At 64.6% G+C, this 57553-nt stretch carries 50 protein-coding genes, 1 tRNA gene and 1 rRNA gene (1 of these 52 cut by a window edge); 16 read left to right on the top strand and 36 right to left on the bottom strand.

The features are described 5' to 3' along the window. The 4 genes from B0G62_RS27060 to B0G62_RS27045 form a co-directional block, all read right to left on the bottom strand. Window positions 1–1801: the 5' portion of a ribonucleoside-diphosphate reductase subunit alpha gene (locus B0G62_RS27060; RefSeq protein ID WP_103707253.1), read on the bottom strand. It extends 1184 nt beyond the left edge of the window; the window shows 1801 of its 2985 coding nt (coding positions 1–1801); the start codon lies at window positions 1799–1801; its stop codon lies off the left edge, out of view. 554 nt (window positions 1802–2355) lie between these two features. Continuing rightward, window positions 2356–2967 (bottom strand): 1,6-anhydro-N-acetylmuramyl-L-alanine amidase AmpD, encoded by a 612-nt coding sequence (gene ampD / locus B0G62_RS27055; RefSeq protein WP_103707252.1) that lies wholly within the window; start codon window positions 2965–2967, stop codon window positions 2356–2358. 18 nt (window positions 2968–2985) lie between these two features. Then, complete coding sequence (locus B0G62_RS27050; protein ID WP_103707251.1) at window positions 2986–3315, bottom strand: PP0621 family protein; 330 nt, start codon at window positions 3313–3315, stop codon at window positions 2986–2988. Between the two features lie 4 nt (window positions 3316–3319). Beyond that, complete coding sequence (locus B0G62_RS27045; RefSeq protein ID WP_103707250.1) at window positions 3320–4264, bottom strand: cytochrome C assembly family protein; 945 nt, start codon at window positions 4262–4264, stop codon at window positions 3320–3322. Between the two features lie 99 nt (window positions 4265–4363). Between B0G62_RS27045 and ffh the strand changes: the two genes are divergently transcribed. Both ffh and B0G62_RS27035 read left to right on the top strand, forming a co-directional pair. Further along, window positions 4364–5731 carry a signal recognition particle protein gene (gene ffh / locus B0G62_RS27040; protein WP_103707249.1) on the top strand — a complete coding sequence of 456 codons (1368 nt, stop codon included), beginning with the start codon at window positions 4364–4366 and terminating at the stop codon, window positions 5729–5731. A 175-nt stretch (window positions 5732–5906) separates the two neighbouring features. Then, complete coding sequence (locus B0G62_RS27035) at window positions 5907–6458, top strand: hypoxanthine-guanine phosphoribosyltransferase (RefSeq protein WP_103707248.1); 552 nt, start codon at window positions 5907–5909, stop codon at window positions 6456–6458. An 83-nt stretch (window positions 6459–6541) separates the two neighbouring features. Here B0G62_RS27035 and B0G62_RS27030 read toward each other — a convergent pair whose 3' ends face one another. Then, window positions 6542–7141, bottom strand: a complete 600-nt coding sequence (locus tag B0G62_RS27030; protein ID WP_103707247.1) for a MarC family protein — start codon at window positions 7139–7141, stop codon at window positions 6542–6544. 68 nt (window positions 7142–7209) lie between these two features. Then, complete coding sequence (locus tag B0G62_RS27025) at window positions 7210–8946, bottom strand: proline--tRNA ligase (protein ID WP_103707246.1); 1737 nt, start codon at window positions 8944–8946, stop codon at window positions 7210–7212. A 241-nt stretch (window positions 8947–9187) separates the two neighbouring features. Here B0G62_RS27025 and B0G62_RS27015 point away from each other — a divergent pair, with 241 nt between their 5' ends. Both B0G62_RS27015 and B0G62_RS27010 read left to right on the top strand, forming a co-directional pair. After that, the gene (locus tag B0G62_RS27015; RefSeq protein WP_103707244.1) at window positions 9188–9871 is read left to right on the top strand and encodes an RNA pyrophosphohydrolase; all 684 of its coding nucleotides are present in this window, start codon (window positions 9188–9190) and stop codon (window positions 9869–9871) included. A gap of 152 nt (window positions 9872–10023) precedes the next feature. Continuing rightward, entirely contained in the window at window positions 10024–10587 is a 564-nt protein-coding gene (locus tag B0G62_RS27010) for a CNP1-like family protein (RefSeq protein ID WP_103707243.1), read from the top strand. Window positions 10588–10700: 113 nt separating this feature from the next. On the opposite strand, the gene proB is transcribed toward B0G62_RS27010, so the two are convergent. The 4 genes from proB to rplU form a co-directional block, all read right to left on the bottom strand. Further along, window positions 10701–11819 carry a glutamate 5-kinase gene (gene proB / locus B0G62_RS27005; RefSeq protein ID WP_103707242.1) on the bottom strand — a complete coding sequence of 373 codons (1119 nt, stop codon included), beginning with the start codon at window positions 11817–11819 and terminating at the stop codon, window positions 10701–10703. A gap of 75 nt (window positions 11820–11894) precedes the next feature. Next, window positions 11895–13022 (bottom strand): Obg family GTPase CgtA, encoded by a 1128-nt coding sequence (cgtA, locus tag B0G62_RS27000; RefSeq protein WP_103707241.1) that lies wholly within the window; start codon window positions 13020–13022, stop codon window positions 11895–11897. A gap of 218 nt (window positions 13023–13240) precedes the next feature. After that, entirely contained in the window at window positions 13241–13504 is a 264-nt protein-coding gene (rpmA, locus tag B0G62_RS26995) for a 50S ribosomal protein L27 (RefSeq protein ID WP_103707240.1), read from the bottom strand. Between the two features lie 26 nt (window positions 13505–13530). Next, window positions 13531–13842, bottom strand: a complete 312-nt coding sequence (gene rplU / locus B0G62_RS26990; RefSeq protein ID WP_007180329.1) for a 50S ribosomal protein L21 — start codon at window positions 13840–13842, stop codon at window positions 13531–13533. A 263-nt stretch (window positions 13843–14105) separates the two neighbouring features. Between rplU and B0G62_RS26985 the strand changes: the two genes are divergently transcribed. Then, the gene (locus tag B0G62_RS26985; protein ID WP_103707239.1) at window positions 14106–15098 is read left to right on the top strand and encodes a polyprenyl synthetase family protein; all 993 of its coding nucleotides are present in this window, start codon (window positions 14106–14108) and stop codon (window positions 15096–15098) included. Window positions 15099–15137: 39 nt separating this feature from the next. Continuing rightward, window positions 15138–15214 (top strand) — tRNA-Pro (locus B0G62_RS26980). A 197-nt stretch (window positions 15215–15411) separates the two neighbouring features. Here the strand turns inward: B0G62_RS26980 and B0G62_RS26975 are convergent. After that, entirely contained in the window at window positions 15412–16059 is a 648-nt protein-coding gene (locus tag B0G62_RS26975) for a hypothetical protein (RefSeq protein WP_103707238.1), read from the bottom strand. Window positions 16060–16373: 314 nt separating this feature from the next. On the opposite strand from B0G62_RS26975, the gene B0G62_RS26970 reads away from it, so the two are divergent. The 7 genes from B0G62_RS26970 to B0G62_RS26940 all read left to right on the top strand — a co-directional run bounded on the left by B0G62_RS26970 (window position 16374) and on the right by B0G62_RS26940 (window position 23194). After that, window positions 16374–17699 carry an HlyC/CorC family transporter gene (locus B0G62_RS26970; RefSeq protein ID WP_103707237.1) on the top strand — a complete coding sequence of 442 codons (1326 nt, stop codon included), beginning with the start codon at window positions 16374–16376 and terminating at the stop codon, window positions 17697–17699. A gap of 227 nt (window positions 17700–17926) precedes the next feature. Further along, on the top strand, window positions 17927–19120 hold the full coding sequence (locus tag B0G62_RS26965) for a GspE/PulE family protein (protein WP_244193388.1): 1194 nt from the start codon (window positions 17927–17929) through the stop codon (window positions 19118–19120). Continuing rightward, window positions 19117–20349, top strand: a complete 1233-nt coding sequence (locus B0G62_RS26960; RefSeq protein WP_103707235.1) for a type II secretion system F family protein — start codon at window positions 19117–19119, stop codon at window positions 20347–20349. The genes B0G62_RS26965 and B0G62_RS26960 overlap by 4 nt, the downstream gene beginning before the upstream one ends. A gap of 28 nt (window positions 20350–20377) precedes the next feature. Continuing rightward, window positions 20378–21343 (top strand): prepilin peptidase, encoded by a 966-nt coding sequence (locus tag B0G62_RS26955; protein ID WP_103707234.1) that lies wholly within the window; start codon window positions 20378–20380, stop codon window positions 21341–21343. Window positions 21344–21355: 12 nt separating this feature from the next. Then, window positions 21356–21958, top strand: coding sequence for a dephospho-CoA kinase (gene coaE, locus B0G62_RS26950; protein WP_103707233.1), 603 nt, complete (start codon window positions 21356–21358; stop codon window positions 21956–21958). Between the two features lie 186 nt (window positions 21959–22144). Then, window positions 22145–22900, top strand: a complete 756-nt coding sequence (zapD, locus tag B0G62_RS26945; RefSeq protein ID WP_103707232.1) for a cell division protein ZapD — start codon at window positions 22145–22147, stop codon at window positions 22898–22900. 96 nt (window positions 22901–22996) lie between these two features. After that, window positions 22997–23194 (top strand): DNA gyrase inhibitor YacG, encoded by a 198-nt coding sequence (locus tag B0G62_RS26940; protein WP_103707231.1) that lies wholly within the window; start codon window positions 22997–22999, stop codon window positions 23192–23194. Between the two features lie 94 nt (window positions 23195–23288). On the opposite strand, the gene B0G62_RS26935 is transcribed toward B0G62_RS26940, so the two are convergent. The 4 genes from B0G62_RS26935 to secA all read right to left on the bottom strand — a co-directional run bounded on the left by B0G62_RS26935 (window position 23289) and on the right by secA (window position 28837). Then, entirely contained in the window at window positions 23289–23708 is a 420-nt protein-coding gene (locus tag B0G62_RS26935) for an NUDIX domain-containing protein (RefSeq protein WP_103707230.1), read from the bottom strand. Further along, a complete protein-coding gene (locus B0G62_RS26930) occupies window positions 23705–24577 on the bottom strand; it encodes an ATP-binding protein (protein WP_103707229.1) in 873 nt (290 codons plus the stop codon). Before B0G62_RS26930 ends, B0G62_RS26935 begins: the two co-directional genes overlap by 4 nt. A gap of 31 nt (window positions 24578–24608) precedes the next feature. Further along, the gene (gene argJ / locus B0G62_RS26925; RefSeq protein WP_103707228.1) at window positions 24609–25850 is read right to left on the bottom strand and encodes a bifunctional glutamate N-acetyltransferase/amino-acid acetyltransferase ArgJ; all 1242 of its coding nucleotides are present in this window, start codon (window positions 25848–25850) and stop codon (window positions 24609–24611) included. Between the two features lie 182 nt (window positions 25851–26032). Beyond that, a complete protein-coding gene (gene secA, locus B0G62_RS26920) occupies window positions 26033–28837 on the bottom strand; it encodes a preprotein translocase subunit SecA (RefSeq protein WP_103707227.1) in 2805 nt (934 codons plus the stop codon). Window positions 28838–29219: 382 nt separating this feature from the next. Here secA and B0G62_RS26915 point away from each other — a divergent pair, with 382 nt between their 5' ends. Continuing rightward, the gene (locus tag B0G62_RS26915) at window positions 29220–29741 is read left to right on the top strand and encodes a DciA family protein (protein WP_103707226.1); all 522 of its coding nucleotides are present in this window, start codon (window positions 29220–29222) and stop codon (window positions 29739–29741) included. Window positions 29742–29812: 71 nt separating this feature from the next. On the opposite strand, the gene lpxC is transcribed toward B0G62_RS26915, so the two are convergent. The 18 genes from lpxC to coq7 all read right to left on the bottom strand — a co-directional run bounded on the left by lpxC (window position 29813) and on the right by coq7 (window position 50369). Continuing rightward, window positions 29813–30730, bottom strand: a complete 918-nt coding sequence (gene lpxC, locus B0G62_RS26910; RefSeq protein ID WP_103707225.1) for a UDP-3-O-acyl-N-acetylglucosamine deacetylase — start codon at window positions 30728–30730, stop codon at window positions 29813–29815. A 255-nt stretch (window positions 30731–30985) separates the two neighbouring features. Next, entirely contained in the window at window positions 30986–31495 is a 510-nt protein-coding gene (locus B0G62_RS26905) for a peroxiredoxin (RefSeq protein ID WP_103707224.1), read from the bottom strand. Window positions 31496–31753: 258 nt separating this feature from the next. Next, window positions 31754–32950 carry a cell division protein FtsZ gene (gene ftsZ, locus B0G62_RS26900; protein ID WP_103707223.1) on the bottom strand — a complete coding sequence of 399 codons (1197 nt, stop codon included), beginning with the start codon at window positions 32948–32950 and terminating at the stop codon, window positions 31754–31756. A gap of 137 nt (window positions 32951–33087) precedes the next feature. Then, a complete protein-coding gene (gene ftsA / locus B0G62_RS26890) occupies window positions 33088–34320 on the bottom strand; it encodes a cell division protein FtsA (protein WP_103707221.1) in 1233 nt (410 codons plus the stop codon). A gap of 27 nt (window positions 34321–34347) precedes the next feature. Beyond that, complete coding sequence (locus tag B0G62_RS26885) at window positions 34348–35103, bottom strand: cell division protein FtsQ/DivIB (protein ID WP_103707220.1); 756 nt, start codon at window positions 35101–35103, stop codon at window positions 34348–34350. A 33-nt stretch (window positions 35104–35136) separates the two neighbouring features. Further along, on the bottom strand, window positions 35137–36090 hold the full coding sequence (locus B0G62_RS26880; RefSeq protein ID WP_103707219.1) for a D-alanine--D-alanine ligase: 954 nt from the start codon (window positions 36088–36090) through the stop codon (window positions 35137–35139). Between the two features lie 5 nt (window positions 36091–36095). Beyond that, the gene (gene murC / locus B0G62_RS26875; RefSeq protein ID WP_103707218.1) at window positions 36096–37490 is read right to left on the bottom strand and encodes a UDP-N-acetylmuramate--L-alanine ligase; all 1395 of its coding nucleotides are present in this window, start codon (window positions 37488–37490) and stop codon (window positions 36096–36098) included. Beyond that, window positions 37487–38593, bottom strand: a complete 1107-nt coding sequence (murG, locus tag B0G62_RS26870) for an undecaprenyldiphospho-muramoylpentapeptide beta-N-acetylglucosaminyltransferase (protein ID WP_103707217.1) — start codon at window positions 38591–38593, stop codon at window positions 37487–37489. Before murG ends, murC begins: the two co-directional genes overlap by 4 nt. After that, window positions 38590–39870 carry a putative lipid II flippase FtsW gene (gene ftsW, locus B0G62_RS26865; protein WP_103707216.1) on the bottom strand — a complete coding sequence of 427 codons (1281 nt, stop codon included), beginning with the start codon at window positions 39868–39870 and terminating at the stop codon, window positions 38590–38592. Before ftsW ends, murG begins: the two co-directional genes overlap by 4 nt. Further along, window positions 39867–41387, bottom strand: coding sequence for a UDP-N-acetylmuramoyl-L-alanine--D-glutamate ligase (gene murD / locus B0G62_RS26860; RefSeq protein ID WP_103707215.1), 1521 nt, complete (start codon window positions 41385–41387; stop codon window positions 39867–39869). Before murD ends, ftsW begins: the two co-directional genes overlap by 4 nt. 28 nt (window positions 41388–41415) lie before the next feature. Then, a complete protein-coding gene (mraY, locus tag B0G62_RS26855; protein WP_103707214.1) occupies window positions 41416–42585 on the bottom strand; it encodes a phospho-N-acetylmuramoyl-pentapeptide-transferase in 1170 nt (389 codons plus the stop codon). Between the two features lie 20 nt (window positions 42586–42605). Further along, on the bottom strand, window positions 42606–44018 hold the full coding sequence (locus tag B0G62_RS26850; RefSeq protein ID WP_103707213.1) for a UDP-N-acetylmuramoyl-tripeptide--D-alanyl-D-alanine ligase: 1413 nt from the start codon (window positions 44016–44018) through the stop codon (window positions 42606–42608). Further along, window positions 44015–45592 carry a UDP-N-acetylmuramoyl-L-alanyl-D-glutamate--2,6-diaminopimelate ligase gene (locus B0G62_RS26845; RefSeq protein WP_103707212.1) on the bottom strand — a complete coding sequence of 526 codons (1578 nt, stop codon included), beginning with the start codon at window positions 45590–45592 and terminating at the stop codon, window positions 44015–44017. The genes B0G62_RS26850 and B0G62_RS26845 overlap by 4 nt, the downstream gene beginning before the upstream one ends. Further along, window positions 45589–47511, bottom strand: a complete 1923-nt coding sequence (locus tag B0G62_RS26840; protein ID WP_103707211.1) for a peptidoglycan D,D-transpeptidase FtsI family protein — start codon at window positions 47509–47511, stop codon at window positions 45589–45591. The genes B0G62_RS26845 and B0G62_RS26840 overlap by 4 nt, the downstream gene beginning before the upstream one ends. After that, the gene (ftsL, locus tag B0G62_RS26835) at window positions 47508–47870 is read right to left on the bottom strand and encodes a cell division protein FtsL (RefSeq protein ID WP_103707210.1); all 363 of its coding nucleotides are present in this window, start codon (window positions 47868–47870) and stop codon (window positions 47508–47510) included. Before ftsL ends, B0G62_RS26840 begins: the two co-directional genes overlap by 4 nt. Then, the gene (rsmH, locus tag B0G62_RS26830) at window positions 47867–48820 is read right to left on the bottom strand and encodes a 16S rRNA (cytosine(1402)-N(4))-methyltransferase RsmH (RefSeq protein ID WP_103707209.1); all 954 of its coding nucleotides are present in this window, start codon (window positions 48818–48820) and stop codon (window positions 47867–47869) included. The genes ftsL and rsmH overlap by 4 nt, the downstream gene beginning before the upstream one ends. Window positions 48821–48838: 18 nt before the next feature. Then, window positions 48839–49267, bottom strand: a complete 429-nt coding sequence (mraZ, locus tag B0G62_RS26825; protein ID WP_027818006.1) for a division/cell wall cluster transcriptional repressor MraZ — start codon at window positions 49265–49267, stop codon at window positions 48839–48841. Window positions 49268–49676: 409 nt separating this feature from the next. Then, window positions 49677–50369, bottom strand: coding sequence for a 2-polyprenyl-3-methyl-6-methoxy-1,4-benzoquinone monooxygenase (coq7, locus tag B0G62_RS26820; protein ID WP_103707273.1), 693 nt, complete (start codon window positions 50367–50369; stop codon window positions 49677–49679). Between the two features lie 349 nt (window positions 50370–50718). On the opposite strand from coq7, the gene B0G62_RS26815 reads away from it, so the two are divergent. Then, entirely contained in the window at window positions 50719–51903 is a 1185-nt protein-coding gene (locus B0G62_RS26815) for a porin (protein ID WP_103707208.1), read from the top strand. Between the two features lie 111 nt (window positions 51904–52014). On the opposite strand, the gene B0G62_RS26810 is transcribed toward B0G62_RS26815, so the two are convergent. Beyond that, a complete protein-coding gene (locus tag B0G62_RS26810; RefSeq protein ID WP_103707207.1) occupies window positions 52015–53688 on the bottom strand; it encodes a long-chain fatty acid--CoA ligase in 1674 nt (557 codons plus the stop codon). A 149-nt stretch (window positions 53689–53837) separates the two neighbouring features. Further along, window positions 53838–55916, bottom strand: a complete 2079-nt coding sequence (locus B0G62_RS26805; RefSeq protein WP_103707206.1) for a molybdopterin-containing oxidoreductase family protein — start codon at window positions 55914–55916, stop codon at window positions 53838–53840. 181 nt (window positions 55917–56097) lie between these two features. Between B0G62_RS26805 and B0G62_RS26800 the strand changes: the two genes are divergently transcribed. Further along, complete coding sequence (locus B0G62_RS26800) at window positions 56098–57291, top strand: M20 aminoacylase family protein (protein ID WP_103707205.1); 1194 nt, start codon at window positions 56098–56100, stop codon at window positions 57289–57291. Between the two features lie 168 nt (window positions 57292–57459). Here the strand turns inward: B0G62_RS26800 and rrf are convergent. Next, window positions 57460–57553 (bottom strand): 5S ribosomal RNA (rrf, locus tag B0G62_RS32755); the annotation flags it as partial.

Below are 57553 nucleotides of genomic sequence, written 5' to 3'. Positions count from 1 at the left end.
CCAGGTTGCAGACGGCGATTTCCGTGTCGCTGGTGTTCAGCGTGATTTCCGTGCACAGGTTCGACGAGTGGACGACGCCCACGTGCTGCTGCGGCGAACGCACATTGCACGGATCCTTGAACGTGATCCACGGATGGCCCGTTTCGAACAGCATGCCCAGCATCTTGCGCCACAGTTGCGCGGCCGGCAGCTTCTTGAACAGCTTGATCTCGCCGCGTGCAGCCTTCTCTTCGTAAGCGACGTAAGCCTTTTCGAAATCCGCGCCGAACAGGTCGTGCAGATCCGGGCAGGTCGACGGCGAGAACAGCGTCCAGTCGCCGCCTTCCATCACGCGCTTCATGAACAGGTCGGGAATCCAGTTCGCCGTGTTCATGTCGTGCGTGCGGCGACGGTCATCGCCCGTGTTCTTGCGCAGCTCGAGGAATTCTTCGATGTCCAGGTGCCACGTTTCCAGGTACGCGCAGACCGCGCCCTTGCGCTTGCCGCCCTGGTTCACCGCGACGGCCGTATCGTTCACGACCTTCAGGAACGGCACCACGCCTTGCGACTTGCCGTTCGTGCCCTTGATGTGCGAGCCGAGTGCGCGCACACGCGTCCAGTCGTTGCCCAGACCGCCGGCAAACTTCGACAGCAGTGCGTTGTCCTTGAGCGCTTCGTAAATGCCGTCGAGATCGTCGGCAACCGTCGTGAGGTAGCACGACGAAAGCTGCGAGCGGTGCGTGCCCGAGTTGAACAGCGTGGGCGTCGACGACATGAAGTCGAACGACGAGAGCACGTTGTAGAACTCGATCGCGCGCGCTTCGCGGTCGATTTCGTTGAGCGAGAGACCCATTGCGACGCGCATGAAGAATGCCTGCGGCATTTCGATGCGGGTGCCGCCGACGTGCAGGAAGTAGCGGTCGTACAGCGTCTGCAGGCCAAGGTAGCCGAACTGCAGGTCGCGGTTCGCGTTCAGCGCGTTACCGAGACGCTTGAGGTCGAACTGCTGGAGCTTGTCGTCGAGCAGGCCGGCTTCGACGCCGCGCTTGATGAACTGCGGGAAGTATTCCGCGTAACGCCAGCCCATGTCGGCTTGCGTGACTTCTTCTTCCAGAATTTCGCGACGGATCGTGTGCAGCAGGATGCGCGACGTGACCTGGCTGTAGGCCGGGTCCTTTTCGATCATCGTGCGCGCGGCCAGAATCGCCGAGTCGTAGACCTGCGACATCGGCACGCCGTCGTACAGGTTCTTCACCGTTTCAGCGACGATCGGGTCGGCGCTGACGGCTTCGCCCAGGCCTTCGCACGCCGACACGATCAGCGCGTGCAGCGCGTTCATGTCGAGCGGGCGCGTGACGCCGTTGTCGGTTACGTTGATGCCGGGCGCGGCTGCGGCTTCCGGTGCATGCGAGCGCTCTTGCGAGCGCTTCTCGCGATACAGCACGTAGGCGCGCGCGACGTTGTGCTCGCCGCCGCGCATCAGCGCGAGTTCGACCTGATCCTGAATGTCTTCGATGTGGAACGTGCCGCCGTTCGGACGGCTGCGCACGAGTGCGCGCACGACGTTCTGCGTGAGCTGCTCGACGAGTTCGCGAACGCGCGCCGACGCGGCACCCTGCCCGCCGTTGACGGCCAGGAATGCCTTGGTCATGGCGAGCGCGATCTTCGACGGCTCGAAGCCCACCACGCTGCCGTTACGGCGGATCACCTTATGGTCGGCGAACTGCGTCGCGCTGGCCTGGCCGTCCTGCGGCTGGCCACCCAGCGTGTGCGCGGCGGCCGCGCCTTCATAGCGGGTCGAGACGTTATCGGTCGTTTGCATGTGCAAAGCTCCTGGTCCTGGAAATGTGCGAAGGAAATTCGCGAATTAATACGGATGCCGCGCCCCCGTGTGCGCGGACGATTGGGGGGAGAGAGCGAGCCAGCCTGGCGAGGCTGCCGGATGCGGCAAGGCAGATGAGCCACGTAACGTTTCGGTCTTCATCGTGGATGCCGCGATCATTGGCTGTACCTTTTCTCTCGATACCAGCCGGTGCGCCGGTTTTAAGCGGACTGCACCGCACAATTTTTGCTATGCCGCTAATGCGCGCGGCGCCGTGCTCATCAGAGCGGGGCGCCGCCGAACATACAACATATGGTGTAAAGCTGTGCTTCGGGTACGAAGTATAGTGGAAGCGCCGGGCAGTCAAAGAAGAAAAAACGAAGAAAATTTTGGCCTGGAGACTTGACAGCGCGTGAAGCCCAGACGGCGCGGGCATTTCAGCGCGACACCCGATTCCATGCGTCGAAAAGCCCATACGCCGCGCGACGGTTAGCGCGGCAAGAGGTCTTCCGTTTAGTTGCGCTTCACTGCGTCACGACGTCGCTGACGACGCATTACGACACGTCGCGCGCGTGAAGATAGGGAAAGAACACATCGCCGAGTTGCGTCTCGCGCTGCAGACGCGTCCACTCGAAATGCGGTCCCGGATCGGTCTTGCGGCCTGGCGCGATATCCGAATGGCCCGCCACGGCGTCGATCGGATAGTGCGCGCACAACGCCCGCACGAGGGGCGCGAGTGTCGCATATTGCGCGGGTTCGAAGGGCTGCGTGTCGCTGCCTTCGAGTTCGATGCCGATCGAGAAGTCGTTGCAGCGCTCGCGTCCGAAGAAGTTCGACAGGCCCGCGTGCCACGCGCGCTCATCGCAGGAGACGAATTGTTCGAGCGCGCCGTCGCGATGGATCACGAAATGCGCCGACACGCGCACGCCGCGCAGATGCGTATCGAAGTACGGATGCGCGTCGCAGTCGAGGCGGTTGAGGAACAGATCGGCGATCTCCGGGCCGCCGAACGTGTCGGGCGGCAGACTGATGTTGTGCACGACGATGAGCGTCGGCACGGCGCCGCCGGGACGCGCTTCGAAGTTCGGTGAAGGCAGGCGGCGCGCGGGCGAAACCCAACCCTGCGCATCGACCGCGTACGCAGGCGGCGTTACATCGTGACTCATGCGTGGCTCACTCGCAACTTAGCGCGCGGGACGATCCTGGCCGGTCTTGCGCGCGTCGTAGGCGCGTGCGTGCGCAGCGCTGCAGAAACTCTGCGCGCCCACGCTCACCGATTCGCTGCGCGGCGCGTGCACGCCGCACTCGGCGCAACGCACCATCGGCTCGGCCAGCGCGCCGGCGTTCGCACCATTCGCACCATTGCCCTGCGCACCGCCATTCGCGCGCCATGCGCCCGGCCCCTGCTGACGCGGATCGGCGCCAGTGCGAGCTTGCGGCTGCGCGCGGCGCAGCGTCTTGACGAACCACTGCCCGACGAAGAACAGCAGGATCAGGAGAAGAATCTGTCTCATGGAATCAAACGACCGGACGATGCAGCAGCACTTCGAACACAAAGCGGCTGCCGACATAAGCCAGCAACAGCGCGACGAACGACGCGATCACCCAGCGCAGCGCCGAGCGGCCACGCCAGCCCGAAATCTTGCGCGCGGTGAGCAGCGCGCCGAACATCAGCCACGAAAGAATCGCGAACACGGTCTTGTGATCGAGCGACAGCGGCCGGTCGATCAGTTGTTCGCTGAAGACGATGCCCGACACCAGCGTGGCGGTCAGCAGCACGAAGCCCGCGCCGATCAGACGGAACAGGAGCTTTTCCATCGTGAGCAGCGGCGGCAGCGTTTCGATCCAGTTCGACAGCCAACCGCCGCCCTTGTTGCCGGCGTTGCGCTGGAAGCCCGCGCCCTTGAGCGCGTGCAGCCGGCGCTCGACGGCAAGCATCAGTACGGCGTGCAGCGCGGCGATGGCGAACAGGCCATAGGCCACGTTGGCGATCACGAAGTGCAGCTTGAAGAGCGGCGCGGCCGCATACGGCAGCACGCGCACGCCACCGAACACGAGCGGCAGGATCGATGCGACGGCGGCCAGCGGCAACAGCAGCAGACGCAACCCGTCGAGCGAAAAGAAAAAGCTCTCGATCCAGTAGATCACCGCGCCGAGCCAGAACATCGCCGACAACGCGAACGCGAAGCCGAAGATCATCTCGTTGGCGGGGAAGATCGTCATGTGCAGCAACAGGCCGTGCGCCGCGAGCGCGATGAACAGCAACGCGCGCGAGAACACGCCGAAGCTGCGCGCGCGCGTCTCGACGCCCGCGCCGGCAGGGCCCGCGAGGCCGGCCGTCACCGGAACCGGCGGCACGCTGCCGAAGAGCGGCTCGATGCTGGCGCGGCGCAATGCGCGCCAGTCGGCGGCGCACAGACCGCCGTACAGGAGCACGGTGAGGGCATACAGTACAATATCCATGTTCGAAGTTTACTATAGGCCCCCAGGCCGCGCGGGATCGCAACGCATCGCGACGCTCTCCCGCTCCACGCACCGGGCCGCACTGCTCACCGCCTCCCCATGCTCGACAATCTCACTCAACGGATGGCGCGCGTCGTCAAGACGCTGCGCGGCGAAGCCCGGCTGACCGAAGCCAATACGCAGGAAATGCTGCGCGAGGTCCGTCTCGCGCTGCTCGAAGCGGACGTGGCGCTGCCCGTCGTGCGCGAGTTCATCGCCAAGGTGAAGGAAAAGGCGCTCGGCGAGGAAGTCATCGCCAGCCTTTCGCCGGGCCAGGCGCTCGTCGGCGTGGTGCAGCGCGAGCTGACCGCCGTGATCGGCGGCGACTACGAAGGCAAGGCCGCCGAACTCAACCTCGCCGTCACGCCGCCCGCCGTCATCCTCATGGCCGGTCTGCAGGGCGCGGGTAAAACCACCACCGTCGGCAAGCTGGCCAAGCTGCTGCGCGAGAAGTACAAGAAGAAGGTTCTCACTGTTTCCTGTGACGTCTACCGCCCCGCGGCTATCGCGCAGTTGAAGACGGTGACGGAACAGGTCGGCGCGGACTTCTTCCCTTCGCAGCCGGACCAGAAGCCGGTCGACATCGCCGCAGCCGCGGTCGACTGGGCCAAGCGCCACTATCACGACGTACTGCTCGTCGACACGGCCGGCCGCCTCGGTATCGACGAGGCGATGATGAACGAGATCACCGCGCTGCACACCTCGCTCAAGCCCGCTGAAACGCTGTTCGTGGTCGATGCGATGCTCGGTCAGGACGCGGTCAACACCGCCAAGGCGTTCAACGACGCCCTGCCGCTCACCGGCGTCGTGCTCACCAAGCTCGACGGCGACTCGCGCGGCGGCGCGGCGCTGTCCGTGCGCCACATCACCGGCAAGCCGATCAAGTTCGTCGGCGTCGCGGAAAAGCTCGACGGCCTGGAAGTGTTCCACCCGGACCGCATGGCCAACCGGATTCTCGGCATGGGCGACATTCTCGCCCTCGTCGAGGAAGCGCAGCGCGGCGTGGACGTTCAAGCCGCCCAGAAGCTCGCCGACAAGGTCAAGAAAGGCGGCGACTTCGACCTCAACGATTTCCGCGCGCAGCTCTCGCAGATGAAGAAGATGGGCGGCCTGTCGTCGCTCATGGACAAGCTGCCCGCGCAGTTCCAGCAGGCGGCCTCGGGCGCCAACATGGGCCAGGCCGAAAAGCAGATGCGCCGCATGGAAGGCATCATCTGCTCGATGACCGCGCAGGAGCGCGCCAAGCCCGATCTCATCAAGGCCACGCGCAAGCGCCGTATCGCGGCGGGCGCGGGCGTGCAGGTGCAGGAAGTGAACCGTCTGCTCAATCAGTACGACCAGATGCGCACCATGATGAAGAAGCTCAAGGGCGGCAACCTGCAGAAGATGATGCGTGGCATGAAGGGCATGATGCCCGGCATGCGCTGATCGACGAGTATTTCGACGATTTTTTTCGATATCCGGGCCGCGCGGCGCACAGGCGCGCGGGCGGCCTGAAACGACGCGGCGCGCGAGCTGGACCATGAAGCGCGGGTTTTTGCTGTAGCGCGCGCCGTCGTTATTTTCCACACTGAATAGCTACAGCCACCGCCCCGCCAGAGTCATGAATCGCGAAGAAGCCCTCCATATTTTCCGCCACTCCGAAGAAATCGTTTCGGTGGGCGAGGTCAATGCGTCGATCGGCCGGATGGCCGAAGCCATTCGCGCCGATATCAGCGAGGACTTCCCGCTCGTGCTGTCGGTGATGGGTGGCGCGGCCGTGTTCACCGGCATGTTGCTGCCGCACCTCGATTTCCCGCTCGAATTCGACTACATCCACCTCACGCGCTACCGCAACGCCATCAAGGGCAGCGCGGAAATGCAATGGCGCGTCGCGCCGCGCGAGTCGGTGAAGGACCGCGTCGTGCTGGTGCTCGACGACATCCTCGATGAAGGCGAAACCATGGCCGCGATCCGCGACCGCATCATGGACATGGGTGCGAAGCGTTTCCTGTCGGCCGTGCTGTGCGAGAAGATCATTCCGAAGGCCAAACCGCTGCATCCGGACTACTGCGGCTTTTCGGTGCCGGACCGCTATGTGTTCGGTTGCGGCATGGACGCGAAGGGCTACTGGCGCAATCTGCCGACCATTCGCGCGCTGACCGAGGGTGCGTAACTCCGGCGCTTAATCCAGGCACACAGGCAGCACCAATAGAAAACGGCCCTTTCGGGCCGTTTTGCTTTTGAGACCGGCGCGCATCAAAGCTGATGCACGAACGTGGCGATCCCCGCGAGGATCATCTCCACCGAAATCGCCACGAGCACGAGACCCATCAGGCGCTCGAAGGCCGTCACGACACGCTCGCCGAGCCACTGCTGAATGCGCTCGGCAAGCACCAGCACGACCGCGCAGATCACCATCGTCACGACGAGCGCGCCGATCCATTCGAACAGCTTGCCCGGCGCCTGCGACGTCAGCAGCATGACCGTGGCCAGCGCCGAAGGCCCCGCCAGCGCAGGAATGGCGAGCGGCACGATGAGCGGCTCGCCGCCCTTGTCGCCGCCACCGAACGGACCGCCCGGATGCGGAAAAATCATGCGCAGCGCGATCAGGAACAGCACGATCCCGCCGCCGATGCGCAGCGACGTGTCCGTGAGGCCCATCATGCGCAGGAAGCCGTTGCCGGCCACCATGAAGATGAGCAGGATCACGAACGCGATCGCCACCTCGCGCAGAATCACGATCGCCCGGCGCTCCCGCGCCACGTGATGCAGGCAGCCGATGAAAAGCGGAATATTGCCGAGCGGATCGGTGATGAGCAGCAGCAGGATCGTCGCGGACAGAAAACTGTACTCCACGTTCGCAACGCTCCTTTAGCTGAAGTTAATCGTGAAAATGCGCGTGAAAATACGCGTAAAACCGCGCATCAAGCCTGCAGCGCGGCGCGCACCTTCTGCGCCACCGTCTGCGCGGCCTCGTCGGCCGGCAGCAGCGTCGCTTCGGTGTCGCGGCGGCCCTGGTACTCGACCTTGCCTTCCTTCAGGCCACGCTCGCCAATCACCAGACGATGCGGCACGCCGATCAGTTCCCAGTCGGCGAACATGACGCCCGGACGCTCGCCGCGATCGTCGAGGATCACGTCGATGCCCGCTTCGACCAGTTCGTTGTACACACGCTCGGCGTGCTCACGCACGAGTTCGCTGCGGTCCATGCCCATCGGGCACACGACCACCTGGAACGGCGCGATCGATTCCGGCCAGATGATGCCCTTGTCGTCGAAGTTCTGCTCGATCGCCGCGCCCAGGATACGCGTGACGCCGATGCCGTAGCAACCCATCTGCATCGGTGCGGGCTTGCCGTTTTCCGCGAGGAAGGTCGCGCCCATCGCGTCCGAGTACTTGGTGCCGAGCTGGAACACGTGGCCCACTTCAATGCCGCGGCAGATGTCGATGATGCCCTGGCCATCCGGCGACGGATCGCCCTTCTTCACATTGCGGATGTCGGCAACGACCGGCTCCGGCAGATCGCGGCCCCAGTTCACGCCCGTGGTGTGGAAGTCCGCTTCGTTCGAGCCGACCACGAAGTCGCTCATGTTCGCGACCGTGCGGTCCGCGATCACCTTGACCGGCTTCTTCGTGTTGAGCGGCCCGAGGTAGCCCGGCGGCGTGCCGAACCATTCGACGATTTCGGCTTCGGTCGCCATGCGGAAACCGGCGAGGCCTTCGATCTTGCCCGCCTTGATCTCGTTCAGGTCGTGGTCGCCGCGCAGCATCAGCAGCCAGATCGTGGGTTCGGCGCCCTCTTTGTCCGTCGCGAGGATGATCGACTTGATCGTGCGTTCGAGCGGCAGACCGAGCAGTTTGGCGACGGCTTCGCACTTCGCGGCGCCGGGCGTCGAAGTCTTCGTGAGCGCTTCGGCGGGCGCTGCACGCTCGGCGATCAGCGGCAGCGCTTCAGTGGCTTCGACGTTGGCGGCAAAATCCGAGGTCGGGCAGTAAGCGATGTCGTCCTCGCCCGTTTCGGCGATCACGTGGAACTCGTGCGAGCCGCTGCCGCCGATCGAGCCGTTATCGGCGACGACCGCGCGGAAATCCAGGCCGAGACGCGTGAAGATGCGCACGTAGGCGTCGTACATCTTCTGGTACGACAGCTTCAAACCGTCGACGTCCTTATCGAACGAGTACGCGTCCTTCATGATGAATTCGCGGCCGCGCATCACGCCAAAACGGGGACGGATTTCATCGCGGAACTTCGTCTGCACCTGGTAGAAGTTCACCGGCATCTGACGGTAGCTCTTGATCTGGTTGCGCGCGATGTCGGTGACGACTTCCTCGTGCGTCGGCCCCATCACGAAATCGGTCTGCTTGCGATCCTTGAAGCGCAGCAGTTCCGGCCCGTATTGCTCCCAGCGACCCGATTCCTGCCAGAGTTCGGCCGGCTGCACCGCCGGCATCAGCAGTTCGATGGCGCCCGCGCGGTTCATTTCCTCGCGCACGATCTGCTCGACCTTGCGGATCGAACGCAGGCCAATCGGCAGATAGTTGTAGATGCCGCCCGCGACGCGACGGATCATGCCCGCGCGGATCATCAACTTGTGGCTGACGATTTCGGCGTCAGCCGGCGCTTCCTTGAGGGTGCCGATAAAGAAACGGGAGGCTTTCATTCAGAGTTTTTTCCAAAAGCGGCGGCAACGGGAGGCCGTCCGAAAGAGTCCAACGGTGGAGTTCACAGACCCGACATTATGACAACGCCCCGGGCGCCTTGCCGGTGAGGCCCGGCGGGCGGCGCGGCAAGCGGTTTTTGCGCCTTCGTGACAAAACGCTCCAAACTTCTGGCCGCCGGGTGCGTGAGGACCGTTATCTGTTTATAATCAAAGCAATTTTAAAGGATTCGAAGGTGGTTGTATGCTGGATCGTGAGGGGTTTCGCCCGAACGTCGGCATCATCCTCTTGAACGCGCGAAACGAGGTGTTTTGGGGCAAACGGGTTCGCGAACATTCCTGGCAGTTTCCGCAAGGGGGCATCAAATATGGTGAGACCCCCATGCAGGCAATGTATCGGGAGTTGCACGAAGAAACCGGTCTGCATCCGGAGCACGTCAAGATCGTCGGTCGCACGCGCGACTGGCTGCGTTATGAGGTGCCGGACAAGTTCATCAAGCGCGAAGTGCGCGGCCATTATCGCGGTCAGAAACAGATCTGGTTTCTGCTGCGTATGGTTGGGCGCGATTGCGATATCTGCCTGCGGGCGACGGAGCATCCCGAGTTCGATGCGTGGCGCTGGAACGAATACTGGATACCGCTCGAGGCGGTCATCGAATTCAAGCGCGACGTCTATCAACTGGCGCTGACCGAACTGTCGCGATTTTTGCGACGCCCGGCCATGCCGCGAGTCGAGCGCGTCAATGCGCACGGCCCGCACGGACATGAGGTGCGCTACCCGCGCCTCATCGCGACGGCGCACGCCCAGGCCGCCCAGGAGATAGCGTTCGAAGCCACATTCGTGGACGCTACCGATCACGCCACGCTGGATCGCGACTGCGACCCCGCGGGGAGTATGATCGAGCCTGCGCCGGACGAGCACGGCTGATCTCCGGTTTGACCGGGGTTCGCCGCCGCCACGTCGCACCCAACGCCCGGACCGCCGCACGCTGCGCACTCCAGTGCGCAGCGTGCGGCGGTCCGCATTCGCGGCGCCGCGCATTCGTGCGCGCAGCGCCGGTGCATCGAAGGAAACATCACTTGAAACGATTGGCTCTTGCTGCGGTGTGCGCCGCGGCCGCAAGTAGCGTCCTGCTGTCCGCGTGCGGCAGTTCCGGCCCCACCAACAAGGACGACAGCGCGTTCACCTACCTGCTCGACCGCAAGGGCGAGTGGACGGAAAACAAGCTCGAAAGCCTGCCGGCGCTGCCCGGCCCGAATGCCACGCTGTACGGCTTCGATGTCTCGAACAACACGCCGCTGAAGTTCGCCGTCGATCCGGCATCGCTGACCGTCGGCACCGACGGCGTGGTGCGCTACGTGATCGTCATCACCAGCCCGAACGGCGCGCGCAACATCAACTACGAAGGCATTCGCTGCGACACCTACGAGTGGCGCCTCTATGCGAGCCTGAACGCCGACCACAACGGCTGGGACCAGACCGTCGCGAACAACTGGTCGCGCATCGAGAACGGCGAGCTCAACGCCTACCAGTCGCGGCTTTATCAGGACTACTTCTGCGCGAACAAGATGCCGATCGGGAAGGCGTCGGTGATCAGCGAGAACATCCGCTTCGGCCGCACGCAATCGACGCTCGTGCGCTGAGTCATGCGCTGATTGATGCGCCGCCGCGCACGGATATCCGCGCGAGCCGAAAACGAAGAAGCCGCAGCAGTCATCGACTGTTGCGGCTTTTTTACTGTGTAACCTGAAGGGCCTCAGACCAGCACGAGATTGTCGCGATGGATCAGCTCCGGTTCGAGCATATAGCCGAGCACGCCTTCGATTTCGCCACTCGGATGACGCTGGATCAACTTCGTTTCCGCGCTGCTGTAGTTGGTAAGGCCCCGCGCGACTTCCTGGCCTGAAGGATTCAGGCAGGCGATCACCTCGCCACGCGCGAACGCCCCCTGCACACCCACCACACCGATAGGCAGGAGACTCTTGCCGTCCGCCGTGAGCTTTTGCACTGCACCGTCGTCGATCACGACATGGCCGCGTACCTGCAGGTGATCGGCCATCCATTGCTTGCGCGCCGCCATGCGCGCGGTGCGTGCGATGAGCTGCGTGCCGATCGCCTCGCCTTTGGCGAGCCGCACCAGCACGGCTTCCTCGCGACCGCTCGCGATCACGGTGTTCGCGCCGCTATGCGCCGCGCGCTTGGCCGCGAGAATCTTGGTGAGCATGCCGCCACGGCCGATGCTCGACCCCGCGCCGCCCGCCATGGCTTCGAGTTCCGGCTTGCCGGCGTCGGCTTCCTGCACGAGCGTCGCAGCCGGGTCCTTGCGCGGATCGGCGGTATAGAGGCCGCTCTGGTCGGTGAGGATGACGAGCGCGTCGCCTTCGATCAGGTTGGCGACCAGCGCGCCGAGCGTATCGTTGTCGCCGAACTTGATTTCGTCGGTGACGACCGTGTCGTTCTCGTTGATGATCGGCACCACACCCAGCCGCAGCAGCGTGAGCAGCGTCGAGCGCGCGTTCAGATAGCGTTCGCGATCCGCGAGGTCGGCGTGCGTCAGCAGGATCTGCGCAGTGCGGATATTGTGTTCCGCGAAGCGGCTTTCATAGACCTGCGCGAGGCCCATCTGGCCGACGGCGGCGGCCGCCTGCAGTTCATCGATCTCGCGCGGGCGTTTGGTCCAGCCCAGACGTTGCATGCCTTCGGCAATCGCGCCCGAACTCACGAGCACGACTTCCTTGCCCTGCGCGCGCAGCGCCGCGATCTGCGCGGCCCATCGGCCGATGGCCGCATGATCGAGCCCGCGGCCATCGTTCGTGACGAGGCTCGAACCGACTTTCACTACCAGACGCCGGGAATCGGCGATGACGGAACGCATGCTGCGCGGTCTCCCCAAATGACTGATGACACGTGAAGCGGCCGACGCGGCCCGCGCGCCGGCACGAACGGTGAATTACTCCTGCGGTTCCTGCGCGACGCCGTTGCCGCCCGAACTGGCCTGACCCGGCACTCCGTCACGGAAGCGCACGTCGGAGGCGAGGTCTTCCGCTTCCTCTGCGCGACGCGCATCCGAATGCGCGGAAACGTAGTCGTAGATCGCGTAGCAGAGATTTTCGCAGCCCTGGCCCGTAAGCGCCGAAATCTCGAACACCGGGCCGTCCCACTCGAAGCGCTTCACGAAGTCGGCGATGCGTTCGGCGCGCTCTTCTTCCGGCACCATGTCGAGCTTGTTCAGCACGAGCCAGCGCGGCTTCTCATAGAGCGTCTCATCGTACTTGCGCAACTCGCCGACGATCGCTTTCGCATCCGCGACCGGATCGACCGTTTCGTCGAACGGCGCGAGGTCGACCAGATGCAGCAGCACGTTGGTGCGCTGCAGGTGGCGCAGGAACTGGTGCCCAAGGCCCGCGCCTTCGGCGGCGCCTTCGATCAGTCCAGGAATGTCGGCGATCACGAAGCTCTTGCTCGGACCCACGCGCACCACGCCCAGGTTCGGCGCGAGCGTCGTGAACGGATAGTCGGCGATCTTCGGCTTCGCGTTCGACACCGACGAAATGAAGGTGGATTTGCCCGCGTTGGGCATGCCGAGCAGGCCGACGTCGGCCAGCACCTTCAGTTCCAGCCGCAACATACGGCGCTCGCCGGGCTTGCCGTCGGTCTTCTGACGCGGCGCGCGGTTGGTGGACGACTTGAAATGCAGGTTGCCGAGGCCGCCCGCGCCGCCTTGCGCCACGATCACGCGCTGGTCGTGCTCGGTCAGGTCGGCGATGAACTCGCCGGTTTCCATGTCGGTGATGGTCGTGCCCACCGGCATGCGCAGCGTGATGTCGTCGCCGCCCTTGCCGTAGCAGTCCGAGCCGCGGCCGTTTTCGCCGTTGCGCGCCAGATGCTTCTTGGTATAGCGGTAGTCGATCAGCGTGTTGATGTTGCGATCGGCGATCACGTAGACGCTGCCGCCCCGCCCGCCGTCGCCGCCGTCCGGCCCGCCGAACGGGACGAACTTCTCGCGCCGCATCGACGCGCTGCCATCGCCCCCATCGCCGGCGATGACTTCGATCTTCGCTTCGTCAATGAACTTCATGCGTTACTCCGTCCCGTAATCGGTGAATCGTCGGTAAATCGTTATTGTGCCCACGTATTGTGCTCGTCGGGGCCATGCCTGCCCACCTGGCCGAATGGCCAATGGCGGACCGGACTGGCCAACGGCGCTGCGCCCACGCGTGGACGGGGGCGCAGATAAAGAAAAAGCCCCGCAAACTTCGCGGGGCTTTCCTTGCGTCGATTGCTAGCAGCGAAAACTCAGGCTGCTACCGGAACGACGTTGACGGTGTGCTTGTTAGCAGCGCCCTTGGTCGTGAAAGCGACGTGGCCGTCGACCAGCGCGAAGAGCGTGTGGTCCTTGCCGATGCCGACGTTCAGGCCCGGGTGCATACGCGTACCGCGCTGGCGAACGATGATGCCGCCTGCGAGGATTGCCTGGCCGCCGAACACCTTCACGCCAAGTCGTTTCGACTCTGAGTCGCGGCCGTTACGTGACGACCCGCCTGCCTTTTTGTGTGCCATTTGTTTGCTCCTTTACCTGCGTGCGCTTACGCGTTGATCGCGTCGATGCGCAGTTCGGTGTAGTTCTGGCGGTGGCCGCCATGCTTCTGGTAGTGCTTCCGGCGACGCATCTTGAAGATGGTCACTTTGGCGTGTCGGCCTTGCGACACAACGGTGGCCTTGACGGAAGCCCCACTGACCAGCGGCGTACCGAACTTAATCGATTCGCCTTCGCCCACTGCGAGCACCTGGTCGAGCGTGATTTCTGCGTCAATGTCAGCCGGTATCTGTTCTACTTTAAGTTTTTCGCCAACGGCAACTTTGTACTGCTTGCCGCCGGTTTTTATGACCGCGTACATTGAGAACCTCACTCTAAAATATCTTTTCAGGCACACTGCGCGCCCGAAACCTTAGATTATACATAGAGTTAGCTGCGCGGTCAAAAGTATTGACAAGTGCGGATCCGATGTTCCTGCGCACGGCGCGGCGGGCGTTCCCGACCGGCGCAAACGCCTTGTCCCACAAGCCCGAAATAGAGGGAACCATCAGCCGGACAGCAGGGCTGCGTCCGGCCCGCGGCCGATTCGCCTTATAATCCGCGGCACTACCTCTATTTGCCATCATGTCGTCCACCGCCACCCCTACCCCCAGCGCAGCGACCCTGCTTGCGCCCATCGCCAGCGACATGGAGCAGGTGAATCGTGTCATCCGGCAGAGTCTGGCGTCCGAGGTGATGCTGATCAACCAGATCTCCGAGTACATCATCAGTGCGGGCGGCAAGCGGCTGCGTCCGGCCCTGCTGTTGCTCGTGGCGGGCGCGCTCGGCGACCGCAGCACGCATCGCCACACGCTCGCGGCCGTCGTCGAGTTCATCCACACCGCCACGCTGCTGCACGACGACGTCGTCGATGAATCCGATCTGCGGCGCGGCCGCCAGACGGCCAACGCGCTGTTCGGCAATGCGGCCAGCGTGCTGGTGGGCGACTATCTGTATTCGCGCTCGTTCGAGATGATGGTCGGCGTGGGCAAGATGCGCGTGATGGAAATTCTCTCGCAGGCCACCACGATCATTTCCGAAGGGGAAGTGCTGCAACTCCTGAACATGCATGATGCGGACGTCGATACCGAACGCTACATGCAGGTTATCCGATATAAGACGGCCAAGTTGTTCGAGGCGGCGGCGCAACTGGGCGCGGTGCTTTCGGGGGCGGATGCGCGCACCGAGGAAGCCGCGGCGGAATATGGCCGGCGCATGGGCACGGCGTTCCAGATCATGGACGACTGGCTCGACTACACGGGCACGGCCGAGTCGATGGGCAAGAACGCCGGCGACGATCTGCGCGAAGGCAAGCCCACGCTGCCGCTAATCTGGCTGATCGAGCACGGCACGGCCGCCGAAGCGGCGCTCGCGCGCGAAGCAATCGAGCAAGGCGGCACCACGCGCTTCGACGAAATCTTCGCGGCGATCACGCGTTCGGGCGCGCTCGATCACACGCTCCAATGCGCGAAGGCAGAGGCCCAGGCAGCCGCGGATGCAATTTCTTCATTTCCCTCTTCCCAATACAAAGAGAGCCTGCTAGAATTATGTTCTTACTCGACGACGCGCCAGTCTTAAAGAAGACGAAGCAAGCCGGAAGAGTGAAGGAGTAAAATTCGGGGTGTAGCTTAGCCTGGTAGAGCGCTACGTTCGGGACGTAGAGGCCGGAGGTTCGAATCCTCTCACCCCGACCAGAATTCCCCTTGAGACTCAAGGACATGAAGCCCAGCCGATGCTGGGCTTTTTTGTTTTTTACGCGTCCTTGGTGGCGAATTAGTGGCAGGCACAATGCCTTTGCCGCTGTTCCACTCAGGCATGAGCCATCGCGTGAAAATCGTGACCAGTTGCGCTCCAGTGAAGGCAACTGGCCCGGACTTTCAGCAACGGGACATCAGTGCGTGCCGAGCTTGTCCACCCACGGCAAGCTATCACCGGCAATCTTGGGCTGACCTTCGATTTGCACGACTTGACCATGCGAGACGGCCGCGATGTTGCGAACCGTGTCCAGAATGGTCTTGTTCACCCACTGGTCAGGGGTGCCAACCAGACTGCCAGCGAGACCTTGCTCAAGACCTGTCAGGCCGCCGGAGCTTTTCTGGAATACGCCGTAGACGTCAAGTTGATAGCCGCCCCTGTACGCGTACAGGCAGCTGTAGAGATTCAGATTGTTGTAACCCGGAATGGCTCGCGTGGCCTTCGACGTCCAGACAGCACCATCGCATTTCGCCAGGCGCATGGTGGTCGCACCGGCCTGGGACTGCGCGGCTTGCAGGAATGCGCCCATGCCCGTACCCGCGAATGCGGACGATGCATCGACCAGCTGGAATCTTCCCGGCTTTGCCGGGATATCCGTGGACATCATCAGCGGCCGGTTTTGCTGAATCCGGTTTGTATTCTGTGCAAGTCCATCGGCAGCGGCCGTAGCCACGGTATCGATATCGGCGCCGGTCTTGATGTCAAATATGTGATACAGCTCCGTGGTCTCACTGCGGTCCGCCAGATACTGATTTACACCACCGCATGCGGTCAGTGCGAGCACGGGTGCCACGCCCGCAATCAGGAGTCTCGTTCTCGTTCGCTTCAATTTTGCCCCGCGTAGAAATTTGATTGTTTTGGTTTATCCGCCTTCGGCCACAAGAATTAGGGCGGCATGTGAAATATCGGCCGCCATTCTTCAGTCTTTAGGGACCGCGACGACGAAATCAGCGGTCGCGCAAGCGGTGCCCACGCAAGCGCATCGCGGCAGCGAACCTGGACGCCCTGGCCGAACGGCCAACGCACTCCCCGCCGCGACGGCCCTGCGGCACCCCTCTGTTATAGTTTCCCCATCCGCTCCCCTCACTTTCTCCAAGCGTGGACCACCTTCCCGTATGGGCGCAGATTGGCGCCGTCTTTGTCCTGCTCGTCTGCTCCAGCTTCTTCTCCATCTCCGAAACGGCGATGATGGCGCTCAACCGCCATCGGCTGAAATACCTCGCGAGCCACAATGCGCTCGGCGCGAAAACCACGCAGAAGCTGCTCGCCCGCACCGACCTGCTGCTCTCCGTCATCCTGATCGGCAACAATCTGTTCAACACGATCATTCCGGTGCTCACCACCTCGATCGCGCTGCACACCTTCGGCCATAACAACCTGGTGCTGTCGATCGCGACCGGCATCGTCGCGTTTCTCATCATCGTGTTCGCGGAAATCACGCCGAAGATCGTCGGCGCCACCTTTCCGGAAAAGATCGCGCTGCCCGCCAGCCTGTTGATCGCGCCGCTCATGCGCGTGACGAAGCCCGTTATCTGGTTCGTCAACATGTTTGCGAACGCGATCCTGCGCGTGCTCCACATCAACACGAACAAGCCGCACGATCAGCGCCTCTCGACCGAGGAACTGCGCACCATCGTGCTGGAGTCGGGCAGCTTCATGCCGACCAAGCACCGCAGCATCCTGCTGAACCTGTTCGATCTCGAAAACATCACGGTCGATGACGTGATGATTCCGCGCCGCCGCATCGAGGCGCTCGATTACGACGCACCGCTCGACGACATCCTGCATCAGCTCGAAACCTGCTATCACAACAAGCTGATCGTCTATCAGGGCGATATCGATCGCGTGCTCGGCGTGCTGCATGTTCGCAAGACGCTGGCCGCCCTGCACAACCAGGATTTCGAGCGCGAAACACTGCGCGAACTGCTCGCGGAACCGTATTTCGTGCCCACCGGGACGCCCGTGTTCCAGCAACTTCAGTACTTCCAGGAAAGCCGCCACCGCATCGCGCTCGTGGTGAACGAGTACGGCGAGATGGAAGGGCTCGTGACGCCCGAGGACATCATCGAAGAACTGATCGGCGAATTCACCACGACCATGCCGCGCAGCGGTACCGGGCGTGGCGGCTGGAACGAGCAGGGCGAGTGCATTGTGCCAGGCAGCATGCCCTTGCGCGAACTCAACCGCTGGCTGCATCTCACGCTGCCGACCACCGGGCCGAAGACGCTCAACGGCCTGATCCTCGAAGTGCTCGAAGAGATTCCCGAAGGCGACGTGTGCGTGCAGATCGGCGACGTGAAGCTCGAAGTCATGCGCGCCGACGATCAGGCCGTGCGCACGGTGAAGCTCTTCAAGCCGGGCACGACGCCGGGCAAATCCGCCCGCGCGCTGCAGAAGGCGAAAAAGCTGCTGCCGGGTCATTAGTCCACGTCTCCACGTCGTTAGCCATCTGGCTGAATGGCGCGCGAAGCCGCGCCAGCCGATCATGAAGCCGTCACTCGCACACGGCGGCTTCGGGCCGGCAATCGATGTTTTCCATTCCTGATCGTTCTGTTGCACACGGCGTCACTCGCACGCCGGCCATCGCCGCTCGCGTAGCCGATGGTGCGGCAAGCCGCGGCTTCGGTGCTGCCCCGTCATCGGCGCCCTCCGTGCCTCTAGCGCCCGCCTCGCCGGCTGCCTCCGACGACGCGCCCGCAGTGCGCCTGCTCGCCGACACACTGCGCGAAGCCGCCCGCCGCAATGCCTCCGATCTGCATGTCGAGCCGCTCGAACAAGGTTGGCGCGTGCGATTGCGTATCGACGGTGTGCTGCATGACATCGCGCGGCCGCCCGCGCATCTGCGCGACGCGTTCGTCACGCGCATCAAGGTGCTGGCGCGCATGGACATCGCCGAGCGCCGTATTCCCCAGGACGGTCGCATGAGACTTGCGCCACGCGGCGAAACCCAGACGCATGAAGACTATCGGGTGAACTCGCTGCCCACGCTGCACGGCGAAAAGCTGGTGTTGCGCCGGCTCGAAGCGTTGCCCGCCGATCTTTCGCTGACCGCGCTCGGTCTCGACGATACCCAGCGCGAGTCACTGAGCGCCGCGATCGGCGCGCCGCACGGCCTCGTGCTGGTCACGGGCCCGACCGGCAGCGGCAAGACACTCTCGCTCTATTGCTTCCTGCAAAAGCTCAACGACGCCTCGCGCAATCTCTGCTCGGTCGAAGATCCCGCAGAGATCCAGCTCGCAGGCATCAATCAGGTCAACGTGCGCGAAAAGGCCGGGCTTACCTTTGCGCTCGCGCTGCGCGCACTGCTGCGTCAGGACCCGGACGTCATCATGATCGGTGAGATTCGCGACGAGGAAACCGCCAGCGTCGCGGTGAAGGCTGCACAGACCGGTCATCTCGTGCTCTCCACGCTGCACACCAACGACGCGCCTGCGGCTATCGCGCGCCTGATCGATATCGGCGTCGAGCCGTACAACCTCGCGGCAGCGCTGCGGCTGGTTACGGCGCAGCGGCTCGTGCGGCGGCTGTGCCCGCAGTGCCGCCAGCCTTCGGCTGAATCGACGGCAACGCTGCGCGCAGCGGGGTTAGCCGATGCACAGCCCTTCATCGCCAAAGGCTGCGACGCCTGTCACGGCATCGGCTATCGCGGGCGGGTGGGCATTCATGAGGTAATGCCCGTGAGCGCCGCGATGCGCGACATGATCGTCGCGCGGCGCAGCGCGCACGACATCGCACGGCAGGCGCGCGCCGAGGGCGTTGCCGCGCTGCGCGACGCCGCGCTGGCCCGTGTGCGTGACGGTACGACGAGTCTCGCCGAAGCACTCGCCGCGACGGACGCGTCATGACTTCGCCCACCCACGCTCCTCACGCCCCTCGCGCCGCACCCGACTCGCGCTTCGCGTGGCGCGGCCTCGATGCTGCAGGCGTCGCGCGGCGCGGCACGCTGATCGCGTTCGACGCTTCGGCGGCGCGCGTCGCGCTCAAGCGCGAACGCATCACCGCCACGCTGCTCGAACGGCGAGGCCCGGCCGCGCCACCGCGCGCGAATCAAGCCGACGTCACGCGATTCACGCGTCAGCTCGCGAGCCTCCTGCGCGCGGGCTTGCCGCTCGCAAGCGCCCTCGATCTGCTCGCCCAGGCGCCGGGGCCGCACGGGCTACCGCGCATCGCCGCCGCGCTCTCGCGCGAGATCACGGCGGGCAAGCGTTTTGCCGAAGCCCTGGCGCAACATCCCGCGCGCTTCGGCTTGCTTTACTGCCAGCTCGTCGCCGTCGGCGAGGCATCGGGGGCGCTCGCAAGCGTTCTCGCGCGTATCGCCGACGATCGCGAACGCGCCGCCGCGCAACGCGCCAAGGTGCGTGCGGCGCTCACCTATCCGGCAGCCGTGCTGCTGCTCGCGCTCGCGATTACAACAGCGCTGCTGGTCTGGGTCGTGCCTACCTTCAAACAGATCTTCGACGGCTTTGGCGCGGCCCTCCCCGCGCCCACGCAGTTCGTGCTGAGGCTTTCGGCGGCCGCTGCGCGCTGGAGCGTGCCTTTTGCCGTCACCGCCGCCGCCGGTGTGTTCGCGCTGCATACATTGCTGCGCCGCTCCATGCACGCGCGCCTGACTTTCGGGCGTCTCACGCTCGCGCTGCCCTTCGTCGGCCCACTGCTCACGACGCTGTGCGCCGCGCGCTGGAGTCGCGCACTCGGCACCTTGCTGGGCGCGGGCACGCCCCTCGCCGATGCCTTCGATTCGCTCACCCACGCGAGCGGCAATGCGTTCTTCGATCACGCGAGCGCCAGCATCAGCGCGCGCCTGCGGCATGGCGAACGTCTCGCTGCGGCGATGCGCTCGGCGGGCTGCTTTCCCGATGACGTGACCCAGCCCGTTGCGGTCGCAGAGGAGTCGGGTGCGCTCGACGCGATGTTGCTCGACGTCGCCGCGCTCGCCGACCGTCAGGTGGACGAAAAGATCGCGCTCGTCGCGAGTCTGTGCGAGCCGCTCATCATCGTGGTACTCGGCGCGCTGGTCGGCGGCCTTGTGATCGCGATGTATCTTCCCATCATTCAACTGGGCAACGTGGTGTAGCATCGCTGCCAGATTACGGTTCCCGCACATGTCCGTCCTTTTATCGTCCTCCGCCGCTTCCACGTCATTCGCGTCGTCCTTCAACGCGTCGCCGCTCGTGCCGCCCGACGCGCCCTCGTCCTTATCCATCGCGCTCGCTGCGTTGCCGCCCGGCGTGATGATGGGATTCGCGATCGTGATCGGCCTCGTGATCGGCAGCTTTCTCAACGTGGTCGTGCACCGGCTGCCGATCATGCTGGAGCGGGCATGGCGCGCCGACGCCGCCGAAGTCCTCGAACAGCCGAACGCGAGCGCAGACCTCTTCAACGACGGCCTGCCCACGCGCTACAACCTCTGGCTGCCGCGCAGCGCCTGCCCGCATTGCGGCCACGTGCTGCGCGCGTGGGAAAACATTCCGCTGGTGAGCTGGCTCCTGTTGCGCGGGCGCTGCTCGCAATGCGGCACGCGCGTGAGCCTGCGCTATCCAGCCGTCGAAATCGCGAGCGCACTCTGCGCGGCAGGCGCACTGCTCGCATTCGGCCCCACCGGCAAGGCGCTTGCGGCGTTCGCGCTGAGTGCAACGCTCATCGCCGCGAGCGTGATCGATCTCGAACATCGCCTGCTGCCCGACGCGATCACGCTGCCGCTCGTCTGGGCCGGCCTGCTGGTGAATCTCGCCGACACCTTCACCGATCTGCAAAGCGCCGTCGTCGGCGCGGTCGCGGGCTATCTCGCGCTCTGGTCCGTGTACTGGCTGTTTCGCCTGCTGCGTGGCATCGAGGGCATGGGCCATGGCGACTTCAAGCTGCTCGCCGCACTCGGCGCGTGGCTCGGCTGGGCCGCGCTGCCGCAGATCATCGTGATCAGCGCGGTGGCGGGCGCCGTGGTCGGGATCGCCGCCACCTTGAGCGGGCGCATGCGTTTCGAGGAACCGTTACCGTTTGGCCCTTATCTGGCAGCGGGCGCGTTCGTCACGCTATTTGCGGGCACGCCGCTCTATGGCGTTTTTGCGTGAGGAAATGAATCGATGATTGCGGTTGGATTGACTGGGGGTATCGGCAGCGGCAAATCCACGGTCGCGGATCTGTTCGCGGCGCGCGGCGTGCCGCTCGTGGATACGGACGTGATCGCCCATCGCGTCACCGCGCCGCATGGCATGGCCATGCCGCAAATCGCGGCGCAATTCGGCCCTGAATTCGTCGCCGCCGATGGCTCTATGGACCGCGCACGCATGCGTGCACTCGTATTCGGCGACGAGGCCGCGCGCAAGCGCCTCGAAGCGATCACGCACCCGCTGATCCGCGCGGAAACCGAACGGGAAGCGCGCGAGGCCAACGGCCCATATGTGATCCTGGTCGTGCCTCTGCTGGTTGAATCGGGTGCGTGGAAGACACGCGTGAATCGCGTGCTCACCGTCGATTGCAGCGTAGAAACGCAGATCGCGCGGGTGATGTCCCGCAACGGCTTCACGCGCGAACAGGTCCTCGCGATCATCGCGCGTCAGGCCACGCGTGAAGCGCGCCTCGCCGCCGCCGACGACGTGATCGTCAATGACGACGTCGCGCTCGACGCACTCGCACAGGATGTCGAAATACTGCATCAACGTTATCTCGCGCTCGCACGCTCGTAGTGCGCTGGCTCGGCGCCAGGGTGCTTTTTTTGGGCACAAGTCATGCCCGGCGAGCGAAAATTTACGGGAATCTGCAGGAAAACACTGACGTAACGGCCTTGTGCCGGCGAGTGCGATTGCGACGGTAGACCCACGGCATTAGAATGTGCTGCAATCCTTCACCGACCACGCCCGAGGCGAGCGCGCTTGATTCTTTACGAGTATCCCTTCAACGAGCGAATCCGGACGCTGCTGCGCCTCGAAGACCTGTTCGAGCGCTTCACGTTTTTCCTGACCCAGGAGGATCCGAGGGAACATCACGTTGCGCTCACGACGCTCTTCGAAATCGCGGAAGTCGCAGGCCGCGCCGATCTCAAGTCGGACCTGATGAAGGAGCTCGAGAGACAGCGTCAGACGCTCGCACCGTTCCGCGGCAATCCCGGCATCGAACAGAATGCGCTGGAGAGCGTGCTCGGCGAAATCGAGCAGACGCTCGCGGGTCTCACGCAGATGCAGGGCAAAACCGGCCAGCATCTTGCGGACAACGAATGGCTCACCAGCATCCGCAGCCGCGCGATCATTCCGGGCGGCACCTGCAAGTTCGATCTGCCCTCGTACTACGCGTGGCAGCAGTTGCACGCCGACCAGCGCCGCCAGGACATCGCCAAGTGGGTCACGCCGCTCCTGCCGCTGCGCGACGCCGCCAGCATCGTGCTGCGTCTCGCGCGCGAATCGGGCCAGGGATCGAAGGTCATGGCGATGCAGGGCAGCTATCAGCAAATGCTCTCGGGCCGCACCTATCAGTTGATGCAGGTGCGCGTGGCACCGGATTTGCGCGTGATTCCCGAAGCGAGCGCCAACAAATACATGTTGTGGGTGCGTTTCACCGTTCAGGATGGCGATCTGCGCCCGCGCGCCGTCGATCAGGACGTGCCGTTCCAGCTCACGCTCTGCAGCCTGTAAGCACGCTTGCACGCGGGCACACCAACGCACGAACCTGCTTTTGCCAACCGCGGCGCCACTGAAACGGCGCCGCCCAGCTACTGATCAGTCGACCGAATGATTACCGTCGTCAAATGTCCGACCTGCGGCAAGGATGTCCGCTGGGTTCCGGAAAACCGTTTCCGCCCGTTCTGCTCGGAACGCTGCAAGCAGATGGACCTGGGCGCCTGGGCCGCCGAAAAGTACCGGATCGGCGGCAATGAAGAAGACACGCCGCCCGACGACGAGGCGCCGCCCACCGATACGCGCCAGTAAGCACCGCCAGCGTTCACGCCAGATAAAAAAGCCGCTGCACGTCAACCGTGCAGCGGCTTTTGTGTTTCTGCCAACGCTTCACCGCTCACGCGGGTCACTCCGCCGCCAGCCACTCCAGCACGGGAATCGTGGCGGGCAACAGCGGCTCGACGCTCGCGGGCAGCGCCTGCCAGGCCAGCGCCTGGCCTTCGCGGCCATGCGGCTCGCCGGTCCAGTCCGTGACCTTGCAGAAGTACAGCCGCACATAGGCGTGCGGATAATCGTGTTCGAGCGTATGCCAGCGATGGCACGCCTTCACGTCGATACCCAGCTCTTCGTGCAGTTCGCGCGCAAGCGCGGCCTCGACCGACTCGCCCTTTTCCAGCTTGCCGCCGGGAAATTCCCAGTAGCCGGCATAGGGCTTGCCCTCGGGGCGCTGTGCGAGCAGATAGCGGCCGTCGGGCTGCACCAGCACGCCCACGGCCACTTCGGTCACGGGACGCGCCTGCGCGGCATCCTTTGCTGGTTCGCTCATGCCTCTTGCGCCTTCTTGCCCGACCAGTCGCGCGCAAACTGCCACGCCACACGGCCCGAGCGCGATCCACGCTCCAGCGCCCAGACCAGCGCGTCGCCGCGCGCGGCTTCGACTTCCGCGTCGCCGCAGCCGAAGTGGCGCAGCCAGTGTCCGACGATCGTCAGATAGTCGTCCTGCTTGAACGGATAGAAGCTCACCCACAGACCGAAACGTTCCGACAGCGAGATCTTCTCTTCCACCACCTCGCCCGGATGAATCTCACCGTCGGGCATGTGCTTGTAGGACTCGTTGTCGCTCATGTACTCGGGCAGCAGATGGCGGCGGTTCGAGGTCGCGTAGATCAGCACGTTGTCCGACTGCGCGGCCACCGAGCCATCGAGCGCCACCTTGAGCGCCTTGTAGCCCGATTCGCCTTCTTCGAACGAAAGATCGTCGCAGAACACGATGAAGCGCTCGGGGCGCGTCGAGATCAGATCGACGATATCGCCCAGGTCGTGCAGATCGTCCTTGTCGACTTCGATCAGGCGCAGGCCGTCCTGCGAATAGGCGTTCAGGCAGGCCTTGATCAGCGACGACTTGCCGGTGCCGCGCGCGCCCGTCAGCAGCACGTTGTTAGCGGGCTTCTTCTGCACGAACTGACGCGTGTTGCGGTCGATGAGGTCCTTCTGACGATCGATATTCTGCAGATCGTCCAGCGAGATCAGCGAAATCGCCGGAACCGGCTGCAGGAAGCCGCGGCCCTGGCGCTTGCGCCAGCGAAACGCGACCGCCGCGTTCCAGTCGACATCGGGCGCCGCCGGCGGCAGCACGGCTTCGAGGCGGCCGAGCAGCGCTTCGGCACGGGTCAGAAACTGTTCGAGCTTGTCCATTGCGTCTTGCGTAAAGAGTTCAGGAACCGAATCAGGAACGGTAATCGGCGTTGATGCTCACGTAGTCGTGCGAGAGATCGCAGGTCCAGACGGTGGCTTCGGCGTTGCCGCGGCCCAGCACCACGCGGATCAGGATCTCGCTCTTCTTCATGACGCGCTGGCCGTCTTCTTCCTTGTAGTCCGGATTGCGGCCGCCCGCCTTCGCGACGAGCACGTCGTCCAGGTACAGGTCGATCTTGCCCACGTCCAGATCCGTCACGCCCGCATAGCCGATCGCAGCGAGAATTCGGCCCAGGTTGGGGTCCGATGCATAGAACGCCGTCTTCACGAGCGGCGAATGGCCGATCGCGTAGGCGATCTGGCGGCATTCGGCGACGTCCTTGCCGCCTTCGACCTGCACGGTCATGAACTTCGTCGCGCCTTCGCCGTCGCGCACGATCAGCTGCGAGAGCGTCTGAGCCACTTCCGTGACGGCGTCGCGCAGTGCGGCGTACGCGGGCGAATCGGTCGAGGTGATCGCGGGCAGACTGGACTTGCCCGAGGCGATCAGGATGAACGAATCGTTGGTCGAGGTATCGCCGTCGATCGTGATGCAGTTGAACGAGCGGTCGGCCACATGCTTGACGAGTTCGTCGAGCACCGGCTGCGCGACGTTCGCGTCGAACGCGAGGAAGCCCAGCATGGTCGCCATGTTCGGCTTGATCATGCCCGCGCCCTTGCTGATGCCGGTGAGCGTGACCGTGTGGCCGTCGATCGTGACCTGGCGCGACGCCGCCTTCGGCAGCGTGTCGGTCGTCATGATCGCCTGCGCGGCGTCGTACCAGTTCGCTTCCTTGCGGTTGGCGAGCGCGGCGGGCAGGCCCGCCTTCAGGCGCTCGATCGGCAGCGGTTCGAGAATCACGCCCGTCGAGAACGGCAGCACCTGCGACGGCTCGATGCCCGCGAGGCGCGCAAGTTCATCGCAGGTTTCGCGCGCGTGCTTCATGCCCGGCTCGCCCGTGCCCGCGTTCGCGTTGCCCGTGTTGATGACCAGCGCGCGGATGCCCTTGCCGCCCTCGCGCACCTTCGCGAGATTTTCGCGGCACACCGTCACCGGCGCGGCGCAAAAGCGGTTGAGCGTGAACACGCCCGCGACGCTCGCGCTTTCATCGACGGAAATCACCAGCACGTCCTTGCGGTTGGGCTTGCGGATATGGGCTTCTGCCCAGCCGAGCGTCACGCCGGCGACCGGATGAAGTTGTGCGGGTTCGATCGAGGGGAAATTGACAGCCATGATGGCGACCTGTCGAAAAGGCAATGCCGGCCGCGACGTCTGTCAACCTGGCCGGCATCGGGATTCAAAACGCAAGGCCCGCCATGGAGAGCGGGCCACCGGAATCAACGCGCAAGCGCGTCATGGATCGGACGGCGCGGGGATCGACGTACATCGATCGATACGCACGCCGCCGCGCTCCATCACGCGATCTTGCCGTGGCACTGCTTGTACTTCTTGCCGCTGCCGCACGGGCACGGGTCGTTGCGGCCGACCTTCGGCACGCCGTCGGCGCCCAGCGCATCATGGCTCATGGCGGCGCCGACCATCGCGGCGGCGGCATCCGCCACCGGTGCGGCGGCTGCAACGGGTGCGGCTTCGGCGCCCGTTTCCGCGAATTCGGCGTGACGGAACTCGACGTTCTCCAGATGGCCGCCCTGCTCTTCCATCTGCTCGGCGGCTTCTTCGAGCTGTTGCGGCGACTGGATCTGCACGTTCATGACGATGCGCGTGACTTCCTGCTTCACGGCGTCGAGCATGGCGGCGAACAGTTCGAACGCCTCGCGCTTGTATTCCTGCTTCGGGTTCTTCTGCGCATAACCGCGCAGATGGATGCCCTGACGCAGGTGATCGAGCGCGGCAAGGTGTTCGCGCCAGCTGCGGTCGAGCGTCTGCAGCATGACCGAGCGCTCGAACGCGCTGAACGATTCGCGGCCCACGAGCGCCACCTTCTGCTCGTAGGCTTCGTCGGCGGCGGCGATCACGGCTTCGAGGATTTCGTCCGCGTCGATCGACGACGACTCGTTGATCATTTCCTGGATCGCGAGGTCGAGCTGCCATTCGTTGCGCAGGATTTCCTCGAGCTCGGGCACGTCCCACTGCTCTTCGATGCTGCCGTGCGGCACGTACTGGCGCACGATGTCCGTGATCACGCCATGACGCATCGCGCCGATGGTTTCGGTGATGTCATGCGCTTCGAGCAGTTCGTTGCGCTGCTGGTAGATCACCTTGCGCTGGTCGTTCGACACGTCGTCGTATTCGAGCAGTTGCTTGCGGATGTCGAAGTTGCGCGCTTCGACCTTGCGCTGCGCCGATTCGATCGAACGCGTGACGATGCCCGCCTCGATCGCCTCGCCTTCCGGCATCTTCAGGCGGTCCATGATGGCGCGCACGCGGTCGCCCGCGAAAATGCGCAGCAGCGGGTCTTCGAGCGACAGATAGAAGCGCGACGAACCCGGATCGCCCTGACGGCCCGCACGGCCGCGCAGCTGGTTGTCGATACGGCGCGACTCGTGACGCTCGGTGCCGATGATATGCAGACCGCCCGCGGCCTTCACCTGATCGTGCAGCGTCTGCCATTCGTCGTGCAGTTGCTGGATGCGGCGCGCCTTTTCGTCGGCGGGGATCGCATCGTCGGCTTCGATGAACGAGGCCTGCTTCTCGACGTTGCCGCCCAGCACGATGTCGGTGCCGCGGCCCGCCATGTTGGTGGCGATGGTGATGCGCTTCGGACGGCCGGCTTCGGCGACGATGGCCGCTTCGCGTCCGTGCTGCTTCGCGTTGAGCACGTCATGCGGCAGGCCCGCCTTCGTGAGCAGATGCGAGAGCACTTCCGAGTTTTCGATCGAGGTCGTACCGACCAGCACCGGCTGACCGCGCTCGTGGCAGTCGCGGATGTCGCGGATCACCGCGTCGTAACGCTCCTTCGCGGTCTTGTAGATCTGATCCTGCTTGTCGATCCGCTTGGGCACGCGGTTGGTCGGGATCACGACCGTTTCCAGGCCGTAGATCTCGTTGAATTCGTAGGCTTCGGTATCCGCCGTACCCGTCATGCCCGAGAGCTTGGCGTACATGCGGAAGTAGTTCTGGAACGTGATCGAGGCGAGCGTCTGGTTCTCGCTCTGGATCTTGACGTGTTCCTTCGCTTCCACGGCCTGGTGCAGGCCGTCCGACCAGCGGCGGCCGGCCATCAGGCGGCCCGTGAATTCGTCGACGATCACGACTTCGCCGTTCTGCACCACGTAATGCTGATCCTTGAAGAACAGCGTGTGCGCGCGCAGCGCGGCGTACACATGATGCATCAGCGTGATGTTCTGCGGCGCGTAGAGGCTCTCGCCCTGGCCGATCAGGCCCCACTCGGCGAGCATACGCTCGGCCTTTTCGTGGCCCGCTTCGGTCAGGAACACCTGACGCGCCTTTTCGTCGAGCGTGTAATCGCCCGGCTTTTCCACGCCCGTGCCGTCGGCCTTCTCTTCGCCGATCTGGCGTTCGAGCAGCGGCGGCAGCGCGTTCATGCGCACGTAGAGTTCGGTGTGGTCTTCGGCCTGGCCCGAGATGATGAGCGGCGTACGCGCTTCGTCGATCAGGATCGAGTCCACTTCGTCGACCACGGCGAAGTTCAGCGCACGCTGCACGCGCGCCTCGGTCTCGTAGACCATGTTGTCGCGCAGATAGTCGAAGCCGAACTCGTTGTTCGTGCCGTAGGTGATGTCGGCGTTATAGGCTTCCTGCTTCATGCCGTGGTCCATCTGCGACAGATTGATGCCGACGGAAAGACCCAGGAAGTTATAGAGACGCGCCATCCACTCGGCGTCGCGCTGAGCGAGGTAGTCGTTCACCGTGACCACGTGCACGCCGCGCCCCGACAGGGCGTTCAGGTACACGGGCAGCGTGGCGACGAGCGTCTTGCCCTCGCCCGTGCGCATTTCGGCGATCTTGCCGTAATGCAGCACCATGCCGCCGATCAGCTGGACGTCGAAGTGGCGCATCTTCAGCACGCGCCTGCTCGCCTCGCGGCAGACAGCGAAGGCTTCGGGCAGCAGCTCGTCGAGCGACGTGCCATTGGCCACGCGCTCGCGGAATTCAACGGTTTTGGCGCGCAGTTGCTCGTCGGTGTATTGCTCGATGGTCGGTTCGAGCGCGTTGATCGCCGCGACCGTCTTCTGATATTGCTTGATCAGGCGCTGATTGCGGCTGCCAAAGATTTTCTGTAAGAAACCGGTGGTCATCGGATCGGTGTCTGCGTCGCGGCTTCGGCCGGGATGGCTGCACGGCGCGTTGCAAACAGACTGGTTTGCATACGTTTTGCGCCACACACCCTGCCAGGAAGGACCTCGGCGGCTTAAGCCCAAATTGGTGGATTCGAATCGGGCATTTTAGCACGCACCCTGGGCACCGCCCGTGTCAAGGCCGTGATGGATGTTGCGCGCAACGCCCGCGCCGACGCGCCTCGCCAGCCGTTCTTGCCGGCCGATCGCGCTGCCCTTTTTCGGGCGGCATCGCGAAAGTCCGGCAACGGGGCGAGAACAGGACAAGGCGCGTCGAGGCAAAACGCGCAGGCTACAATGACATTCACGCCGCGCAGCCCGCGCGCGCACCTCTACTCGCCACATGAGCCGTTTCTCGCCGTTTTCAAGGCCGGGCGCCCCCGCCGCGCCACGCGCGCAGCGCAATACGCGCACGCCGGGCAAGGCGCCGCGCGCGCCCCAGCCGCTCGCCGAAGTCCTGAGCCGCACCGACGCGTTCGCGCCGCTGCGCGCGGGCGTCGAGCAGATCGCGGCGATCCAGCGCGACCTCAATGCGCTGCTGCCCGACTATCTGGCCGCGAGCGTGGAACCGGGTTTCATCAAGGACGGCACGCTGGCCCTGTTTGCCGCGCACAACGCGCTCGCCGCGCGGCTGCGGCATCTGGAGCCGCGCCTCGTGACCGAATTGCAGGCGCGCGGCTGGGCGTTGACCAGCGTGCGCATCCGCGTGCGCCCGCAGGCCGTGAAGGAGCCGCCGCAGCCGAAGCAGGCCCGCATGACGCCCGCCGGCGCCGCGGCACTGGCCACGCTCAGCGAAAGCCTGCCGCCGTCACCGCTGCAGGAAGCGCTGGCAAAAATGGCCGCGCGGCATTTGAAGCGACGCTAGAAAAGCTGCGCAAAATGAAAAAAGGGTGGCATAAGCCACCCTTTTTCGTTTGATCGCCAGCTTGATGCCGATCAGGCAAACGCCGTTTGCGCCTCGTAGGCGAAGCCGCGCGGCGCTTTTTGCGTGTCGTCGAACGTAACGATTTCGTACGCGTCTTCGTGCGCCAGCAGTTCGCGCAGCAACGCGTTGTTCAGGCCGTGGCCCGACTTGTACGCATCGTACGACGCCAGCAGCGGATGGCCGACCACGTAGAGGTCGCCGATCGCGTCGAGCATCTTGTGCTTCACGAACTCGTCGTCGTAACGCAGGCCGTCGTTGTTCAGGATGCGGTACTCGTCCAGCACGATCGCGTTGTCCATGCTGCCGCCGCGCGCGAGACCCAGTTCGCGCATCATTTCGACTTCATGCGCAAAGCCGAAGGTGCGGGCACGCGCGATTTCACGCACGTACGAGGTGTTCGCGAAGTCGACTTCGAGCGCCTGGCCCGTTTTGTCGACGGCCGGATGACGGAAATCGATGGTGAACTTGAGCTTGAAGCCGAAGAACGGATCGAGACGCGCGAATTTGTCGCCTTCGCGCACTTCCACCGTCTTTTTCACCTTGATGAACTTCTTGGGCGCGTTCTGCTCTTCGATGCCCGCCGACTGGATCAGGAACACGAACGACGATGCGCTGCCGTCCATGATCGGGATTTCTTCCGCGGTCACGTCGATATAGAGGTTGTCGATGCCAAGGCCCGCGCACGCGGACATCAAGTGCTCGATCGTCGAGACACGCGCGCCGTCCTTCTGCAGCACCGAGGCGAGGCGCGTATCGCCAATCGCCATCGCCGACGCGGGGATGTCCACCGGAGTCGGCAAATCCACGCGCGAAAACACGATGCCCGTGTCCGGCGCCGCCGGGCGTAGCGTCAGATCGACTTTGCGGCCCGAGTGCAGGCCGATGCCGACCGTCTTCACGATCGATTTGATGGTTCGCTGCTTCAACATAGTGTTCTGCTCATTGAAAATCCCAATCGGGACTTTTTAACTCATAGCGGGAATTATACTCCAAGTATGGCAAGTGCGTCGTCGTCCCGGGCGTGACAATCTGTTTCCCCTTGTTACTCCCCTGCGATGGACGACGGGCCGATGGCCGGAACGGAGGCGTTCCCGGCCATCGGCCCGCACGGCTGGTAGTAACAGCCCGTCACATTTACCCTGCCGGCTCGTTGCGTTGCGGCAACGCGAGCGCGGCTAAAGCGCTCATGTCGGGCTCAACGTGGCGAGCAGGCTCGCGGCATCGCTGACTTCGAATTTGCCGGGTGCCTCGACGTTCAGCGTCTTGACCACGCCGTCGTCGATCACCATGGCGTAGCGCTGGGACCGGATGCCCATGCCACGCGCCGACAGATCCTGCTCCAGACCGAGTGCACGAGTGAACGCCGCACTGCCGTCGGCCATCATGCGTACCTTGCCCGAGGTCCGCTGATCTCGCCCCCACGCGCCCATCACGAACGCGTCGTTGACGGACACGCACCAGATTTCGTCGATGCCCGCCGCGCGGAACGCTTCGTACTGCTCGACATAACCCGGGACGTGTTTCGCGGAGCACGTGGGCGTAAACGCGCCCGGCAATCCGAAGATCACCACGCGTTTGCCCGCCGTTTGCTCGCGCACGCTGAAGCTGTTCGGCCCCAGCGTGCAGCCCGCGCGCTCGTCTTCGATCAATTCGAAGAGCGTGGCGTCGGGCAGCGTCTCACCCTGTTTGATCATCACTCGTCCTTCACATCGATGTGCAAAGCGCTTGCGCTCGCCATTCCGTGCGATATCACGTCGAAAACCACGGCGCATATGCCGTGCCGCGTGTCAAAACGCGGCGGGCACGCGTCCCTGCCGGGCATCCTCGCGGATACCGGCCTTGCGGTGCTTGTTCGCAATCGTCGCAGTCATGCCGAACGCTCCGTCCGCGGACGGGCACAAATCTGCCGTGCCCGGCGCCGCAGCCAGAACTCGCTCGTCGCGCAGTCCGCTTCAGTCGGCCTGCTTGCGCAGGAACGCCGGGATGTCGTACGTATCGACGCCCTTTTCCTGCAGCGCCTGCACGTGCGAAGCCGCGGTGTCGCGCGACGTGCGCCAGACTGCCGGCGTGTCGAGCGCGCCGTAATCGGCCGCCTGTGCGTGTTGCGGTGCATAGGAATGCTGGGCAGCCGCAACCGGATGGTTGTCCGTACCCGTGCGCAGCAGCGTCATCGGCGCAGCCTGCTGGCGCGTTGCTGCCGCGCGGCCCAGACCCGTCGCCACGACCGTCACGCGCAGTGCGTCGCCCATCGCGTCGTCGTACACGGCACCGAAGATCACCGTGGCGTCTTCCGCCGCGTAGCTCTTGATGGTATTCATGACTTCACGCGTTTCCGACAGGCGCAGCGAACGGCTCGACGTGATGTTGACCAGCACGCCGCGCGCGCCCGACAGATCGACGCCTTCGAGCAGCGGGCTTGCGACCGCCTGTTCCGCGGCCAGGCGCGCGCGATCGACGCCGGCGACCGTCGCCGTGCCCATCATCGCCTTGCCCTGCTCGCCCATCACCGTCTTCACGTCTTCGAAGTCGACGTTCACCAGGCCGTCGACGTTGATGATTTCAGCGATGCCTGCGACTGCGTTGTTCAGAACGTCGTCGGCGCACTGGAAGCACTTGTCCATCTCGGCGTCATCGCCCATCACGTCGAACAGCTTGTCGTTCAGGACGACGATCAGCGAGTCGACGTGATCCTCCAGTTGCTGCGAGCCGGCTTCCGCCACGCGCATGCGCTTGCCGCCTTCGAATTCGAACGGCTTGCTCACGACACCAACCGTGAGAATGCCCATTTCCTTGGCGATCTGCGCGACCACGGGAGCCGCGCCCGTACCCGTGCCGCCGCCCATGCCGGCGGTGATGAATACCATGTGCGCGCCGCGCAGCGAATCGGCGATGCGCTCGCGGGCCTCTTCAGCCGCCGCACGGCCCATTTCGGGCTTCGCACCCGCGCCCAGACCCGTGTTGCCAAGCTGGATCACGGCCGGTGCGCGCGAACGCGAGAGCGCCTGGGCGTCCGTGTTCATGACGATGAAGTCGACACCCTGCACGCCGCGATTGATCATGTGCTGCACGGCATTGCCGCCAGCGCCACCTACGCCCACCACCTTGATGATGGTGCCGTTGGTTTCCGTTTCCAGCATCTGGAATTCCATGTTGCCTCCGTCAAGAAAAAGATTTCCGCTCCTCGGCCGTTATTCAGGGGAGAGTCGGGCAACCCACCCCTGCGCGCCAGCCGCCGTCACCGGCGCATAGTCGGTCCCTGCGTTTTCCCTTCGCGCAAGCTGCCGCGTCAGAAGTTGCCGAGAAACCAGTCCTTCATGCGTGTAAAGACCTGGCCCATCGACCCCGACTGCACTGCGACCTTGCGGCCGCGCATACGCTGCGCGCGGCCCTCCACGAGCAGACCCATCGCCGTCGAATAGCGCGGATTGCGCACGACGTCGGCGAGACCGCCCGCGTACTCCGGCACGCCAATGCGCACCGGCTTGAGGAAGATGTCTTCGCCGAGCTCCACCATGCCCGGCATCATCGCGGCGCCGCCCGTGAGCACGACGCCCGAACTGAGCAATTCCTCATAGCCCGACTCGCGCACGACCTGCTGCACGAGCGAGAACAACTCTTCCACGCGCGGCTCGATCACCGCGGCAAGCGCCTGGCGCGACAGCGTGCGCGGACCGCGCTCGCCAAGGCCGGGCACTTCGATCATTTCGTCCGGATCGGCGAGCGCCTGCTTCGCGATGCCGTAGCTCACCTTGATGTCTTCCGCGTCCGGCGTGGGCGTGCGCAGCGCCATCGCGATGTCGCTCGTCACCTGGTCGCCCGCGATCGGAATCACCGCCGTGTGACGGATCGCGCCTTCGCTGAAGATCGCGATGTCGGTCGTGCCGCCGCCCACATCCACCAGCACCACGCCGAGTTCCTTCTCGTCGTCGGTGAGCACCGCCAGCGACGACGCCAGCGGCTGCAAAATCAGATCGTTCACTTCGAGGCCGCAGCGGCGCACGCACTTCACGATGTTCTGCGCCGCGCTCACCGCGCCCGTGACGATGTGCACCTTCACTTCGAGGCGGATGCCGCTCATGCCGATCGGCTCGCGCACATCCTCCTGACCGTCGATGATGAATTCCTGCGTGAGGATATGCAGCACCTGCTGGTCGGTCGGGATGTTGATCGCCTTCGCGGTTTCGATCACGCGCGCGACGTCCGTCTGCGTGACTTCCTTCTCCTTGATGGCGACCATGCCGCTCGAGTTGAAGCTGCGAATATGGCTGCCCGCGATGCCGGTGAACACATTAGTGATCTTGCAGTCGGCCATGAGTTCCGCTTCTTCGAGCGCACGCTGGATAGACTGCACCGTGGCCTCGATGTTCACCACCACGCCCTTCTTGAGACCTTTCGATTCGGCCTGGCCGAGGCCGATCACCTCGTAGTGGCCATCGCCCTTCATTTCGGCGACGACGGCCACCACCTTCGACGTCCCGATGTCGAGGCTGACCAGCAGATCCTTATAGTCTTTACTCATATCGTGCTCGTTGCGTGTGATGTGCTGTTACTTCTTGCCCGGGCCGGGCGTATCGCTGATGAAGCGCATACCCGCCGCCCGAATCGCAAAACCGTTCGGATAGCGCAAATCCGCATATTCGATGTCTTTCCCCCAACGTTGCGTGAGCGCCGACCACGCGGCGGTGAGGCGATGCGAGCGTTCCGCGAGCGTATCCGCGTTGCGCTCGCGACCAAGTTCCACCTGCATGCCGTTCGAGAGCTTCACCGTCCACGCATAGCGCGGCGTGAGCGTCACCTCGTCCGGTTCAAGACCGAGCGGCGCGAACCACTTCACGAAGTCGCGATAGCGCGCGACGACTTCGGGCGCCGTGCCGTCCGGGCCGTCGAACGCGGGCAGGTCTTCGTCAAGCTCCCCCTGATTGGCCGTGAACAGTTCGCCATCGGTGCTCACCAGCTGATCGCTGCCCCACGTGCCAAGCGGCTTGTACTCTTCGAGCGACACCGCGAGCGCATTCGGCCAGACACGGCGCACGCTCGCGTGGCGCACCCACGGCATCTGCTCGAAGGCGGCGCGCGCCGTGTCGAGATCGACGGTGAAGAAGTTGCCCTTGAGACGGCCGACCACGCTCGCGCGCACCGTGGGCGCGTTGATGTGCTCGGTATCGCCCTCGATGCGGATCTCGCGCAGCGTGAAGTTCGGCCGCTGCACGAGCCAGTAGCAGCCGGCCACCATGAGCGCGAGCACGAGCAGCGCGTGCAACGCGTTGGCGGCGAGGTTGAGCTGGCGAACGTTATTCCACATGTCGGCTTGGTCGTTTCAATACAGGCTTCGGGTTCAGTCCTTGAGCGTCAACGCCAGCACGCGCACCACCAGGTCGCGATACTCGATGCCCACCGAGCGCGCGGCCTTCGGCGGCAGCGAGTGATCGGTCATGCCAGGCGCCGTGTTCACTTCGAGGAAATACGGGTTGCCCGCGCCGTCCATCATGAAATCGGCGCGGCCCCAGTCGGTGCAGCCGAGCACGTCGAACGCGCGGCGCGCGAGCTTCTTCAGTTCGGCTTCTTTCTCCGGCGCGACGCCGCACGGAATCAGGTACTGCGTCGTGTCGAGGATGTACTTCGCGTCGTAGTCGTAGAACTCGCCCGCCGGCACGATCTTGATGATCGGCAGATCGAGATCGCCCGCCACGCACGCCGTATATTCGCCGCCGCCTTCGATGCTCTTTTCCGCCAGCACGATCTTGTCGTGCTTCGCGGCCTCGATGAGCGCCGGCACGAGTTCGGCTTCGGTCTTTACCTTGATGACGGCCACGCTCGAACCTTCGCTCGCGGGCTTCACGAAAATCGGCAAGCCGAGCTTCGCGATGATGCCGGGCGCCGCCGCCGCGTAATCGTCGCCGCGCAGCACCGCGACGAACGGCGGCGTCGGGATGCCCAGTTGCTGCCACACCAGCTTGCTGCGGAACTTGTCGAGTCCAAGCGCCGAGCCGAGCACGCCCGTGCCCGTATAGCGAATGCCGTAGAAGTCGAGCGCGCCCTGGATCTGGCCGTTTTCGCCATAGCCGCCATGCAGCGCGTTGAATGCGCGCACGAAGCCTTCGTCCTTGAGCGCCGACAGCGGCCGCTCGGACGGATCGAACGCGTGCGCGTCGATGCCCGCGCTCTGCAGCGCCTGGAGAACGAGCGTGCCGGACTTGAGCGAGACTGCGCGTTCGGCGGACACGCCGCCCAGCAGGACCGCCACCTTGCCAAACTGCTTCGGATCGAATTTCGGATCGATGCTGCTCATGTCACTCACGCCTTCTGTTCCTGTTGCGCGATCCGGGCCGGCACACCGCCGATCGAACCCGCGCCCATCGTAATCACCACATCGCCGTCGCGGACCACTGCGGCCAGCGCGTCCGGCATCTCATCCACCGTTTCGATAAACACCGGCTCGACCTTGCCCGCCACGCGGATCGCGCGCGCGAGCGCCCGGCCGTCCGCCGCGACGATCGGCGCTTCGCCCGCCGAATACACATCGGTCAGCACGAGCGCATCGGTGGTCGAGAGCACGCGCACGAAATCCTCGAAGCAGTCGCGCGTGCGCGTGTAGCGGTGCGGCTGGAACGCCAGCACCAGGCGACGGTCCGGGAACGCGCCGCGCGCGGCCGCGATGGTCGCCGCCATTTCGACCGGATGGTGGCCATAGTCGTCGATCAACGTGTAAGTACCACCACCGTTGACCGGAATTTCGCCGTAACGCTGGAACCGTCGGCCCACGCCGTTGAATTCGGCGAGCGCGCGCTGGATGTCCTCGTCCTTCACTTCCAGCTCGGTCGCGATAGCGATCGCCGCCAGCGCGTTCTGCACGTTATGCGTGCCCGGCAGGTTCAGCACGATATCGAGCGACGGTGCATCTTCGCGCATCGCCGTGAAATACATTTTTCCGTCGCGTGCAACGGCGTTGACGGCGCGCACCTGCGCGTCGGGCGCGAAGCCGTAGCGGATGATCGGCTTCGACACGAACGGCAGGATTTCCTTCACGTTCGGGTCGTCCACGCACAGCACCGCGATGCCATAGAACGGCAGACGGTGCGTGAATTCGATGAACGCCTGCTTCAGGCGCGCGAAGTCGTGCCCGTAGGTGTCCATGTGATCGGCGTCGATGTTCGTGATGACTTCGATCACCGGGAAGAGATTGAGGAACGAGGCGTCCGACTCGTCGGCTTCCGCGACGATGAAGTCGCCCGTGCCCAGACGCGCGTTCGCGCCCGCGCTGATCAGACGCCCGCCGATCACGAAAGTCGGATCGAGCCCGCCCGCCGCCAGCACGCTCGCCACCAGCGACGTGGTGGTGGTCTTGCCGTGCGTGCCTGCGATGGCGATGCCTTGCTTCAGGCGCATGAGTTCCGCGAGCATCACGGCGCGCGGCACGATGGGAATGCGGCGATGGCGCGCGGCCAGCACTTCGGGGTTGTCGCTGCGCACGGCCGTGGAGACGACCACGGCGTTCGCGCCTTCGATGTTCTCTTCGGCATGGCCGATCGCGATGCGCGCGCCGAGCGCGGCGAGGCGGTCGGTGACCGCGTTCTTCGCGAGGTCCGAGCCGCTCACGTGATAACCGAGATTGACGAGCACTTCGGCGATGCCGCTCATGCCCGCGCCGCCGATGCCGACGAAATGGATGTGTTTGACGATGTGTTTCATTGCTTTCCTCCCGCTACTACGCCCGCCGCGGCCGCGCAGATGCGCGCGACCTGTTCGGCGGCGTCGGGTTTTGCGAGCGCGCGGGCGCGCTCTGCCATTTCTGCCAGCGATTGCCGGGTTTGCTGCTTGAGCCAGTCCGCGAGCGCGTCAGCCGACAGCTCGCGTTGCTGCACCACGCGCGCCGCTCCGGCTTGCGCGAGGAACGCCGCGTTGGTGGTCTGGTGGTCGTCCACCGCGTAGGGGAACGGCACGAACAGCGCCGCCACGCCCACGGCCGCGATTTCGGCCACCGTCATCGCGCCCGAGCGGCAGATCACGAGATCCGCGCTCTCATAAGCGCTCGCCATATCGTCGATGAAGGGCACGAGTTGCGCCGCTTCGCCCGGTTCGATACCGGCGTCCAGATAGTTCTGACGCAAGGCGTCGATATGCTTCGCGCCCGCCTGATGCACCACCCGCGGACGCTCGGCCGCAGCCAGCTTCGACAGCGCGCGCGGCACGACTTCGTTGAGCGCCGCGGCGCCCAGGCTTCCGCCCACGACCAGCACGCGCAAGGGGCCGCTGCGCTGCGCATAGCGGTCCTTCGGCTGCGCGACGTGTTCGAGTTCGGCGCGGATCGGGTTGCCGGTCCATTCGCCGTGCGGCAGTGCGCCTGGGAACGCCACGAGCACGCGCTTCGCGAGCTTCGCGAGCACCTTGTTCGCGAGACCCGCAATCGAATTCTGTTCGTGCAGCACGAGCGGGCGGCCCGACAGCGCGCTCATCACGCCCGCCGGGAATGTGATGTAACCGCCCATGCCGAGCACGACGTCGGGCTTCACGCGACGCAGCGCCGCGAGACTCTGCGTACATGCGCTCAGGAGGTTGACGGGCAACATCAGCTTGGTCTTGAGGCCTTTGCCGCGCACGCCGCCAAAACGCACGTATTCCATCGCGATGCCGTGCTTCGGCACCAATGTCGCTTCCATGCCTGCGGGATTGCCGAGCCACACCACGCGCCAGCCCCATTCCTGCATGCGATGCGCGACGGCGAGGCCCGGGAACACGTGTCCCCCGGTCCCGCCGGCCATCACCATGAGGGTGCGCGTCTGCGGTGCGGTCATACCTTGCCCCCACGCATCAGCACACGATTTTCGTAATCGACTCTCAACAGCAGCGCCACCGCAATACAGTTCAACAAAATGCCCGAGCCGCCGTAGCTCACGAGCGGCAGCGTCAGGCCCTTGGTCGGCAACAGGCCGAGGTTCACGCCCATGTTGATGAAGGCCTGCGCGCCGAACCACACGCCAAGCCCCTTGGCGACCAGACCCGCGAAGGTGCGGTCGAGCGCGAGCGCCTGACGGCCGATCTCGAACGAGCGGCGCACGATCCAGTAGAACAGCAGGATCACGATCATCACGCCCACGAAACCGAGTTCCTCGCCGATCACGGCCAGGATGAAGTCGGTGTGCGCTTCGGGCAGGTAGTTGAGCTTTTCGACGCTGCCGCCCAGGCCCACGCCAAACCATTCGCCGCGACCGAACGCGATCAGCGAGTGGGTGAGCTGGTACGCCTTGCCCTGCGCGTAGCGGTCGTCCCACGGATCGAGGTACGCGAAGATCCGTTCGCGACGCCACGGCGAGAGCCACACGAGCATCGTGAAAGTGCCCACCGCCGTCAGCACCAGGCCGCCGAACAGCTTGCCGTTCACGCCGCCGAGGAACAGCACGCCCATCGCGATCGCGGCGATCACCATGAACGCGCCCATGTCGGGTTCGAGCAGCAGCAGCGCGCCCACCACGCCCACCGCGAACGCCATCGGCAGGAAGCCCTTGGCGAAGCTGTGCATGAATTCCTGCTTGCGCACGGTGTAGTTCGCCGCGTAGATCGTCACGGCGAGCTTCATGATTTCCGACGGCTGCATATTGGTGATGCCGAGCGGAATCCAGCGCCGCGCGCCGTTCACGCCCTTGCCGATGTGCGGAATCAGCACGACCACGAGCATCGCCAGCGCGATCAGAAAGAGCTTGGGCGCGTAGCGCTCCCACACGGACACGGGGATGCGGAACGCCACCACCGCCGCGACCGCGGCGACCACGAGCGAAACGAGATGGCGCGCGAGGAAAGCCCAGTCGCGGTACGAGGCGTACTTGGGCGAATCGGGCATCGCAATCGACGCCGAATAGACCATCACCACGCCCAGACCGAGCAGCGCGATCACCGCCCACAGCAGCGAGTAGTCATAGTCGAGCATACGCGAGCGTGCCGGACGCACGCCGTTGACCGCGCTCGAAATGCCGCCCGTGCGTGCGCCGGTCGAACCCAGCGAACCGCCGTGATCGGCGGCCCCGCCGCTCGCCTCGCGCGACAAACGCGCGCCGAATCGCTCGGACCAGCTCATATCGTCGTCCCCCGTTCTGCGGCGATGGCTTCCACCGTGTCGCGGAACACAGCGGCGCGATGGGCGTAGCCCTTGAACATGTCGAAGCTCGCGCACGCGGGCGAGAGCAGCACGACGTCGCCGGGCTCGGCGAGCGTCGCGGCCGCGCGCGTGGCTTCTTCGAGCGTGGCGTGATCGGTGAGCGCGATGCCGGTGCTTTCCAGCGCGGCGCGAATCTGCGGCGCATCGCGGCCGATCAGCATGACCGCGCGGCACCAGCGCGCCACCGGCGCGGCCAGCGGATCGAAGTCCTGGCCCTTGCCGTCGCCGCCCGCGATCAGCACCGCGCGCTGCGCGAGACCGTCGAGCGCCGCCACCGTCGCGCCGACGTTGGTGCCCTTGCTGTCGTCCACGTAGTCGATGCCGTCGATCGACGCGATCAGTTCGACGCGATGCGGCTCGCCGCGATACTCGCGCAGCCCGTGCAGCAGCGGCGCGGGCGACAGGTCGATCGCGCGCGCGAGCGCGAAAGCCGCGAGCGCGTTGGCCGCGTTGTGCAGGCCGCGGATGCGCAGTGCGTCGACGGGCATCAGGCGCTTCATGGCGAGATTCACCGGCGCGGCGTCGAGCTGCTTGCGCCGGCGCGCCGAAACCGGTTCGTCGATGACATCGCGGTCGTGCGCCTGCACGAGCCACTGCATGCCGTTATCGCGCGAGAGGCCGTAGTCGCCGTCGCGCTGCGGCTCGTTGACGCCGAAGGTCACGACGCGCGCCTCGCCGCTGTCCTTCACGCGCGCAAGCGACATCACGCGCGCGTCGTCGCGGTTGAGCACGCGCACGGTCTGCGCGCCGAAGATGCGGCCCTTCGCGGCGGCGTAAGCATCCAGGCCGCCGTGCCAGTCGAGGTGATCCTGCGTGATGTTGAGGACGGTGGCCGCGTCGGGTTCGAACGTGTGCGCCGTCTCAAGCTGGAAGCTCGACAGTTCGAGCACCCAGACGTCGGGCAGCGCGGTGTTGTCGATGGCCTCGGCGAGCTTGTCGAGCATGGCCGGGCTGATGTTGCCCGCCACTGCCACGGTCTTGCCCGCGCGCTCGCAGAGCATGCCGGTGAGGCTCGTGGTGGTGGTCTTGCCGTTCGTGCCGGTGATCGCGAGCACCTTCGGCGCGTAGCCGCTTTCGCCCAGGTGACGCAGCGCCTGCGCGAAGAGTTCCAGTTCGCCCCAGACTTCGATGCCTTGTTCGCGCGCGGCGGCGATCAGCGGCACGAGGTCGGCGGCCAGGGGCGAAAGACCCGGGCTGAGCGCGACGATTTCGACGCCTTCGAGCAGCGCCGTCGAAAACGCACCGCCGACGAAAAGCGTGGGATCGATGCCGTGCACGGCGAGTTCGGCCAGACCGGGCGGCGTCTCGCGCGTGTCGGCGATGCGCAGGCGGCAACCCTGCCGCGCGCACCAACGCGCCATCGCGAGACCCGATTCGCCGAGTCCCAGCACGAGCACCATCGGCTTTTGCCGATCCCGAAACTTCTCGCCAAACATCGCTTGCTTTCCTAAATAGGCAAATGGATTAACGCAGCTTGAGCGTCGACAAACCGATCAGGCACAGCATCAGCGTGATGACCCAGAAACGCACGACCACCTGCGTTTCCTTCCAGCCCGACAGTTCGAAATGGTGATGCAGCGGCGCCATCTTGAAGATGCGGCGGCCTTCGCCATAACGCTTTTTCGTGTACTTGAACCAGGTGACCTGCAGCATCACGGAGAGCGTTTCCGCGACGAAAATGCCGCCCATGATGAAGAGCACGATTTCCTGTCGCACGATCACGGCGATGGTGCCAAGCGCCCCGCCGAGCGCGAGCGCGCCCACGTCGCCCATGAAGACCTGCGCGGGATACGTGTTGAACCAGAGGAACGCGAGCCCCGCCCCGCCCATCGCCGAACAGAAGATCAGCAGCTCGCCCGCGCCCGGAATGTGCGGGAACAGCAGATATTTCGAGTAGACCGAGCTGCCCATCACGTAGGCGAACACGCCCAGCGACGCGCCCACCAGCACGACCGGCATGATGACGAGACCGTCGAGGCCGTCGGTGAGGTTCACGGCGTTGCTCGCGCCGACGATCACGAAATACGTGAGCGCGATGAAGCCCCACACGCCGAGCGGATAGGTCATCGACTTCAGGAACGGCAGCAAGAGGTCCGCGCGCGCGGGCAGGCCCATCGACAGGCCGCTACGCACCCACGCCATGAACAGGTCGAACACGCGCACGTTGTTCGCCTCGGACACGCTAAAGGCGAGATACACCGCCGCGAACAGGCCGATCACCGACTGCCAGAAGTACTTTTCGCGCGACGACATGCCGCGCGGGTCCTTGTAGACCACCTTGCGATAGTCGTCGACCCAGCCGATCGCGCCAAAGCCGAACGTGACGAGCATCACGATCCAGATGAAGCGGTTCGACAGATCGCCCCACAGCAGCGTGGCGACGGCGATGCCCAGCAGAATCAGCACGCCGCCCATGGTGGGCGTGCCGGACTTCACGAGGTGAGTCTGCGGGCCGTCCGTGCGCACGGCCTGGCCGACCTTCATTTCGGTGAGCTTGCGAATGACCCAGGGCCCGAGAAAAAGCCCGATCGCCATCGCGGTGATGGTGGCCATCACCGCACGAAACGTCAGATAACTGAACACGCGCAAGAAGCTTGCGTCATTCTGCAGCCATTGCGCCAGCGCCAGTAGCATGCCTTGTATTCCTTAGAAATTCAGTGCGCGCCGGACGCTGCGTCCGGTGCGGTGGGTTGCGGGTTCGTCAAAGCCGTCACGACGCGCTCCATCTGCATGAAGCGCGAGCCTTTCACGAGAATCGTGGCGCTAGCGCCGTAACCGGCGCCAGCGAGTGCGCGAACCAGCTCGCTCACGTCGGCGGCGTGCAGCGCGCCTGCGCCGAAAGCCGTCGAGATATCGCGTGCCGCGCCGCCAAGCGTGTAAAGCGCGTCGATGCCGCGCTCCTTCGCGTAGGCGCCCACCTCGCGGTGGAACGCCGGGCCGTTATCGCCGACTTCGCCCATGTCGCCGAGCACCAGCACGCGCGGCGCGTGGTGCGAAGCGAGCACGTCGATGGCCGCGCGCACGGAATCGGGGTTCGCGTTGTAGGTGTCATCGATCACCTTGGCGCCCGCAAGTTCCGCAAGCGCCGCGCGTTTGACCTGCAAACGGCCCTTCACCGGCTCGAATGCTTCGAGACCGCGACGGATGGCTTCGAGCGACACGCCCGCCGCAATCGCCGCCGCCGTGGCCGCGAGCGCGTTGTGCGCGTTGTGTGCGCCGAGCACTTTCAGTTCGACTTCGAGATGGCCTTCGGGCGTCGCGACCGCGAGGCGCGAACCGTCGAGCTTGCCCGTCACCGCCGCATCGACGGCGCGCTCGTTCGTATGCAGCGCGAAGTCGAGCACCTGCGAGCCTGTCGCGGCGACGCGCCAGATGCCCGCGTAGGCGTCGTCGGCGGGAAACACGGCCGTGCCTTCGGGCTTGAGTGCGTGGATCACGCTCGCGTGTTCGAGCGCGACGGCTTCCACCGTCGCCATGAACTCCTGGTGCTCGCGCTGCGCGTTGTTCACCACGGCCACGGTCGGCTCGGCGAATTTCGCGAGCAGGTCGGTTTCGCCGGGATGATTCATGCCGAGTTCGACCACGGCGAGCCGATGCGCCGCGCTCAGGCGCAGCAGCGTGAGCGGCACGCCGATGTCGTTGTTCAGATTGCCCGCAGTCGCCAGGCGCGCGTCTTCGCCCACCGCAGCGGCGAAGATCGACGCGATCATTTCCTTGACCGTGGTCTTGCCGTTGCTGCCCGTCACGGCAACGAGCGGCATCGTGAAACGGCGCCGCCAGCCGAGCGCGAGCGCGCCCAGCGCCGCGCGCGTGTCGTCCACGCGCAGCGCGGGAACGCGCCAGTCGCCGGGGCTGCGCGAAACGAGCGCCGCGCTCACGTTGCGCCCCGCCACTTCGGGCAGGAAGTCGTGCGCGTCGAAACGCTCGCCCTTGAGCGCGACGAAAAGGTCGCCGGGGCCGGTCGTGCGGCTGTCGGTCGAGATGCGTTCGAAGGTGGCGTTCTCGTCGCCGAGAACGCTGGCGCCGGGAATCAGCGCCGCAGCTTCGCGCAGGGAAAGCATTGTCATTCACCGCCTCCGCGCCCTTGCCGATCGGAAGTCGGACGGGCAGCGAGGGCAAGGCGCGCGTGATCCTGATCGGAGAACGCGCGCTTCTTGCCCATGATTTCCTGAGTTGCCTCGTGCCCCTTGCCGGCCAGCACGATGACGTCTTCCTTGGCCGCGCCGCGCACCGCCTGCAGGATCGCGCTGGCGCGGTCCTCGATGCGGCGCGCCTTCGCGGGTTCGCGCATGCCGCCGACGATCTGGTCGATGATCGTGGCCGGCGCTTCGCTGCGCGGGTTGTCGCTCGTCACGACGGTTTGATCGGCCAGACGCTCGGCGATCGCGCCCATCAGCGGGCGCTTGGTCGCATCGCGGTCGCCGCCGCAACCGAACATGCAGATGAGCTTGCCGCCGCGCGCCGCCGCCATCGGGCGCAGCGCGTCGAGGGTTTTTTCAAGTGCGTCGGGCGTATGCGCGTAATCGATCACGACGAGCGGTTCATCGTGATCGGCGCGGCCGCCCAGACGCTCCATGCGGCCGTTGACCGGCTGCAGCTTCGCAACTTCGTTGAGCGCGGCGAGAAGCGGCACGTTCGCCGCCAGCAGCGCGCCCAGCACGCCGAGCAGATTGCTGACGTTGAAAAGACCCAGTGTCTGCACTTCGATATTGGCTTCGCCCCAATCCGACGTTTCCAGATGGAACGCGGTGCCCGTCGCGGTCGCGCGCACGTCTTTCGCGCGCAGCCAGGCGTCGGCGACCGGCGCATCGGCGGCGGGTGTATTCACGCCGTAGGCGATCGTGCGCGCCGTGCCGCGCGTGGCGGCGATCAGGCGCCGGCCGGCGGCATCGTCGGCGTTGATGACGGCGGCGCGCAGGCCAGGCCACGCAAACAGACGCGCCTTCGCGGCCTCGTAGGCTTCGAAGGTGCGGTGATAGTCGAGGTGGTCCTGCGTGAGATTCGTGAAGATCGCGATATCGAACGACGTGCCGTTCACGCGGCCCTGATGCAGCGCATGCGACGACACTTCCATCGCCACGGCCTGCGCGCCCTGCTGACGCAATTGCGCGAGCGAGCGCTGCAGTTGCGGCGCGTCGGGCGTCGTGAAACCGGTATGCACGAGCTGGCCGACGAAACCGCTGCCGAGCGTGCCGACGATCGCGCACTTCTGGCCAATGGCCGTGAGCGCCGAGGCGATCCACTGGCTGCACGAGGTCTTGCCGTTAGTGCCGGTCACGCCGACCACGAGCATGGCGTCGCTCGGATCGTTGTACCAGCCGCTGGCGATTTCGCCCGCGAGCACGTCGAGTTGCGGCACGGCGAGCGCGTTCTGCGCCTGCGCGACATCGAACGTGCCGCCAGGTTGCGCGACATAGCCTTCCGGCTGATACAGGACGGCCGCCGCGCCACGCGCGAGCGCGTTTTCGATATGCGGGCGGTTGTCCGCACCTTCGACGGCGTAGGCGAGAAACACGTCGCCCGGCTGGAGCGATCGGGTGTCGGCGTGCAGATTGGCTGCGTTCGCGATGCGCGCGCGCAGCCACGCGAGGGCGTCCACGATCTGCCGGTGCGCGGGATGCTGGGTGCGCGTGGCGCTCATCGGACGACTCCGGGTCGGGTTTTAACGTTGTCGGCGACGGTCATGTGATGCGCGCCGGACGGGCTCTTGAGCGTGGCCGTGTTGGCGGCGTGCTTCGCGGGCGTGGCCGCTGCGTTCGGCGCCTTCGCTGCGCCGGGCGTACCCGGCCCATTCGCAGCGACCGTCGCCGACCCGCTGTCGTCGGACACGACGAGCTGCTTGACCGGCATGTCGGGCGGCACGTTGAGCGAGCGCAGCGTATCGCCGACGATGCCCGAGAACACCGGACCCGACACCGCGCCGCCGAAGTGGCTGCCCGCCGTCGGCTCGTCCACCGTCACGGCGACGACGATGCGCGGATTCGGCATCGGCGCCATGCCGACGAAGGACGCGCGGTACTTCGAATGGTCATAGCCGTGCGGGCCATGCTTGTACGCCGTGCCGGACTTGCCGCCCACGCGGTAACCGGGCACCGCGGCTTCGGGCGAGGTGCCCTCCTTCGACACCACGCTTTCGAGCATCGTGCGCACTTCGCGCGCGGTCGTGGGTGCGAACACCTGGGTGCCGACCGCGGGCTGGTCGTCGCCGGCGTGGCGGAAGATCGACACGGGCAGGATCTGGCCGTCGTGGGCGATGGCCGTGTACGCGCGCGCGAGCTGGAACAGCGACACCGACAGGCCGTAGCCGTACGACATCGTCGCCTGCTCGATGCGGCGCCAGCTTTTCCACGGACGCAGGCGGCCCGGCGCCGCGCCGGGGAACCCGACCTTCGGCGCCTGCCCGAGACCGATGCTGGTATACATGTTCCACATCTCTTCGGGGCGCAGCGTCATCGCGATCTTGGTCGCGCCGATGTTGCTCGACTTCTGGATCACGCCGCCCACGGTGAGCACGCCAAAACCGGCGTCATCGGTAATGGTCGCGCCGTCGAGGGTGAAGTGGCCCGCACCCGTATCCACCAGTGTAGTCGGCGAGACGCGGTGCAGATCGAGGGCCAGCGACACCGTGAACGGCTTCATGATCGAGCCCGGCTCGAACACGTCCGTGAGAATGCGGTTGCGCAACTGCTCGCCCGTGAGGTGCGAGCGGTCGTTCGGGTTGTAGGTCGGATAGTTGACGAGCGCGAGCACTTCGCCCGTGCGCACGTCCACCACCATCGCGGCGCCCGCCTTGGCCTTGAACTTCTCGACCGCGGCCTTCAGGTTCGAATACGCGATGTATTGAATCTTGCTGTCGATCGACAGTTCGACGTCCGTACCATCGTGCGGCACGACCGTCTCATCCACGTCCTCGACGATGTGGCCCATGCGGTCCTTGATGACGTGCCGAATGCCGGGCACGCCCGCGAGAATCTTCTGGTCCGACAGCTCCACGCCTTCCTGGCCCTCGTCTTCCACATTGGTGAAGCCGATCAAGTGGGCCGTGACGTCGCCTTCCGGATAGAAACGTTTGTATTCGTTGCGCTGATAAATGCCGGGAATGTCGAGCGCCGTGATTTGCTGCGCGACGTCGAGCGGCACCTGACGCTTCACGTACACGAAGGTCTTGTCTTCGGAGAGCTTCGCGCGCAGGTCTTTGCTCGACATGTCGAGCAGCTTGCCGAGCTGGTTGAGCTTGTCGGCGCCGAGATCGTCGGGCACGGCTTCGGGAATCGCCCAGATCGCGCGCACGGGCAGGCTCGTCGCGAGCACGAGGCCGTTGCGGTCGAGAATCTTGCCGCGCGTGGCGGCCAGCTCGATGGTGCGCTGATAGCGGCTTTCGCCCTGCTTCTGATAGAAGGCGTTGCCCGGCCCCTGGATCCAGAACGCGCGCGCGGCGAGCGCGACGAACGCCATGAACAGCATGAAGACGACGAGCTTCGAGCGCCACATCGGCAGGCGCACGGAGAGAATCGGATTGGCGCTGAAGGCGACGCTCTTGCGGCTGTTGCCCTTTTTCATCGCGCACCTCCACGACGGCCGTTCGCGGCGGCAGGCGCCGAGGCGATAGCGGGCGCGGACGTGGGCACGGGCGCGTCCACAGCCGTGGCCGCGCCCGGTGCGAGCGTCAGATATTGCGTGCGTCCGGTCGTCACGGGCTGCATCTTGAGTGAATCGGTAGCGAGCTGTTCAACGCGCGACGTCCGGGACAGCGCGCTCTGCTGATATTGAAGCTGCGCGTAGTCCTGCTGGAGCTGACGCTCCTGCGACTGCGCGCGTTGCAACTGGATGAAAATCTGCCGCTGCTGATTGGTGGCGTTGACGACTGACAACGCGCAGCCCATGACGACGATCAGCAGGAAGATGTTCAGGCGATTCATGGTGCGATGCGCTCCGCAATGCGCATCACAGCCGAACGGGCGCGCGGGTTCGCCGCGACTTCTTCGTCGCTTGCGAACACGCGCCCGAGCAGCTTCAGGGGCGGGCTGGGCAGATCCACGGCACGGATCGGCAAACGGCGATCGATCGCCGGCGCCGTGGCGTTAGCCTGCATGAACCGCTTCACGATCCGGTCTTCCAGCGAATGAAAGCTGATGACCACGAGCCGCCCCCCCTGTTCCAGCAACGACAAAGCTGCTTCTAGAACGACCTGCAGCTCCGCAAGCTCTTGATTGACGTGAATCCGTATAGCCTGAAAGGTGCGGGTTGCCGGGTCCTTACCCTTCTCACGGGTTTTGACGGCGTTAGCCACGATTTGGGCAAGCTCGCCCGTGCTGTCGAGAGGCCCGAGACGGTCGGACTCTGCCCGGCGAGCAACAAGCGCCTTTGCAATCTGAAAAGCAAACCGTTCTTCCCCATAATCTCGAATCACCTCCGTCAGTTCCTGCACCGTGGCCCGCGCGAGCCAGTCGGCAGCGGACTCGCCGCGCGTCGGGTCCATCCGCATGTCGAGCGGACCATTGGCGCGAAAGCTGAAGCCCCGCTGCGGGTCGTCGATTTGCGGCGACGACACGCCCAGGTCCAGCAGCACACCCGACACGCGCCCTACCCCGCGCTCGGCCAGAGCGTCGCGCAGTGAAGCAAAACTTTCGTGCACGATCGAGAACCGCGCGTCGCCCACCTGTTCGGCGGTGGCGATCGCCAGCGGATCCTTGTCGAACGCGATCAGCCGGCCGCCTTCTGCGAGCCGGCCGAGCACGGCGCGGCTGTGGCCGCCACGCCCGAACGTGCCGTCCACATAGACGCCGTCCGCGCGCGTTACGAGCGCATCGACCGCTTCATCCAGCAGCACCGTGCGATGCTGCAATCCTTGTCCCATCGCAGATGCCATAGCGTTTTTAACCCGCGATCAGAACGTGAAATTCTTCAAGGCGTCGGGCATGCCTTGAGCCATCGCCGCCTGTTCCTTCGCGGCGTAGGTCTGCGCATCCCACAACTCAAAATGACTACCCATGCCAAGCAGCATGACTTCCTTTTCCATTCCCGCTGCAAGACGTAATTCAGGTGAGACGAGCACGCGGCCCGCGCTGTCGAGATCGACATCGGACGCGTTGCCGAGAAAAATGCGGCGCCACCAGTGAGCGTCCATCGGCAACGCTGCGACTTTCGCGCGGAACACTTCCCATTCGGGGCGCGGAAATAGCAACAGGCAGCCGTCCGGGTGCTTGGTGATCGTCACCCGGCCTTCTGCCTGTTGTTGCAGCGCGTCCCGATAGCGAGACGGAATCGACATCCGTCCTTTCGCATCGAGTGTCAGCGCCGACGCCCCCTGGAACAATTCGCTCCCCTTGTGCGGCGCCATTCGCCGCCCGTCTAAATCTCAGGAAATTTACCCGAATACATCTTTGAAATCACACAAAAATACACTTTCTCACACTGTCTCCCACTTTAGAGGAACGCCTTTCGAGGGTCAAGGTGGGCCGCACGTTTTTTGACGAAATTTACCCACTAGAACAAGGACTTAGCGGCGCCTGTTCAAGTCGGCACTAAAACCAAAAACCGTTATGAATGAATGAGCTAACGCAGGTTGTGAAGGTGATACGTGAAATGCGCGGAGAAAACCGCGATGGTGCGGGGGCTTGGGAGGGATTACACGGGACGACAGAAAGCGGTAAGGGGCGCGTCAGAGCGGCACGAACGCCGGACCGGGAAGCATACCGGTCCGCGCCAGTAACTCAAAATGAAGCTTAGATATAGTAGGCCGTGCGCGTCATCACTTTCGATGCGGCACGCATGAGCGAGCGCAACGGCAGCGGCAATTCGATACCGCCCAGGTCCGTCGCCGACTTCGCGTGGGCGATCTCGTCGGTGCGCATCTGTTCGACGATTGCACGCGATTCGAGGTCGGCAGGCGGCAGCGCGTCGAGGTGGCTGTCGAGGTGATGCTCGACCTGACGCTCGGTTTCCGCCATGAAGCCCAGGCTCACCTTGTCGCCCAGACGCCCCGCCGCCAGACCGATCGCGAGCGCCCCCGCGTACCAGAGCGGATTGAGCAAACTGGGCCGCGAATCGAGGGCTTCGAGACGACGCGCGGTCCACGCGAGATGGTCTTCCTCCTCGCGCGCGGCCTGCTCGAACGCGGCCTTGAGCGTAGGGGAACGCGTCGCGAGTTTTTGCGCCTGATAAAGCGCCTGCGCGCACACTTCGCCGACGTGATTCACGCGCATGAGGCCGGCCGCGTGCGTGCGCTCGGCAGGCGTGAGTTCGCCGGGAAGCGTCGCCGCGACGGCGCCGCCCGTGGCCACCGCGGCGTCGGCGGTCGCGACCTGCGCGGACACGGCGTCGGGGGAAGGTTGTGGCATCGGCCGCGACATGCGCGACACGCCAGTGATCGAGCGCAGACCGCGGTCGAACTCGGTAATCAATTCGTCAAACATCATCCAGCCTTCCTCCATGCGCACGGCGAGACTGACCGCCCTGACGGACGGCCCGATGGACCGCCTGAAGCGCCGCTGAAAGGCCGACCGACCGGCCGTTCAAAGTCGCTACAGGAACACGCGCAAGCCCGTCAATCCGGGGCTGCGCCGATATCCAGGCGCATATTCTAGACCATGTTGTGTAAACGAAACAGGTACTTAGGTGCGTCTGCTTTTCCTTTGTCGCCCATAACCCTTTTGTTACATTACGTGTCAACTTCTCGCGAAGTTAGATATCAGGGCCGCAGCATGACAAATAAACAGGCCCTGTAAAAAGACGCTTAAAAGCAGTCAAACACTTGGAGATCATTCAATGAAGAAGTCGCTTCTCGCGCTCGCCGCGATGGGTGCGTTCGCGGGCGTCGCCCACGCTCAGAGCAGCGTCACGCTGTACGGCATCATCGACGAAGGTTTCAATATCAACACGAATTCGGGCGGCAAGCACCTGTACAACCTGTCGAGCGGCGAACTGCAAGGCAGCCGTTGGGGTCTGCGTGGCGCGGAAGACCTGGGCGGCGGTCTCAAGGCGATCTTCGTGCTCGAAAACGGCTTCGACGTGAACAGCGGCAAGCTCGCCCAGGGCGGCCTGATGTTCGGTCGCCAGGCTTACGTGGGCCTGAACAGCGCGCAATTCGGCTCGGTCACGCTGGGCCGCCAGTACGACTCCGTGGTCGACTATGTCGGCCCGCTCGAAGTCGGCGACCAATGGGGCGGCTACATCGCGGCTCACCCGGGCGACATCGACAACTTCAACAACGCGTACCGCACCAACAACACGGTCAAGTTCACCAGCGCCAACTACGCTGGCCTGACCTTCGGCGGCACGTACAGCTTCGGCGGCGCGGCCGGCGACTTCTCGCACAACCAGATCTGGTCGCTGGGCGCAGGCTACAACAACGGCCCGCTGTCCCTCGGGCTCGGCTATTTGAACGCACGCACGCCGGCAGCATCGGGCGGTCTGTTCAACAACGGCGGCGCGGCCCTGGCAGCCAACGCCGCAGTGACCTCGCCGGTCTATGCAGGCTTCACGTCGGCCAACACCTATCAGGTGATCGGCGCGGGCGGCGCCTACACGTTCGGCGCGGCGACGTTCGGTATCACGTATTCGAACATCCGTTTCGCGAACCTCGGCTCGACCTTCACGAACGCGGCAATCGCGGGTTATCGCGGCCAGTCGGCGACGTTCAACAACGCCGAAGTCAACTTCAAGTATCAGCTGACCCCGGCTCTGCTGGTCGGCGCTGCGTATGACTACACGCGCGGCGCATCGATCAACGGCGCTTCGCGTGCCCAGTACCACCAGGGCGCGGTCGGCGTCGATTACTTCCTCTCGAAGCGCACCGACGTCTACATCACGGGCGTCTATCAGCACGCACTGGGCGAAACGCTCAACGCGGCTGGCGATGTCGTCGACGCAACGGCAGGCATCAACAACCTGACCGGTTCGTCGAATCAGAACCAGTTCACGGCGCGCGTCGGTATCCGCCACAAGTTCTAAGAAGAACAGCCGTTTCAGTCTCAAAGGCGCCTTCGGGCGCCTTTTTTCTTTGCGCTAAAAAGAAAGGCCTGCCGTCGCGGGCAGGCCTTCGTGGTGACTCAACCAGAACGCTTATGCGCGGCCGTCGCGCAGCTCACGCCGCAGAATCTTGCCGACGTTGCTCTTCGGCAGGTCGCTGCGGAACTCGATGAGCTTCGGGCGCTTGTAGCCCGTGAGCTGCGTCTTGCAGTAGTCGAACACGTCCTTGTCGGTGAGCGCCGGATCCTTTCTGACGATGTAGAGCTTCACCGCTTCGCCCGAGTGCTGGTCGGGCACGCCCACCGCCGCGACTTCGAACACGCCGGGCAGCTTCGCGACCACATCCTCGACTTCGTTCGGATAGACGTTGAAGCCCGACACCAGAATCATGTCCTTCTTGCGATCCACGAGCTTCACATAGCCGCTCGCGTTCATCACGCCCACGTCGCCGGATTTGAAGAAGCCGTCGGCGGTCATGACCTTCGCCGTCTCTTCCGGACGCTGCCAGTAGCCCGCCATCACCTGCGGACCGCGAATGCAGATCTCGCCCGCCTCGCCGATCGGCAGTTCGTTGCCGCTATCGTCGCGAATCGAGATTTCCGTGGACGGCAGCGGCAGGCCGATCGTGCCCGTGTACTCGGTCGCCGTAGTCGGATTGCAGGTGACGCTGGGCGACGTTTCCGACAGACCGTAGCCTTCGACTATCGGCGTCTGGGTGCGCTCGTACCAGCGCTTCGCCACGGCTTCCTGCACCGCCATGCCGCCGCCATTGGCGACCAGCAGATGCGAGAAGTCGAGCTTGTCGAAATCGGGATGATTGAGGATCGCGTTATAGAGCGTGTTGACGGCCGGGAACGTCGTGATCGAATAGCCGTGCAGTTCCTTGATCATGCCGGCGATGTCGCGCGGATTCGGAATCAGCACCGCAAGGCCGCCCGTGCGCATCGTCAGCAGACCGCAGACGGTGAGCGCAAAGACGTGATAGAGCGGCAGCGCCGCGACCGTCACCGCCTGCGTGCCCGCCGGCAGGCGCGCGAGCGCCGGCTCGGTCCACGCGGCCGATTGCAGCACGTTGGCGATCAGGTTGCGATGCAGCAGCGTCGCGCCCTTCGACACGCCGGTCGTGCCGCCCGTGTACTGGAGAAAGGCGACGTCGTCGGGCGTCTGCTCGACGACCTTGAAACTCATGCGCGCGCCAGCCGAAATCGCATCGTTGAAGCGCACGTGGCCTGGCAGGCTCCACGCGGGCACCATCTTCTTCACGCGGCGCACGACGAAATTGACGATGAAGCCCTTCGCGCCGAGCAGATCGCCCATCGACGCCACCACGACATGCTTCACGCGCGTCTGCGCGATCACGGCATCTAGCGTATTGGCGAAATTCTCTAGGATGATGATCGCTTCGGCGCCGCTGTCCTTGAGCTGATGCTCAAGTTCGCGCGGCGTATAGAGCGGGTTCACGTTCACGACCACGTAGCCCGCACGCAGGATCGCGGCCAGCGCGACAGGGTATTGCAGCACGTTCGGCATCATGATGGCGATGCGCGCACCGCGCTCGATGCCGCGCGACTGGAACCACGCGGCGAGCCGCTTCGATAGTTCGTCGAGCTGACCGTAAGTGAGCGTCTTGCCCATGCACGCGAAGGCGGCCTTCGAACGGTTAGCGTTGAAGCTCTCCGTCAGCAGCGCCGTGATGGACGCATATTGGCTCGCGTCGATTTCCGCGGGCACGCCAGGCGGGTACGATTTCAGCCAGACTTTATCCATGCGGCGTCTCCTCCTCAGGTATTTTTTCGAATGGTCGTGCTAAAACGCCGATCGTAGCATGCGCCCTGCGCTTTTCTGCCGCGAAACAGCGAGTTAGAAAGCCCCCTCGAAATACGCAGGGGGCGATTTTTCCGTGACGGGTTAAGGGTTTACGCGCGTTCGACTTCCACAAGGCAGTCGTAGAAGGTGGCCGAGCCGCCCAGGTCGGTGAGCGCCTGGCTCGTCACTTCGTTGGCGTTGCGGCCGTCCGGCGCGAGCTTCTTCCACCAGATCGACAGGCCCACGACGAGGCCCGCGCGAGCCCGTTCGGAGACACGTGCGCGTGCGCGCATCGAACCTCGATCGTTGAACACGCGCACCTGATCGCCGTCGGCGACGTTGCGCTGCGCGGCATCGGCGGGATTGAGATCGACGTGCGGCTCGCCTTCGGTCGCGCGCAGGCTTTCGACATTCACGAACGTGCTGTTCAGGAAGTTACGCGCGGGCGGCGAGATCATCGCGAGCGGATAACGTGCGGCCAGTTCGGGCGCGTGATCGGCGGATTCGTATGGCGGCAGGTAGTCGGGCAGCGGATCGAGGCCTGCCTGCGCGAGGGCTTCGCTGTAGAACTCGCACTTGCTGGTGGGCGTGCGAAAGCCCCCTTGAGCGAACGGCGCATCGGCGATATCGAGCTTGAGCCATGCGTTCTGCTTGAGCGTCGACCAGTCGGCGCCGCCGAACGCGGGGTCGCTCCAGTCGAATGCGCGCGCGGCCACGTCCTCATCGCTCTCGAACAACGCCGGCTCGGTCAGACCCATTGCGCGAGCGATCGAGCGGAAGATTTCCGTGTTCGGGCGCGCTTCACCCACCGGCGCAATGGCCGGCAGATTCGCCATGACGTGCGTGTGGCCGTAGGACTTGTGGACGTCCAGATGCTCTAGCTGGGTCGTCGCGGGCAGCAGGAGATCGGCGTAATCGGCAGTGTCGGTCTGGAACTGCTCCAGCACGATCGTGAAGAGATCCTCGCGCGCGAAGCCCGCCGCGACCTTCGCCGATTCGGGCGCGACCGCCACGGGGTTCGAGTTGTAGACGACGATTGCCTCGATCTTTGGGCCGAACCGGGCGTCGCCCGCGTGCGTGAGTGCATCGCCGATCTGGTTCATGTTGACGACGCGCGGCTGATGCTTAGGCCAGCCAGGAATCAGATCAGGACGCTGGAGCGCGTTCGCATCGACCGGCGCCCAGCCCGACGACGACAGCAGCACGCCGCCCGCACGGTCACGCCAGGCGCCCGTCAACGCGGGCAGGCAGGCGATCGCGCGCACCGCGTTGCCGCCGCCGCGCACGCGCTGCAGGCCGTAATTCATGCGAATCGCCACCTTGCGCGTGGACGCGTAGAGCCGTGCGAGATCGACGATGGTGTGTTCTTCGATGCCGCAGATCTGCGCCACGCGCGCCGGTGTGTAGGTGAGCGCGCGCGCCTTCAGTTGCTCGTAGCCGTGTGTGTACGCCGCGATGTAATCGTGATCGAGCCGGTCTTCGGTAATCAGCACGTGCATCATGCCGAGCGCCAGCGCGCCGTCGGTGCCGGGCTTCGGCGCGATGTGCTGATGGCATTTCTCGGCCGTGAGCGAGCGATAGGGGTCGATCGCGATCAGCTTCGCGCCGTTGCGCTTGGCTTCCTGCGCGCGGGTCCAGAAATGCAGATTCGAGGCGATCGGATTGGCGCCCCAGATCAGGATCACTTCGCTTTCGGCGAAATGCTCGGTGAGCATGCCGAGGCTCGAACCGTAGGTGTAGCGCAGGCCCGCCGCCCCCGCCGCCGCGCAGATCGCGCGATCGAGCCGCGACGCACCGAGCTTGTGGAAGAAGCGTTGCGCGATGCTGTCGCCCTGCACGAGCCCCATCGTGCCCGCGTAGCTGTACGGCAGGATCGCTTCGGGCGCGCGCTGGGCGATTTCGCCAAGGCGCGCGGCGGCGATTTCGCAGGCTTCATCCCAAGTAATCGGTTCGAAGCGCCCTTCTCCCTTAGGGCCGACGCGCTTCATCGGCTGCGTCAGGCGCTTCGGATGGTGCACGCGCTCGGCGTAGCGGGTGACCTTCGTGCAGAGCACGCCTTGCGTCGGCGGATGCTCGGGATCGCCGCTGACCTTGATCGCCCGGCCGTCCTCGACGGTTACGCGCATCGCGCAGGTGTCGGGGCAGTCGTGGGGACAGACTGCGCGGGCAAATTCGACTCGGGCGTTCATGGGGATTCGTGTGGCAAGGGGCTATCGATGGCGTGATTCTATTATGTTCAGCGCGTGCCGCCGCTGCATGCCCAGGCGCTTGCCGTGAAAAAAAAAACCTGGGCGTAAAATGGCCTGACTACGCCCGCCGTCAGAAGTGGCGGGCGCTCCTATTCTGCGCATTGCCAGCCACGAGTCAGCCATGAAACTGATCCCGGAAATCCAGGCCGCCCAAGGCGAAATCCAGGGCCTACGACGAACGATCCACGCCCACCCTGAACTGCGATACGAAGAGACCCGCACCTCCGAGCTTGTTGCCTCCAAGCTCACCGAATGGGGCATCGAAGTGCATCGGGGACTGGGCAAGACCGGCGTCGTCGGCGTGCTTAAACGCGGTAACGGCACACGCTCGATCGGACTGCGCGCCGACATGGACGCGCTGCCCATTCAGGAACTCAACACGTTCGATCATCGCTCGCACCATGACGGCAAGATGCACGCGTGCGGCCACGATGGTCATACGGCGATGCTGCTGGGCGCCGCGCAGTATCTCGCTCAACATGGGCAGTTCGATGGCACGGTCGTATTCATCTTCCAGCCCGCCGAAGAAGGCGGCGCCGGTGCCAGGGCCATGATCAAGGATGGCCTGTTCGAGCGCTTCCCCGTCGATGCAGTATTCGGTATTCACAACTGGCCGGGCATGCCGGCCGGGTGCTTCGGCGTGACCGAAGGGCCGATCATGGCGTCGAGCAACGAGTTTCGCATCGACATCAGCGGTGTCGGCTCTCATGCCGCGCTGCCGCACAACGGGCGCGATCCGGTCTTTACGGCGGTGCAGATCGCCAATGGGCTGCAAAGCATCATCACTCGCAACAAGAAGCCGCTCGATACCGCGGTGCTGTCGATCACGCAGATTCATGCTGGCGACGCGGTCAACGTGGTGCCGAATACGGCCTGGCTCGCGGGTACGGTGCGCACGTTCACCACGGAAACGCTCGATCTGATCGAGGCGCGTCTACGCAAGATCGCCGGGAGCACGGCTGAAGCCTATGACTGCTCCGTCGAGGTGAGTTTCCTGCGCAACTATCCGCCGACGGTGAACAGCAGCGCGGAAGCGCAGTTTGCGGCGGAAGTGATGCGGGAAGTTGTGGGCGCCGATCGCGTCGACGATCAAGTCGAGCCGACCATGGGCGCCGAGGACTTCTCGTTCATGCTGCTGGAAAAGCCGGGCTGTTATGCGTTTCTTGGCAACGGCGATGGTGGACATCGTGATGCCGGACATGGCGCCGGCCCGTGCATGCTGCACAACGCCAGCTATGACTTCAACGATCAGTTGTTGCCGGTTGGTTCGTCGTACTGGGTACAGTTGGCGACGAAGTTTCTCGCGCAGAAGTGATTGTTGGGTGTGCCGATTTGAATGCAAAAAGCCGTCCCCTGGGACGGCTTTTTGTTTGCCTTGTTTTTGGCTCTGGCGCGTTCACTTGTGTGGATTCACACGGCCCGAAACGCCAGAACCCCGGCTCTCACTGGGAGAGGCCGGGGTTCTGGACGCACTGCATAAGAAGCCTGACGATTACCTACTTTCACACGGGCAATCCGCACTATCATCGGCGTGGAGTTGTTTCACGGTCCTGTTCGGGATGGGAAGGGGTGGGACC

This window comes from Paraburkholderia eburnea (assembly GCF_002917095.1).
Lineage (GTDB): Bacteria > Pseudomonadota > Gammaproteobacteria > Burkholderiales > Burkholderiaceae > Paraburkholderia > Paraburkholderia eburnea.
Note: the sequence above shows the minus strand (reverse complement) of the source record. Positions and strands in the feature narration are given on the sequence as shown.

Bases quoted from the DNA above. Each gene is read 5' to 3' on its own strand.
- B0G62_RS26955 (WP_103707234.1), top strand. From the start codon at position 20,378: ATGTCCGTCCTTTTATCGTCCTCCGCCGCTTCCACGTCATTCGCGTCG.
- B0G62_RS26810 (WP_103707207.1), bottom strand. From the start codon at position 53,688: ATGGATAAAGTCTGGCTGAAATCGTACCCGCCTGGCGTGCCCGCGGAA.
- B0G62_RS26815 (WP_103707208.1), top strand. From the start codon at position 50,719: ATGAAGAAGTCGCTTCTCGCGCTCGCCGCGATGGGTGCGTTCGCGGGC.
- murG (WP_103707217.1), bottom strand. From the start codon at position 38,593: ATGACCGCACCGCAGACGCGCACCCTCATGGTGATGGCCGGCGGGACC.
- ftsL (WP_103707210.1), bottom strand. From the start codon at position 47,870: ATGAATCGCCTGAACATCTTCCTGCTGATCGTCGTCATGGGCTGCGCG.
- ffh (WP_103707249.1), top strand. From the start codon at position 4,364: ATGCTCGACAATCTCACTCAACGGATGGCGCGCGTCGTCAAGACGCTG.
- coaE (WP_103707233.1), top strand. From the start codon at position 21,356: ATGATTGCGGTTGGATTGACTGGGGGTATCGGCAGCGGCAAATCCACG.
- argJ (WP_103707228.1), bottom strand. From the start codon at position 25,850: ATGGCTGTCAATTTCCCCTCGATCGAACCCGCACAACTTCATCCGGTC.
- rpmA (WP_103707240.1), bottom strand. From the start codon at position 13,504: ATGGCACACAAAAAGGCAGGCGGGTCGTCACGTAACGGCCGCGACTCA.
- ftsA (WP_103707221.1), bottom strand. From the start codon at position 34,320: ATGAGTAAAGACTATAAGGATCTGCTGGTCAGCCTCGACATCGGGACG.
- B0G62_RS27045 (WP_103707250.1), bottom strand. From the start codon at position 4,264: ATGGATATTGTACTGTATGCCCTCACCGTGCTCCTGTACGGCGGTCTG.
- cgtA (WP_103707241.1), bottom strand. From the start codon at position 13,022: ATGAAGTTCATTGACGAAGCGAAGATCGAAGTCATCGCCGGCGATGGG.
- B0G62_RS26805 (WP_103707206.1), bottom strand. From the start codon at position 55,916: ATGAACGCCCGAGTCGAATTTGCCCGCGCAGTCTGTCCCCACGACTGC.
- rsmH (WP_103707209.1), bottom strand. From the start codon at position 48,820: ATGGCATCTGCGATGGGACAAGGATTGCAGCATCGCACGGTGCTGCTG.
- B0G62_RS26960 (WP_103707235.1), top strand. From the start codon at position 19,117: ATGACTTCGCCCACCCACGCTCCTCACGCCCCTCGCGCCGCACCCGAC.
- B0G62_RS26885 (WP_103707220.1), bottom strand. From the start codon at position 35,103: ATGTGGAATAACGTTCGCCAGCTCAACCTCGCCGCCAACGCGTTGCAC.
- B0G62_RS27025 (WP_103707246.1), bottom strand. From the start codon at position 8,946: ATGAAAGCCTCCCGTTTCTTTATCGGCACCCTCAAGGAAGCGCCGGCT.
- coq7 (WP_103707273.1), bottom strand. From the start codon at position 50,369: ATGATGTTTGACGAATTGATTACCGAGTTCGACCGCGGTCTGCGCTCG.
- lpxC (WP_103707225.1), bottom strand. From the start codon at position 30,730: ATGTTGAAGCAGCGAACCATCAAATCGATCGTGAAGACGGTCGGCATC.
- secA (WP_103707227.1), bottom strand. From the start codon at position 28,837: ATGACCACCGGTTTCTTACAGAAAATCTTTGGCAGCCGCAATCAGCGC.
- B0G62_RS26840 (WP_103707211.1), bottom strand. From the start codon at position 47,511: ATGAAAAAGGGCAACAGCCGCAAGAGCGTCGCCTTCAGCGCCAATCCG.
- rplU (WP_007180329.1), bottom strand. From the start codon at position 13,842: ATGTACGCGGTCATAAAAACCGGCGGCAAGCAGTACAAAGTTGCCGTT.
- B0G62_RS26915 (WP_103707226.1), top strand. From the start codon at position 29,220: ATGAGCCGTTTCTCGCCGTTTTCAAGGCCGGGCGCCCCCGCCGCGCCA.
- B0G62_RS26930 (WP_103707229.1), bottom strand. From the start codon at position 24,577: ATGGACAAGCTCGAACAGTTTCTGACCCGTGCCGAAGCGCTGCTCGGC.
- B0G62_RS26985 (WP_103707239.1), top strand. From the start codon at position 14,106: ATGTCGTCCACCGCCACCCCTACCCCCAGCGCAGCGACCCTGCTTGCG.
- mraY (WP_103707214.1), bottom strand. From the start codon at position 42,585: ATGCTACTGGCGCTGGCGCAATGGCTGCAGAATGACGCAAGCTTCTTG.
- murC (WP_103707218.1), bottom strand. From the start codon at position 37,490: ATGAAACACATCGTCAAACACATCCATTTCGTCGGCATCGGCGGCGCG.
- B0G62_RS26940 (WP_103707231.1), top strand. From the start codon at position 22,997: ATGATTACCGTCGTCAAATGTCCGACCTGCGGCAAGGATGTCCGCTGG.
- B0G62_RS27015 (WP_103707244.1), top strand. From the start codon at position 9,188: ATGCTGGATCGTGAGGGGTTTCGCCCGAACGTCGGCATCATCCTCTTG.
- B0G62_RS26845 (WP_103707212.1), bottom strand. From the start codon at position 45,592: ATGAGCGCCACGCGCACCCAGCATCCCGCGCACCGGCAGATCGTGGAC.
- B0G62_RS26935 (WP_103707230.1), bottom strand. From the start codon at position 23,708: ATGAGCGAACCAGCAAAGGATGCCGCGCAGGCGCGTCCCGTGACCGAA.
- B0G62_RS26800 (WP_103707205.1), top strand. From the start codon at position 56,098: ATGAAACTGATCCCGGAAATCCAGGCCGCCCAAGGCGAAATCCAGGGC.
- murD (WP_103707215.1), bottom strand. From the start codon at position 41,387: ATGTTTGGCGAGAAGTTTCGGGATCGGCAAAAGCCGATGGTGCTCGTG.
- B0G62_RS26850 (WP_103707213.1), bottom strand. From the start codon at position 44,018: ATGACAATGCTTTCCCTGCGCGAAGCTGCGGCGCTGATTCCCGGCGCC.
- proB (WP_103707242.1), bottom strand. From the start codon at position 11,819: ATGCGTTCCGTCATCGCCGATTCCCGGCGTCTGGTAGTGAAAGTCGGT.
- ftsZ (WP_103707223.1), bottom strand. From the start codon at position 32,950: ATGGAATTCCAGATGCTGGAAACGGAAACCAACGGCACCATCATCAAG.
- B0G62_RS26905 (WP_103707224.1), bottom strand. From the start codon at position 31,495: ATGATCAAACAGGGTGAGACGCTGCCCGACGCCACGCTCTTCGAATTG.
- B0G62_RS27050 (WP_103707251.1), bottom strand. From the start codon at position 3,315: ATGAGACAGATTCTTCTCCTGATCCTGCTGTTCTTCGTCGGGCAGTGG.
- ampD (WP_103707252.1), bottom strand. From the start codon at position 2,967: ATGAGTCACGATGTAACGCCGCCTGCGTACGCGGTCGATGCGCAGGGT.
- ftsW (WP_103707216.1), bottom strand. From the start codon at position 39,870: ATGAGCTGGTCCGAGCGATTCGGCGCGCGTTTGTCGCGCGAGGCGAGC.
- B0G62_RS27035 (WP_103707248.1), top strand. From the start codon at position 5,907: ATGAATCGCGAAGAAGCCCTCCATATTTTCCGCCACTCCGAAGAAATC.
- B0G62_RS26880 (WP_103707219.1), bottom strand. From the start codon at position 36,090: ATGAGCAGCATCGATCCGAAATTCGATCCGAAGCAGTTTGGCAAGGTG.